Annotated in this window: 45 protein-coding genes and 1 riboswitch (1 of these 46 only partly in view); of the genes, 27 read left to right on the top strand and 18 right to left on the bottom strand. The window is 56.7% G+C overall.

Annotated features, from left to right (window positions below):
- The 5 genes from carA to GVJ63_RS07575 form a co-directional block, all read left to right on the top strand.
- Nucleotides 1-1,087, top strand: partial view of a glutamine-hydrolyzing carbamoyl-phosphate synthase small subunit gene (gene carA, locus GVJ63_RS07595; RefSeq protein ID WP_033756525.1) — the 3' portion only. The gene continues 62 nt to the left of window position 1, outside the view; only the last 1,087 of its 1,149 coding nucleotides appear in the window; the start codon falls outside the window, past its left edge; the stop codon is at nt 1,085-1,087.
- 14 nt (nt 1,088-1,101) lie between these two features.
- Nucleotides 1,102-4,329 carry a carbamoyl-phosphate synthase large subunit gene (gene carB, locus GVJ63_RS07590; protein ID WP_010253739.1) on the top strand — a complete coding sequence of 1,076 codons (3,228 nt, stop codon included), beginning with the start codon at nt 1,102-1,104 and terminating at the stop codon, nt 4,327-4,329.
- 254 nt (nt 4,330-4,583) lie between these two features.
- On the top strand, nt 4,584-5,723 hold the full coding sequence (locus tag GVJ63_RS07585) for a porin (protein ID WP_010253747.1): 1,140 nt from the start codon (nt 4,584-4,586) through the stop codon (nt 5,721-5,723).
- 234 nt (nt 5,724-5,957) lie between these two features.
- On the top strand, nt 5,958-6,440 hold the full coding sequence (gene folA / locus GVJ63_RS07580) for a type 3 dihydrofolate reductase (protein WP_010253752.1): 483 nt from the start codon (nt 5,958-5,960) through the stop codon (nt 6,438-6,440).
- Nucleotides 6,441-6,530: 90 nt separating this feature from the next.
- A complete protein-coding gene (locus tag GVJ63_RS07575; RefSeq protein WP_159226648.1) occupies nt 6,531-8,414 on the top strand; it encodes a PhoX family phosphatase in 1,884 nt (627 codons plus the stop codon).
- A 33-nt stretch (nt 8,415-8,447) separates the two neighbouring features.
- Here GVJ63_RS07575 and apaH read toward each other — a convergent pair whose 3' ends face one another.
- From apaH to lptD, 6 genes are read right to left on the bottom strand one after another with little or no spacing between them, the layout of a single operon-like run.
- Nucleotides 8,448-9,305: a bis(5'-nucleosyl)-tetraphosphatase (symmetrical) ApaH gene (gene apaH, locus GVJ63_RS07570; RefSeq protein ID WP_010253765.1), complete on the bottom strand. Its 858-nt coding sequence runs from the start codon at nt 9,303-9,305 to the stop codon at nt 8,448-8,450.
- A gap of 53 nt (nt 9,306-9,358) precedes the next feature.
- Nucleotides 9,359-9,736 carry a Co2+/Mg2+ efflux protein ApaG gene (apaG, locus tag GVJ63_RS07565; protein WP_003854807.1) on the bottom strand — a complete coding sequence of 126 codons (378 nt, stop codon included), beginning with the start codon at nt 9,734-9,736 and terminating at the stop codon, nt 9,359-9,361.
- 3 nt (nt 9,737-9,739) lie between these two features.
- Entirely contained in the window at nt 9,740-10,561 is an 822-nt protein-coding gene (gene rsmA / locus GVJ63_RS07560; protein ID WP_003854805.1) for a 16S rRNA (adenine(1518)-N(6)/adenine(1519)-N(6))-dimethyltransferase RsmA, read from the bottom strand.
- Complete coding sequence (gene pdxA / locus GVJ63_RS07555) at nt 10,554-11,546, bottom strand: 4-hydroxythreonine-4-phosphate dehydrogenase PdxA (protein WP_033767982.1); 993 nt, start codon at nt 11,544-11,546, stop codon at nt 10,554-10,556. The genes rsmA and pdxA overlap by 8 nt, the downstream gene beginning before the upstream one ends.
- A complete protein-coding gene (surA, locus tag GVJ63_RS07550) occupies nt 11,536-12,831 on the bottom strand; it encodes a peptidylprolyl isomerase SurA (RefSeq protein WP_010253800.1) in 1,296 nt (431 codons plus the stop codon). The genes pdxA and surA overlap by 11 nt, the downstream gene beginning before the upstream one ends.
- A gap of 54 nt (nt 12,832-12,885) precedes the next feature.
- Nucleotides 12,886-15,261 carry an LPS assembly protein LptD gene (lptD, locus tag GVJ63_RS07545; RefSeq protein ID WP_010671814.1) on the bottom strand — a complete coding sequence of 792 codons (2,376 nt, stop codon included), beginning with the start codon at nt 15,259-15,261 and terminating at the stop codon, nt 12,886-12,888.
- Nucleotides 15,262-15,443: 182 nt separating this feature from the next.
- Here lptD and djlA point away from each other — a divergent pair, with 182 nt between their 5' ends.
- Nucleotides 15,444-16,253, top strand: coding sequence for a co-chaperone DjlA (djlA, locus tag GVJ63_RS07540; protein WP_010253811.1), 810 nt, complete (start codon nt 15,444-15,446; stop codon nt 16,251-16,253).
- A 67-nt stretch (nt 16,254-16,320) separates the two neighbouring features.
- On the opposite strand, the gene rluA is transcribed toward djlA, so the two are convergent.
- From rluA to polB, 3 genes are all read right to left on the bottom strand, one after another.
- Nucleotides 16,321-16,974: a bifunctional tRNA pseudouridine(32) synthase/23S rRNA pseudouridine(746) synthase RluA gene (gene rluA, locus GVJ63_RS07535; protein WP_010253813.1), complete on the bottom strand. Its 654-nt coding sequence runs from the start codon at nt 16,972-16,974 to the stop codon at nt 16,321-16,323.
- Between the two features lie 39 nt (nt 16,975-17,013).
- Complete coding sequence (rapA, locus tag GVJ63_RS07530; protein WP_062759481.1) at nt 17,014-19,920, bottom strand: RNA polymerase-associated protein RapA; 2,907 nt, start codon at nt 19,918-19,920, stop codon at nt 17,014-17,016.
- Between the two features lie 152 nt (nt 19,921-20,072).
- The gene (polB, locus tag GVJ63_RS07525; protein WP_122959292.1) at nt 20,073-22,433 is read right to left on the bottom strand and encodes a DNA polymerase II; all 2,361 of its coding nucleotides are present in this window, start codon (nt 22,431-22,433) and stop codon (nt 20,073-20,075) included.
- Nucleotides 22,434-22,601: 168 nt separating this feature from the next.
- Here polB and GVJ63_RS07520 point away from each other — a divergent pair, with 168 nt between their 5' ends.
- Nucleotides 22,602-23,366, top strand: coding sequence for a DedA family protein (locus GVJ63_RS07520; protein WP_010253821.1), 765 nt, complete (start codon nt 22,602-22,604; stop codon nt 23,364-23,366).
- 5 nt (nt 23,367-23,371) lie between these two features.
- On the opposite strand, the gene thiQ is transcribed toward GVJ63_RS07520, so the two are convergent.
- From thiQ to sgrR, 4 genes are all read right to left on the bottom strand, one after another.
- A complete protein-coding gene (gene thiQ, locus GVJ63_RS07515; protein ID WP_159226647.1) occupies nt 23,372-24,073 on the bottom strand; it encodes a thiamine ABC transporter ATP-binding protein ThiQ in 702 nt (233 codons plus the stop codon).
- A complete protein-coding gene (gene thiP / locus GVJ63_RS07510) occupies nt 24,057-25,667 on the bottom strand; it encodes a thiamine/thiamine pyrophosphate ABC transporter permease ThiP (RefSeq protein ID WP_159226646.1) in 1,611 nt (536 codons plus the stop codon). Before thiP ends, thiQ begins: the two co-directional genes overlap by 17 nt.
- Nucleotides 25,643-26,629, bottom strand: coding sequence for a thiamine ABC transporter substrate binding subunit (gene thiB / locus GVJ63_RS07505; protein WP_159226645.1), 987 nt, complete (start codon nt 26,627-26,629; stop codon nt 25,643-25,645). Before thiB ends, thiP begins: the two co-directional genes overlap by 25 nt.
- A 46-nt stretch (nt 26,630-26,675) precedes the next feature.
- Nucleotides 26,676-26,778: riboswitch (TPP riboswitch) on the bottom strand.
- Nucleotides 26,779-26,813: 35 nt separating this feature from the next.
- Nucleotides 26,814-28,475, bottom strand: coding sequence for an HTH-type transcriptional regulator SgrR (gene sgrR / locus GVJ63_RS07500; protein ID WP_159226644.1), 1,662 nt, complete (start codon nt 28,473-28,475; stop codon nt 26,814-26,816).
- Nucleotides 28,476-28,728: 253 nt separating this feature from the next.
- Here sgrR and GVJ63_RS07495 point away from each other — a divergent pair, with 253 nt between their 5' ends.
- On the top strand, nt 28,729-29,907 hold the full coding sequence (locus GVJ63_RS07495) for an MFS transporter (RefSeq protein ID WP_022625401.1): 1,179 nt from the start codon (nt 28,729-28,731) through the stop codon (nt 29,905-29,907).
- A 470-nt stretch (nt 29,908-30,377) separates the two neighbouring features.
- Here the strand turns inward: GVJ63_RS07495 and leuD are convergent, their stop codons facing one another.
- From leuD to leuL, 5 genes are all read right to left on the bottom strand, one after another.
- The gene (gene leuD, locus GVJ63_RS07490) at nt 30,378-30,983 is read right to left on the bottom strand and encodes a 3-isopropylmalate dehydratase small subunit (protein WP_010253835.1); all 606 of its coding nucleotides are present in this window, start codon (nt 30,981-30,983) and stop codon (nt 30,378-30,380) included.
- Between the two features lie 3 nt (nt 30,984-30,986).
- Nucleotides 30,987-32,393, bottom strand: coding sequence for a 3-isopropylmalate dehydratase large subunit (gene leuC, locus GVJ63_RS07485; RefSeq protein ID WP_022625402.1), 1,407 nt, complete (start codon nt 32,391-32,393; stop codon nt 30,987-30,989).
- A 4-nt stretch (nt 32,394-32,397) separates the two neighbouring features.
- Complete coding sequence (leuB, locus tag GVJ63_RS07480; RefSeq protein ID WP_010253841.1) at nt 32,398-33,489, bottom strand: 3-isopropylmalate dehydrogenase; 1,092 nt, start codon at nt 33,487-33,489, stop codon at nt 32,398-32,400.
- Between the two features lie 2 nt (nt 33,490-33,491).
- Nucleotides 33,492-35,054, bottom strand: a complete 1,563-nt coding sequence (gene leuA / locus GVJ63_RS07475; protein ID WP_010253843.1) for a 2-isopropylmalate synthase — start codon at nt 35,052-35,054, stop codon at nt 33,492-33,494.
- An 89-nt stretch (nt 35,055-35,143) separates the two neighbouring features.
- Nucleotides 35,144-35,227, bottom strand: coding sequence for a leu operon leader peptide (gene leuL, locus GVJ63_RS22530; RefSeq protein WP_099257765.1), 84 nt, complete (start codon nt 35,225-35,227; stop codon nt 35,144-35,146).
- A 731-nt stretch (nt 35,228-35,958) separates the two neighbouring features.
- Here leuL and ilvI point away from each other — a divergent pair.
- From ilvI to lpxC, 19 genes are all read left to right on the top strand, one after another.
- Complete coding sequence (gene ilvI, locus GVJ63_RS07465; protein WP_124889690.1) at nt 35,959-37,680, top strand: acetolactate synthase 3 large subunit; 1,722 nt, start codon at nt 35,959-35,961, stop codon at nt 37,678-37,680.
- 2 nt (nt 37,681-37,682) lie between these two features.
- Nucleotides 37,683-38,174, top strand: a complete 492-nt coding sequence (ilvN, locus tag GVJ63_RS07460) for an acetolactate synthase small subunit (protein ID WP_003854770.1) — start codon at nt 37,683-37,685, stop codon at nt 38,172-38,174.
- A 196-nt stretch (nt 38,175-38,370) separates the two neighbouring features.
- Nucleotides 38,371-39,381, top strand: coding sequence for a catabolite repressor/activator (cra, locus tag GVJ63_RS07455; RefSeq protein ID WP_159226643.1), 1,011 nt, complete (start codon nt 38,371-38,373; stop codon nt 39,379-39,381).
- Between the two features lie 494 nt (nt 39,382-39,875).
- Nucleotides 39,876-40,334, top strand: coding sequence for a division/cell wall cluster transcriptional repressor MraZ (gene mraZ / locus GVJ63_RS07450; RefSeq protein ID WP_009092149.1), 459 nt, complete (start codon nt 39,876-39,878; stop codon nt 40,332-40,334).
- Nucleotides 40,335-40,336: 2 nt separating this feature from the next.
- Nucleotides 40,337-41,278: a 16S rRNA (cytosine(1402)-N(4))-methyltransferase RsmH gene (rsmH, locus tag GVJ63_RS07445; protein ID WP_010253859.1), complete on the top strand. Its 942-nt coding sequence runs from the start codon at nt 40,337-40,339 to the stop codon at nt 41,276-41,278.
- Nucleotides 41,275-41,595 (top strand): cell division protein FtsL, encoded by a 321-nt coding sequence (ftsL, locus tag GVJ63_RS07440; protein WP_003854764.1) that lies wholly within the window; start codon nt 41,275-41,277, stop codon nt 41,593-41,595. The genes rsmH and ftsL overlap by 4 nt, the downstream gene beginning before the upstream one ends.
- A gap of 16 nt (nt 41,596-41,611) precedes the next feature.
- Nucleotides 41,612-43,378, top strand: coding sequence for a peptidoglycan glycosyltransferase FtsI (locus tag GVJ63_RS07435; protein WP_010671821.1), 1,767 nt, complete (start codon nt 41,612-41,614; stop codon nt 43,376-43,378).
- Nucleotides 43,365-44,852 (top strand): UDP-N-acetylmuramoyl-L-alanyl-D-glutamate--2,6-diaminopimelate ligase, encoded by a 1,488-nt coding sequence (gene murE, locus GVJ63_RS07430; RefSeq protein ID WP_159226642.1) that lies wholly within the window; start codon nt 43,365-43,367, stop codon nt 44,850-44,852. The genes GVJ63_RS07435 and murE overlap by 14 nt, the downstream gene beginning before the upstream one ends.
- The gene (murF, locus tag GVJ63_RS07425; protein ID WP_159226641.1) at nt 44,849-46,207 is read left to right on the top strand and encodes a UDP-N-acetylmuramoyl-tripeptide--D-alanyl-D-alanine ligase; all 1,359 of its coding nucleotides are present in this window, start codon (nt 44,849-44,851) and stop codon (nt 46,205-46,207) included. Before murE ends, murF begins: the two co-directional genes overlap by 4 nt.
- The gene (gene mraY / locus GVJ63_RS07420) at nt 46,201-47,283 is read left to right on the top strand and encodes a phospho-N-acetylmuramoyl-pentapeptide-transferase (RefSeq protein WP_003854755.1); all 1,083 of its coding nucleotides are present in this window, start codon (nt 46,201-46,203) and stop codon (nt 47,281-47,283) included. Before murF ends, mraY begins: the two co-directional genes overlap by 7 nt.
- Before the next feature lie 2 nt (nt 47,284-47,285).
- Nucleotides 47,286-48,602: a UDP-N-acetylmuramoyl-L-alanine--D-glutamate ligase gene (gene murD / locus GVJ63_RS07415; RefSeq protein ID WP_010253876.1), complete on the top strand. Its 1,317-nt coding sequence runs from the start codon at nt 47,286-47,288 to the stop codon at nt 48,600-48,602.
- Nucleotides 48,602-49,816, top strand: a complete 1,215-nt coding sequence (gene ftsW / locus GVJ63_RS07410) for a cell division protein FtsW (RefSeq protein ID WP_010253879.1) — start codon at nt 48,602-48,604, stop codon at nt 49,814-49,816. Before murD ends, ftsW begins: the two co-directional genes overlap by 1 nt.
- Nucleotides 49,813-50,871: an undecaprenyldiphospho-muramoylpentapeptide beta-N-acetylglucosaminyltransferase gene (murG, locus tag GVJ63_RS07405; protein ID WP_010671824.1), complete on the top strand. Its 1,059-nt coding sequence runs from the start codon at nt 49,813-49,815 to the stop codon at nt 50,869-50,871. Before ftsW ends, murG begins: the two co-directional genes overlap by 4 nt.
- A 70-nt stretch (nt 50,872-50,941) precedes the next feature.
- Complete coding sequence (gene murC, locus GVJ63_RS07400) at nt 50,942-52,420, top strand: UDP-N-acetylmuramate--L-alanine ligase (RefSeq protein WP_010253883.1); 1,479 nt, start codon at nt 50,942-50,944, stop codon at nt 52,418-52,420.
- The gene (locus GVJ63_RS07395; protein WP_061901760.1) at nt 52,410-53,330 is read left to right on the top strand and encodes a D-alanine--D-alanine ligase; all 921 of its coding nucleotides are present in this window, start codon (nt 52,410-52,412) and stop codon (nt 53,328-53,330) included. The genes murC and GVJ63_RS07395 overlap by 11 nt, the downstream gene beginning before the upstream one ends.
- A 1-nt stretch (nt 53,331) precedes the next feature.
- Nucleotides 53,332-54,171: a cell division protein FtsQ gene (gene ftsQ / locus GVJ63_RS07390; protein WP_159226640.1), complete on the top strand. Its 840-nt coding sequence runs from the start codon at nt 53,332-53,334 to the stop codon at nt 54,169-54,171.
- Nucleotides 54,168-55,424 carry a cell division protein FtsA gene (gene ftsA, locus GVJ63_RS07385; RefSeq protein ID WP_010253890.1) on the top strand — a complete coding sequence of 419 codons (1,257 nt, stop codon included), beginning with the start codon at nt 54,168-54,170 and terminating at the stop codon, nt 55,422-55,424. The genes ftsQ and ftsA overlap by 4 nt, the downstream gene beginning before the upstream one ends.
- A 71-nt stretch (nt 55,425-55,495) precedes the next feature.
- Nucleotides 55,496-56,650: a cell division protein FtsZ gene (gene ftsZ, locus GVJ63_RS07380; protein ID WP_010253892.1), complete on the top strand. Its 1,155-nt coding sequence runs from the start codon at nt 55,496-55,498 to the stop codon at nt 56,648-56,650.
- Nucleotides 56,651-56,751: 101 nt separating this feature from the next.
- Nucleotides 56,752-57,669 (top strand): UDP-3-O-acyl-N-acetylglucosamine deacetylase, encoded by a 918-nt coding sequence (gene lpxC / locus GVJ63_RS07375; protein WP_010253894.1) that lies wholly within the window; start codon nt 56,752-56,754, stop codon nt 57,667-57,669.
- Nucleotides 57,670-57,671 lie beyond the last annotated feature (2 nt).

Genomic DNA, 57,671 nt, shown 5'->3' with positions numbered 1-57,671 from the left:
GGCAACAGGGTCGGCAGTGGGAGAAGTCGTTTTCAATACCTCAATGACCGGTTATCAAGAAATCCTCACTGATCCTTCCTATTCCCGCCAAATCGTTACTCTCACTTATCCCCATATCGGTAATGTCGGAACCAATACCGCCGACGAAGAATCCAGCCAGATTCATGCGCAGGGCCTGGTTATCCGTGACCTGCCGCTGATTGCCAGCAACTTCCGTAGTGAAGAGGGCTTATCCGCCTACCTGCAGCGCAACAACATCGTGGCGATTGCCGATATCGATACCCGCAAGCTGACGCGCTTGCTGCGTGAGAAAGGTGCACAAAACGGCTGCATCATTGCGGGCGATAATCCGGATGCCGCGCTGGCGCTGCAAAAAGCTCAGGCGTTCCCGGGACTGAAAGGGATGGATTTGGCGAAAGAGGTCTGCACCACTGAGACCTACAGCTGGCAGCAGGGCAGCTGGACGCTGGAGGGAGGGCTGCCAGAGCAGGCCGACGCTGAATCACTGCCTTACCATGTGGTGGCTTACGATTACGGTGCCAAGCGCAACATTCTGCGGATGCTGGTCGATCGCGGCTGTCGTCTGACCGTCGTTCCGGCACAGACGCCTGCCGAAGAAGTACTGAAGCTTAATCCGGATGGCATCTTCCTCTCTAACGGTCCTGGCGACCCGGAGCCATGCGACTACGCCATCAGCGCGATTCAGGCCTTCCTGAAAACAGAGATCCCGGTGTTCGGAATCTGTCTGGGTCATCAGCTGCTGGCGCTGGCCAGCGGGGCTAAGACCGTGAAGATGAAGCTGGGCCACCACGGCGGCAACCATCCGGTGAAAGATCTCGATAACAATCGCGTGATGATCACCGCGCAGAACCACGGTTTTGCGGTCGATGAGAACAATCTTCCCGCTAACCTGCGTGTTACACACATTTCGTTGTTCGATAAAACCGTGCAGGGCATTCACCGCACCGACAAGCCCGCATTCAGCTTCCAGGGACACCCGGAAGCCAGCCCGGGCCCAGGCGATGCTGCGCCGCTGTTTGACCACTTTATTGAATTGATTGACGCATTCCGTCTGCAAGCGAAGTAATCAGGAGCTAATTCATGCCAAAACGTACAGACCTAAAATCCATCCTGATTCTTGGTGCCGGTCCGATTGTGATCGGCCAGGCCTGCGAATTTGACTATTCCGGTGCGCAGGCGTGTAAAGCGCTGCGTGAAGAGGGTTACCGCGTCATTCTGGTGAACTCCAACCCGGCGACGATCATGACCGACCCGGAAATGGCTGATGCGACTTACATTGAGCCGATTCACTGGGAAGTGGTGCGCAAAATCATCGAAAAAGAGCGCCCGGACGCGGTACTGCCGACCATGGGCGGTCAGACAGCGCTGAACTGTGCGCTGGAGCTGGAACGTCATGGCGTGCTGGAAGAGTTTGGCGTCACCATGATCGGCGCAACGGCTGATGCGATCGACAAAGCAGAAGATCGTCGTCGTTTCGACGTGGCGATGAAAAGCATCGGTCTGGATACCGCGCGCTCCGGCATTGCGCACACCATGGAAGAAGCGCTGGCCGTGGCTGAAGATGTCGGTTTCCCCTGCATTATCCGTCCCTCATTTACTATGGGCGGAACCGGTGGCGGCATCGCCTACAACCGCGAAGAGTTTGAAGAGATTTGCGAACGCGGTCTCGACCTTTCACCGACCAATGAGCTGCTGATTGATGAGTCGCTGATTGGCTGGAAAGAGTATGAGATGGAAGTGGTGCGCGATAAAAACGACAACTGCATCATCGTCTGCTCAATTGAAAACTTCGATGCGATGGGGATCCACACCGGTGACTCCATCACGGTGGCACCTGCCCAGACGCTGACCGACAAAGAGTATCAGATCATGCGTAACGCCTCGCTGGCGGTATTGCGTGAGATCGGTGTGGAAACCGGTGGCTCCAACGTGCAGTTCTCGGTTAACCCGAAAGATGGCCGCCTGATTGTCATTGAGATGAACCCGCGCGTGTCTCGCTCCTCGGCGCTGGCCTCCAAAGCGACCGGTTTCCCGATTGCTAAAGTGGCGGCCAAACTGGCGGTCGGCTATACCCTCGACGAGCTGATGAATGATATCACCGGCGGTTTAACGCCTGCCTCGTTCGAGCCTTCCATCGACTACGTTGTCACCAAGATCCCGCGTTTCAACTTCGAAAAATTTGCCGGTGCCAACGATCGCCTGACCACGCAGATGAAGTCGGTCGGGGAAGTGATGGCAATTGGTCGTACTTTCCAGGAATCCATGCAGAAAGCGCTGCGCGGCCTGGAAGTAGGCGCTAACGGCTTCGACCCGAAAGTCCACCTCGACGACCCGGAAGCATTAACCCGCATCCGCCGTGAGCTGAAAGATGCCGGTTCAGACCGCATCTGGTACATCGCGGACGCCTTCCGTGCCGGCATGTCAGTGGATGGCGTGTTCAACCTGACCAATATTGACCGCTGGTTCCTGGTGCAGATTGAAGAGCTGGTGCGGCTGGAAGAGCAGGTTGCCCGTGAAGGGGTTAATAGCCTGGATGAGACGTTCCTGCGCGCCCTGAAGCGTAAAGGCTTTGCTGATGCACGGCTGGCGACACTGGCGGGCGTGGCAGAGAGCGAAATCCGCAAGCTGCGTCAGCAGTTTAACCTGCACCCGGTTTACAAGCGCGTGGATACCTGCGCCGCAGAGTTCGCGACAGACACCGCCTACATGTACTCCACCTATGAGGAGGAGTGCGAAGCTAATCCAAGTCCGGATCGCGAAAAAATCATGATTCTGGGCGGTGGGCCAAACCGTATCGGCCAGGGTATCGAATTCGACTATTGCTGCGTTCACGCCGCCCTGGCGCTGCGTGAAGATGGTTATCAGACCATTATGGTCAACTGTAACCCGGAAACAGTCTCGACCGATTACGACACCTCTGATCGCCTCTACTTCGAGCCGGTCACGCTGGAAGATGTGCTGGAGATTGTGCGCATTGAGCAGCCAAAAGGTGTGATTGTGCAGTATGGCGGTCAGACTCCGCTGAAACTGGCGCGTGCGCTGGAAGCCGCAGGCGTACCGGTTATCGGCACCAGCCCGGATTCTATCGACCGTGCTGAAGACCGTGAACGTTTCCAGCAGGCGGTTGATCGCCTGAACCTGAAGCAACCCGCCAACGCCACGGTGGCCACACTGGAGCAGGCGGTTGAGAAAGCCGCGGGTCTGGGTTATCCGCTGGTGGTGCGTCCTTCTTATGTGCTGGGTGGCCGTGCCATGGAGATCGTCTACGACGAGATCGACCTCAAGCGCTACTTCCAGACGGCGGTCTCGGTTTCCAACGATGCACCGGTGCTGCTGGATCGCTTCCTGGATGATGCGGTCGAAGTGGATGTTGATGCGATTTGCGACGGTGAGCGGGTGCTGATTGGCGGCATCATGGAACACATCGAGCAGGCTGGCGTTCACTCCGGTGACTCCGCCTGTTCACTGCCGGCCTACACCCTGAGTCAGGAGATTCAGAATGTGATGCGCCAGCAGGTTGAGAAGCTGGCGTTTGAGCTGAACGTTCGTGGCCTGATGAACGTCCAGTTCGCGGTGAAAGACAACGAAGTCTACCTGATCGAAGTTAACCCTCGCGCGGCGCGTACCGTGCCGTTCGTCTCTAAAGCGACCGGTGTCCCGCTGGCGAAAGTTGCCGCGCGCGTGATGGCAGGCAAAACGCTGGCAGAGCAGGGCGTCACTGAAGAGGTGATTCCGCCTTACTACTCTGTCAAAGAAGTGGTGCTGCCGTTTAACAAGTTCCAGGGCGTTGACCCGATTCTGGGGCCAGAAATGCGCTCTACCGGTGAAGTCATGGGCGTGGGCCGCACCTTCGCTGAGGCGTTTTCTAAAGCGATGCTGGGCGCACAGAGCAACATGAAGAAGTCGGGCCGTGCGCTGCTGTCGGTGCGTGAAGGCGACAAGAAACGTATTGTCGACCTGGCCGCTAAGCTGCAGAAGTTTGGTTTCGAACTGGATGCGACTCACGGCACGGCGGTTGTGCTGGGCGAAGCGGGCATCAATCCGCGCCTGGTGAACAAGGTGCACGAAGGGCGTCCGCACATTCAGGACCGTCTGAAGAACGGCGAGTATAGCTACATCGTCAATACCACGGCGGGTCGTCAGGCGATTGAAGATTCGAAACTGATTCGCCGCAGTGCTCTGCAGTATAAAGTGCACTACGACACCACGCTGAACGGCGGCTTCGCCACCGCGATGGCGCTGAATGCTGACCCGACGGAACAGGTTATCTCCGTTCAGGAGATGCATGCCCAGATCAAGGCGATGTAAGGCGATGTAATGTGAAAAACGGCTCCTGCGGGAGCCGTTTTTTTTTGACCATCTTATTGGCGATAATCCGAAAACAGGGTCCAGGGAAAGCAAAGAGTTTGCGTTAAAGTGACTGATTTGGCTTAATTTTTTAGCTATAGGTGCGAATAAGGCCGGTTCGCACAAATTTATAATATAAACACTTCCTGTGCGGATTTTTCGTCAGTACTATGCCTGCCGCTCATCACTGGAGCGTATCAGGACATAAATAAAAAATGAAAATGCGTACTTTTTCTCTGAGTGCAGTGGCTGCACTGATGGCAATTCTTCCTTTCGCCAGCCAGGCGGAAATTACCCTGTTAAAACAGGATCCGCAGGCAGGCGATCCGCTTAGCCGTCTTAACTTTACTTTTGGCGGCAGCATTCGTGCTCAGTTCAATCATCAGACCGGCGTGGATGATAAATCCTACAAGCGCGACGGTTTTGATGGCGGCACCCGTTTCCGTTTCGGCGCTGACTACTACCTGTTTGATGACGTCAGCTGGATCAGCTACTACGAGCTGGGCGTTAACGTCCCGGCGGTCTTCAGCTGGGATCGTCACTATGCGGACGGTGCCAATAACACCACGCGTCGTCAGCTCTACACCGGTCTGAAAAGCAAAACCTGGGGTCAGCTTACCTTTGGTCAGCAGAACAGCGTCTATTACGATACCGTGGGCGCCAAGACCGATATCTGGGATTACGACATGGTCGGCCAGGCTCCGGGTAACGGGATCAACGGCGACTACGACGGATCTTACCGCTCACGCAAACAGCTGAAGTATAAAAACAGCTTCGGCGATGCGGATCTTTACGCCTCTTATCTGTTCGAAGATAACGAGTATCTGCCAGGCAACGGCCTGCGCTATAAGCGCAAAGGCGGCGGCTCGCTGGGTGTGGACTACCACATCACGGACGATCTGAGCTGGGGCACGGCGTGGAACTACACCCGCGCGGCGATGCGTAACCCGAACAACGGCGACAGCCGCGATTACGATCAGAACATTTACGGCACCGCGCTGAGCTGGACTCCAGGCAACTGGACGTTGTCAGCCGGCGGTGGCTGGTATGAGAACTTCATGACCACCAAACGCAAAGATGTGCATGACTACTTTGCCGGCGACGCGTGGGGCATTGAATATTTCGCCGGTTACAAGATTCCGGTGGGGCAGTATGGTCTGAAAGCGGTACAGCCGTATGTCATGGGCGATCGCATTGAGTATGCGACAGGCCGTGATTATCAGCGCATCGACAACGGTCTGGGTGTGGTGCTGTTCCTCGACTACGGTTTCCGTGTCGATTACGAACATGTGTTTACCTCCAGCACCGATAACCTGGGTGATATGAATCTGGTGCGTCTGCGCTACGACTTCTGATAGCCCTGACGGCTCCTCCGGGAGCCGTTTTCTTTTGCGCACGACTTTTGTGCCAGCCTAAGGCCGATCGCTGGCGAGCTGCGGCAAACTGACGCGATTAGGCGGTGAAAAACGCTGCACAGGCCGTGAAAAACGACGTCATGAAAAGCTTTACGCAATTAGACCTTTCCCCCTATCGACGAAAGTTTCACCTTTACGTATCATGGCGCCAATTTTTTTCAGTGAGTGGTTAACATGATTAGTCTTATCGCGGCATTAGCAGCAGATCGCATTATTGGAATGGAGAACGCCATGCCGTGGGACCTGCCTGCAGATCTGGCGTGGTTCAAGCGCCATACGCTGAAGAAACCGGTGATTATGGGCCGACTGACCTTTGAATCTATTGGCCGTCCGTTACCTGGCCGACTGAATATCGTGGTCAGCAGCCAGCCGGGCACCACCGAAGGTGTTACCTGGGTCACTTCGCTGGATGAGGCGTTACAGGCAGCCGGTGACGCTGAAGAGATCATGGTGATTGGCGGTGGCCGCGTCTATGAGCAGATGCTGAAGCGTGCCGATCGTCTCTATCTGACGCACATTGATGCGGAAGTCGAAGGTGATACGCAGTTCCCGGATTACGAGCCGGATGAGTGGCAGTCAACGTTCAGCGAATTCCACGACGCTGACGAGCAAAATTCCCACAGCTACTGCTTTGAGATCCTTGACCGTCGTCGCTAATCCCACCCCTGCCGGGCTGTAACCTGGATGTCATCTTTATTCATTAGCATTGCTTCTTTTCTGGGATCGACACAAAGGAAGCAATCACTAATGAAAATCGAACTCTCCGCATTAAGCACTGACCGCCTGCCTGATCCACTGCGTCGTAAATTCCTTGCCGGTTCCGGTGCTATCGGCCTGACCGGCTTTCTCAGCGGCGGCCTGACGCTCTCGGGCAGTGCACTGGCGCAGGAGAAGCCTGCGGGCAGCCCACTGCTGGGCTTTCAGGCGATTGCCGCGTCCACGGCCGATGAGATTGTGGTAGCCCCTGGCTATCGCGCCGACGTGTTGATCTCCTGGGGTGATCCGCTGGTGAATGGCGCAGCCGCGTTTGATCCGCAGGGCAACAACAGCGCCGAAGACCAGGAAAAGCAGTTCGGTGACAACAACGACGGTATGAGTTTCTTCGCGATTAATGACCATCGCGGCGTGATGGCGATTAACAATGAATATGTGAATGAGCCGACGCTGTTCGCCCACGGCGGCAGTAAAGCGACCAGCCTGGAAGATGTCAAAAAGTCGCAGGCGGCGCACGGTATCTCCATCGTTGAAGTCAAACGAGGTGAGGACAATCGCTGGCAGGTGGTACGTCCTTCTGACTATAACCGCCGCATTACCGCCAATACCCCGATGCGCTTCTCCGGTCCGGCTGCGGGGGATAAAGCGCTGCAGACTGCCGCCGATCCGCAGGGAATGCATGTCCTGGGCACCTTTGGTAACTGCGCCAACGGCAAAACGCCGTGGGGCACCTATCTCACCTGTGAAGAGAACTACGACACCTACTTTGGCACCCATCAGGCGGACTTTACGCCGACCCCACAGCAGAAGCGCTATACCCTGAATGCCGCTGAGCCGGAGCGCAACTGGGCCGACTTTGATCCCCGCTTCGATATCGCTAAGAATCCCAACGAATTCAACCGTCACGGCTGGATTGTCGAAATCGATCCTTTCGATCCTCACTCCGTGCCGGTAAAGCGGACCGCGCTGGGCCGCTTCAAGCACGAGAATGCCGCAGTGACGGTCGCGAAAACCGGCCAGCTGGTGGTTTATATGGGCGACGACGAGCGCGGCGAGTATATCTATAAATTTGTCTCAGATGACAAGGTCACTCCGGATGATGCTAAAGCCAATCACGGACTGCTTGATAAGGGCACGCTCTATGTGGCGCAGTTCAACGACGATGCGCAGGGCACGCCGCTTAAAGGCACCGGGCGCTGGCTGGCGCTGAAGTGGGGCGAAAATGGACTCACCGCTGAAAAGGGATTCAATAGCCAGGCAGATGTTTTGATCAATGCGCGTGCCGCGGCAGATGTGGTCAACGCAACGCGAATGGACCGGCCGGAGTGGATTGCGGTTAACCCGCATGACGGCCGTGCCTACTGCACCCTGACCAACAACAACAAGCGCGGAAATGAAGGCATGCCGGTCAATGCAGCGAATCCGCGGCCAAAAAATATCTACGGTCAGATTATCCGCTGGGATGAGAAAGGCGATGCTACCGCGCAGACGTTTGAGTGGGATATCTATGCGCTGTGTGGCAACCCGATAGCGCATCCTGAGGGGATCTATCGTGGCACACCGAACATCACCGCTGAGAATACCTTTAACAGTCCGGATGGGCTGGGGTTTGATGCGCAGGGGCGGTTATGGATCCTGACCGATGGCAAATACAGCAACAAAGAGGATTATCAGGGGCAGGGGAATAATCAGATGCTGGTGGGTGATCCTGATAGTGGCGAGATCCGCCGGTTTATGGTCGGTCCAAAATCGTGCGAGCTGACCGGTATTACCTTCACGCCCGATTACAAAACGCTGTTCGTGAATGTGCAGCATCCCGGCGAAGAGGGTGACTCGCATTTCCCGGACAACAGTCCGCGTCCGCGGTCGTCGGTGATTATGATCACCCGTGAAGATGGCGGAATTATCGGCGCATAAAACAGGATGCTGGCCTGATGGCCAGCATCGCCGTTATAGCGTGGGCGGTGCCAGACTGTCGCTGGAGGCCAGGGCTTTTTCGCGATTAGAGGGTTGCACCACATAGCGTTGTGTCTCCCAGTGCAGCAGGGTCAGCGTTCCGCCCCAGCAGCAGCCGGTATCCAGCCCGATAATGCCCTCTGGCGTGCCTTTGCCTTCCAGCGAGGCCCAGTGACCAAAGACGATGGTGTAGTCACGTGCGACCGGCCCCTCAATGTTAAACCAGGGTTTCAGCGGCGGAAGCGCCGATTCCGGGGCATCTTTGCAGATCATGTCCAGCTGGCCGTTGGGGAAGCAGTAGCGCATGCGGGTGAGGGCGTTGGTGCTGAAGCGCAGACGCGCCAGGCCGGTCAGATCCTCACTCCAGTTGTTCGGCATGTCGCCATACATGGCATCCAGGAACAGCGGATAACTGTCGCTGGCGAGAACCGCTTCGACTTCACGCGCGCACTTTTTCGCGGTCTCAATATCCCATTGCGGCGTGATACCGGCGTGTCCCATCACCAGCTTTTTCTCTTCATCAACCTGTAACAGCGGCTGACGACGCAGCCAGTTGATCAGCTCATCCGCATCATCCGCTTCCAGCAACGGGGTCAGGCGATCTTTAGGCTTGTTACGGCTGATGCCGGCGTAGACCGCCAGCAGATGCAAATCGTGATTGCCCAGCACCAGACGCACCGCGTCGCCCAGCGATTTTACGTAGCGTAATACTTCCAGTGAGCCAGGACCGCGCGCCACTAAGTCGCCGGTCAGCCAAAGGGTATCCTGCTCAGGATTGAAGTCGACCTGTTGCAGCAATGCACGTAATTCATCGTAGCAACCGTGAACGTCGCCAATCAGGTATGTGCTCATAACGTTTTATCCATCAGGAAGGTGCCCGACTTAACGGGCAAAAAGCGTGTGAATCAATGAATGTGGGTCTGAATGGCGAGGCGGAACACCGGGATCTCTACGTGAAAGGTGTCGCCCTGTTCGTCGACCATCACATAGTGCCCCTGCATGGTGCCCATCGGTGTTTCGATCACGGCACCGCTGGTGTACTGAAATTCATTGCCTGGCGCGATAAGCGGCTGTTCACCGACCACGCCTTCACCCTGAACTTCCGTTTCGCGGCCGTTACCGTTGGTAATCAACCAGTAGCGTCCCAGCAGTTGCACTGAGGAACGGCCCAGATTGCGTATCGTAATGGTATAGGCGAAGACGTAGCGATCATCATCCGGTGAGGATTGTGAGGCGACGTACTGGCTTTGCACATGGACGGAGACGCGGGCCGTTTCACTCATGACTTACTCCTGCGATTTTCCCTGATGATTCGCCAGCCAGTTCGCCAGCTGACAATATTGCGCCACCGAGACGTTCTCGGCACGCAGGGTTGGATCTATGGATAACTCTTCCAGCGCACCGGCGGCCACCATGTGGCTCAGGCTGTTGCGCAGCGTTTTACGACGCTGGCCGAACGCTTCAGTGGTAATACGGCTCAGGATACGCACATCGCTGACCGGATACGGCGGCTCGGCATACGGCACCAGACGCACCACGGCAGAGTCCACTTTCGGTGGTGGCGTGAAAGAGTGCGGAGGCACTTCCAGCACCGGAATGATCTGGCAGTAGTACTGCGCCATCACCGTCAGACGACCGTAGGTCTTGTTACCCGGACCGGCAACCAGACGATTAACCACTTCTTTCTGCAGCATGAAGTGCATATCTTTGATCGAACCAGTATAGCTGAAAAGGTGGAACATCAGCGGGGTCGAAATATTGTACGGCAGGTTACCGAATACCCGCAGCGGCTGGCCTCTCTCCTGCGCCAGCGCGGCGAAGTCGAAGGTCATGGCATCCTGCTGGAAGATAGTCAGTTTCGGGCCAAGGAACGGATGCGTTTCCAGACGCGCAGCGAGATCGCGGTCCAGCTCTATCACCGTTAATTTATCGAGGCGTTCGCCTACCGGCTCGGTTAAGGCACCCAGGCCTGGGCCGATCTCCACCAGCGCTTCGTCGCGCTGAGGATGGATGGCGGAGACAATGCTGTCGATAATGTACTGATCGTTCAGGAAGTTCTGCCCGAAACGTTTACGGGCGTAGTGCCCCTGATGGACGCGATTATTCATTACTGCTCTTGATCATAGTGATGGCGAGGTTAAGCGCCGTGATGAAGCTGCCCGGTTCAGCCTGACCCAGGCCAGCGAGTTCAAGCGCGGTGCCGTGGTCAACTGAAGTCCGGATAAAGGGCAGGCCCAGGGTGATATTTACCGCCCGGCCAAACCCCTGAAATTTGAGTACCGGCAGGCCCTGGTCGTGATACATCGCCAGCACCGCATCGGCGTATTGCAGATATTTGGGCTGGAAAAGGGTATCCGCAGGCAGCGGGCCGGTCAGATTAATGCCCTGCTTACGCAGTTCATTGAGTGCCGGCGTGATGGTCTCGATCTCTTCCCGACCCATGTGACCACTTTCGCCGGCATGAGGGTTAAGACCACAGACATAAATATGCGGCTCGGCAATCGCAAACTTCTGCTGCAGATCACGATGCAGAATCGTAATCACTTCATGCAGACATTCACGGGTTACCGCAGCGGGCACATCTTTCAGCGGCAGATGGGTGGTGGCCAGTGCGACTCGTAGCTCTTCTGTCGCCAGCATCATGACTACCCGATGGCCGCCTGCGCGATCGGCGAAGAATTCGGTATGGCCGGTAAAGGCGATGCCGGCATCGTTAATCACGCCTTTATGCACCGGGCCGGTAATCAGGGCAGCGAATTCACCGTCGAGACAACCGTCGCAGGCGCGCGTCAGCGTGGCCAGCACATAGTCGCTGTTGGCGACGCAAAGCTCGCCGGGTGTGACCGGCGCTGCCGTTTCAATTGGCAGGATAGTCAGTGTACCCGCCTGCTGTGGCTCGGCTGCCACACCAGGCTGGTAGGGCAGCAGCGTCAGCGGCAGACCGAGTTGCGCCGCACGCTGCTGCAACAGGGCAGGCGAGGCGCAGACCACCAGTTCAACCGGCCACGACTGCTGGGCCAGCTGAACGGTAAGATCGGGACCAATCCCGGCAGGTTCGCCGGGCGTGATCACCACACGGGCATTACTGCGCATTGCCATCCAGAATCTTCACGTAGGCACTGGCACGTTGTTCCTGCATCCAGGTCTGCGCTTCTTCCGCGAACTTACGGTTAAACAGCATACGGTAAGCACGCTCTTTCTGGGCCGCATCGGTTTTATCCACCTGACGGGTATCCAGCAACTGAATCAGATGCCAGCCGAAAGAGGAGTGAACCGGCTGGCTGGTCTGGCCTTTCTGCAGGCGCAGCAGCGCGTCACGGAACGCCGGATCAAAGACTTCCGGAGAGGTCCAGCCGAGGTCGCCGCCCTGGTTCGCCGAACCCGGATCGTCAGAGTACTGTTTAGCCGCCGCCGCAAAGGTGGTTTTGCCACTGCGGATATCGTTAGCAATCTGCTCCAGCTGCGCGCGTGCCTGATCGTCTGTCAGGATCGGCGATGGCTTCAGCAGAATGTGACGCGAATGGACTTCGGTGACCGAGACATTTTTGCTCTCGCCACGCAGGTCGTTCACTTTCAGGATGTGGAAGCCCACACCAGAGCGCACCGGCCCGACGATATCGCCTTTTTTGGCGCTTGAGAGTGCCTGAGCAAACAGGGTCGGTAACTCTTCGATTTTACCCCAGCCCATGTTGCCGCCTTTCAGCGCCTGGGAGTCGGCAGAGTAGGTCACGGCCATCTTGCCGAAGTCAGCACCATTTTTCAGTTCGCCAACCAGCTGTTTCGCCAGCGTTTCCTGCTCATCAACCTGCTGTTGCGTCGGGTTTTCCGGCAGCGGCAGCAGAATATGACTGACGTTCAGTTCAGTACCCTGGCTGTTCTGAGAGCCGATCTGGGTAGCAAGCGTATCCACTTCCTGCGGCAGAATCGTGACACGACGACGCACTTCGTTGTTGCGCACTTCGGCGATAGTCATCTCTTTGCGGATCTGAGAACGATACACGCTGTAGTTCATGCCGTCATAAGCCAGACGGCTACGCAGCTGATCAAGGCTCATCTTGTTCTGCGCAGCGATGTTCTGAATAGCCTGGTCCAGCTGCTCGTCGCTGATCTGAATTCCCGCTTTATCACCCATCTGCAGAATGATGTTGTCCATGATCTGACGTTCCAGAATCTGATGGCGCAACGTTTTATCATCCGGCAACTGCTGACCAGCCTGCTGGGCCTGAGATTTAACGGTGCTCATCATGCCATCCACGTCACTCTCAAGAACCACGCCGTTATTGACCACGGCTGCAACTTTATCAACGACTTGTGGTGCTGCGAACGCGGTGTTGGCACTGATTGCCACACCAAGAATCAGCATTCTCCAGTTCTTCATACTTTATCCATTGTTGGTTCCGCACTGCGGGATTGCCTGTCAAACATCACAACATCAGAAAGCAGGCTGGTAAGGGATAATGCCCTGACGCAGCATATCGTTGGTGCCTAAGCCATAGTTCGGACTCAGACCACGCAGCTCAATGTTGAATGAGATTTGGTTGTCATACTTACTGTCGTTGTTTTCCCAACCGTTAATTTTGCGTTCATAACCGACCCGGATAGCGTAACAGCATGAGCTGTATTGCAGGCCAACCAGTTGTGAAGCCGGACGCGTGTTGCGGGTATCGTAGTAGTAAGCGCCTACCACAGACCATGCGTCGGCAATCGGCCAGCTGGCCGTAGTACCTACCTGTGAAATCCCATTTTTGTAGATAGGATTTGTGACCAGGCTGCTATCGTTCAGCGCGGTCGCAACATACTCCGGGCTGCTGTAACGGTAGCTCAGCTGCACCATGCGGTCGGCATCCCGACGGTATTCCAGTACGGTATTGCCCTGGGAGACGTTGTCGAGTTTGGTGTCATATTGCAGCCCACCACGGACGCCCCAGCGATCGCTGATTTTCCAGTATGTATCGCCAGCCCAGATCAGGCTGCCGGTATCATCTTCTTTACTGGTTTGATTCACACCAGTACGAGAAGGGGTAAACGAGTAGATTTGACCTACAGAAACGTTAAAACGTTCAACAAGATCGTTATCATAAATACGCGAGGTGACGCCGGTAGCCACTTCATTGGCGGAAGCGATGCGATCCAGGCCGCTATAAGTACGATCGCGGAACAGACCGGTGTAGTCGGTTTGCAGCAACGTTGAGTCGTACGGATAGATATTGCTCTGATTACGATACGGGATATAAAGGTACTGCACGCGCGGTTCCAGCGTCTGGGTATAACCCACCGCCGAGTTCATATCGCGGTCAAACACCAGACGACCATCAACTTTAAATTGCGGCAGGGTGCGGTTGACTGACTCATCCAGTTCGCCGCTCTTATCACCCCTGAGACCATTGGCTGCGTTGTTATAGAAATCAACGTCAGTCTGCTGATAGTGGGTCGCCAGGAACTTCGCTTCGGTATCCAGGCTGGCCCAGCCGTTTGACAGCGGCAGGTTCAGCGTTGGCTCAACATGTAAACGGGTCGCTTCGGGATAGCGGCTGCTGACGTTGGTGAACTTCACCGCCTGGGCATAAACCCGGCCATCAAACGGGCCGATATCGTTCTGATAGAGATTGACGTCCAGCTGCGGCATGGCGCGGTAGACGTTATTGCTGGTGGTATCGCCGAACACCTGGAAATCTTTGGTGGAGAGCGTGGCATCCCAGTTGGTGTCCGCATAGCCGATGCTGAATTTCTGCGTGGCGTAGTTGTCGGTCGAGCTGTAGTACTTCGAGTCGAGATCGTTGAAGTAGTACTTATCGCTGACCTTGGTGTAGTCCGCGTTGAAACGCCAGTTCTGGTCATAGACACCGGCATGACGCCAGTAGAACAGCCAGCGATCGGAGCTGTCATTTTCGGCGATGCCACGCACCGCTTTGTCGTTATCGTACTGTTTGTCCGAGCCGAGGTAGTCGAATTCAACCAGACCTGCACCCAGCGTGGTCAGATAACGGAATTCGTTTTCAAACTGCATGCCGCGCTTACTCATGTAGTGCGGCGTAATGGTCGCATCGGCCTGCGGCGCGATGTTCCAGTAATAGGGCAGCGTGAACTCAAAGCCATTGTTGCTGCCATATTTTGCATTCGGGATCAGGAAACCGGAGCGGCGACGATCGCCAATCGGTAACTGCAGATAGGGGCTGTAGAACACCGGAACGGAACCGATCTTAAAGCGGGCGTTCCAGATCTCCGCTACTTCCTCTTCGCGATCCTGGATTACCTCTGAACCCACCACGCTCCAGCTGTTGGAGCCGGGCAGACAGGAGGTAAAGGTGCCGTTTTCCAGAATGGTGTAGCGGTTATCGCCGCGCAGCTTCATCTGATCTGCGACGCCGCGTCCCTGACGATCTACCATCTGGTACTGACCATTCCAGACGTTGGTATCTTTGCTGTTGAGGTTTGACCAGGCTTTCGGACCTTTCAGGATGACCTGATTGTCATCGTAGTGCACATTACCCAGCGCATCGACGGTACGTACGGGCGCGGTCTGGCCTTCCTGCTGACGCTGATGAAGCTGGACTTCATCCGCCTGCATACGGCTGTTGCCCTGCTCAATATTCACATTACCGGTGAATACCGCATCATTGGGATAGTTCCCTTTGGCGGCGTCGGAGTGAATGGTGACGGGCATCTGATTCGTATCGCCATTCACCAGCGGGCGGTTATAACTCGGCACGCCTAACATACACTGCGACATCAAATCGTCGGCAAAGGCTTGCTGGCTAATGGCTGCGCCGATCAGTGTGGCCAGCAGGGTAGGTATATGTTTTTTCATACGCGGTATCGAGAATTCCATGAAAACTGGCATCATGCCGACAATCGGGTCAGAGACTAACTTACTGCCCGGCGTTGCGCCAGTGTTAATCCTGGTCAGTCAGCGTTGCCGTTAGGCGCTGAGATAAATGACAGGTATGATAATGCAATTTTCAGCCGCAAGCATGGCGAATTGAGGAGTTTATGCGCTACTGGGGAAAAGTTGTGGGTCTGGCGGTGGGATTACTTTCCGGCGCAGGCTTTTGGGGTATTGTGATCGGTTTGATCATTGGCCATATGATTGACAAAGTACGCGGCGCGCAAGGCAAGGCTTACTTCTCAAATAATCAGACCCGACAGACGCTGTTTTTCAGCACCACCTTTCAGGTGATGGGCCATCTGACCAAGTCAAAAGGGCGCGTCACGGAAGCGGATATTCAGATTGCTTCGCTGTTAATGGAGCGGATGCAGTTGCACGGTGACTCTCGCACGGCTGCCCAGCGCGCGTTCCGCGAAGGCAAGCAGGCGGATTATCCGTTACGCAGCAAACTGCGTGAACTGCGCAGCGCCTGTTTTGGCCGGTTTGATCTGATTCGGATGTTCCTGGAGATCCAGATTCAGGCCGCCTTTGCCGACGGTTCACTGCATCCTAATGAGCGACAGGTGCTCTATGTGATTGCCGAAGAGCTGGGCATTTCACGCGGTCAGTTTGATCAGTTCCTGCGCATGATGGAAGGTGGCCAGCAGTTTGGCGGTGGTCAGCGCAGTTCAGGCGGTTTTCAGCAGGCGCAGCGCGGGCCAACGCTGGAAGATGCCTGTAGCGTGCTGGGTGTGAAGAGCAGCGATGACGCCACCACTATCAAACGCGCCTACCGCAAACTCATGAGCGAACATCATCCTGACAAGCTGGTAGCGAAAGGGTTGCCGCCAGAGATGATGGAGATGGCGAAGCAGAAAGCCCAGGAAATCCAGGCGGCGTACGATCTGATTCGCAAAGAGAAAGGCTTTAAGTAAACACCATGTTCCGTGGCCGCTTCTGCAACAGAGGAGGCCACGGTGACTGACTGGCGAGCAGTAAACCTTAAAAATCGGCGGGCTGACGAAACGTCATGGCATTACCAAATGCCGGATGGGTAATGGTCAGTGACTCCGCATGCAGCAGTAAACGGGGCGCCATCGCTTTGGCCTCCGGATGCGCATAGAAGTTATCCCCCAGAATCGGATGGCCCAGCGCCAGCATATGCACCCGCAGCTGGTGTGAGCGGCCGGTAATCGGTTTCAGCGAAACACGCGCACTGTTATCCGCACGATATTCCAGCACCTGATATTCCGTCTGCGCGGCTTTGCCGGTCTCGAAGCAGACCATCTGCTTCGGACGATTTGGCCAGTCGCAAATTAGCGGCAGATCAACCAATCCCTCTTCCTTCGCCGGATGACCCCAGATGCAGGCCACGTAAGTCTTGGAAGGCTCCCGCTCACGGAATTGTCGTTTCAGCTCGCGCTCAGCAGCCTTAGTCAGCGCCACGACCATTACGCCGCTGGTCGCCATATCCAGTCGGTGGACAGATTCAGCCTGCGGGAAATCACGCTGAACCCGCGTCATCACGCTATCTTTATGTTCGTCCAGCCGACCGGGTACCGAGAGCAGACCGCTGGGTTTGTTCACCACCATGATGTGCGCATCCTGATAAAGGATGTGCAGCCAGGGTTCACGCGGTGGATTGTAAGGTTCCATGGGGCTTTCCAAAAATAAGGGGCCATGCGGCCCCTGAGCTTACTGGTGTGTCACCACAATCAGGCGCAGCGCGTCGAGACGCCAGTTGGCCTGATCGAGACTTTCCAGCACCTGTTCACGGTTGCTTTCCAGCGCCTCGACTTCATCGTCACGGATGTTCGGGTTCACCGCTTTCAGCGCGTTGAGACGGGAGAGTTCTGCGCCCAGCTTCTCGTTCGCTTCGGCACGCGCTGCATCAATCACCGCACGCGCTTCGCTGACCACGCTCTCTTCGCCCTGGGTCAGAATCGCATGCACATCCTGCTGCACCGCATTCACCAGTTTACTGGCGGTATGACGGTTAACCGCATTCAGCTGACGGTTAAAGCTTTCGAACTCCACTTTGTCCGCCAGGTTAGTGCCTTTGGTATCCATCAGCAGACGGATTGGCGTTGGCGGCAGGAACCGGGTCAGCTGCAGATGCTTCGGTGCCTGTGCTTCAACCACATAGATCAGCTCGACCAGCAGCGTCCCCACCGGCAGCGCCTTGTTCTTCAGCAGTGACAGTGCGCTGCTGCCGGTATCGCCCGACAGAATCAGATCCAGACCGTTGCGGATCAGCGGATGTTCCCAGGTAATGAACTGGGTATCTTCGCGCGACAGCGCCTGATCGCGGTTGAAGGTGATGGTGCAGCCATCTTCCGGCAGGCCAGGGAAATCGGGCACCAGCATGTGGTCGGAAGGGGTCAGCACGATCAGGTTATCGCTGCGATCTTCCTGATTGATACCAACGATATCAAACAGGTTGAGCGCGAAGTTCACCAGGCCTGTGTCGTTATCCTGCTCGCTGATGGCATTGGCCAGTAGCTGAGCCGATTCGCCGCCGTTGGAGTTCAGCTCCAGCAGGCGATCGCGACCCTGTTCCAGCTGCAGTTTCAGCGCGTCATGCTGTTTACGGCAGTCGGTGATAAACGCATCAAAACCTTCGCTGTTTTCCGGCGCGGCCAGATAGCCGATCAGTTGCGAATGGACGCTGTCATAGATTGTCCGGCCGGTCGGGCAGGTGTGTTCAAACGCGTCCAGCCCTTCGTGATACCAGCGCAGCAGCACCGCCTGTGCGGTCTGCTCCAGCCACGGTACCAGAATCTGAATGTCGTGTGCCTGACCGATACGATCCAGACGACCGATACGCTGCTCCAGCAGGTCCGGGTTAAACGGCAGGTCGAACATCACCAGACGGCTGGCAAACTGGAAGTTACGGCCTTCAGAACCGATCTCGGAGCACAACAGCACCTGCGCGCCATTCTCTTCTGAGGCGAACCAGGCGGCAGCACGGTCACGTTCAATGATCGACAGACCTTCGTGGAACACCGCTGCACGGATACCTTCGCGTTCACGCAGTACCTGCTCCAGTTGCAGCGCGGTGGCCGCTTTGGCGCAGATCACCAGCACTTTCTCTTTGCGGTTGGTGGTGAGATAGCCCATCAGCCATTCCACGCGCGGATCGAAGTTCCACCAGGTGCCGCTGTCGCCTTCAAATTCCTGATAAATCTGCTCCGGATAGAGCAGGTCACGCGCCCGCTCTTCTGCACTTTTGCGCGCGCCCATAATGCCGGAGACTTTAATCGCCGTCTGATACTGCGCAGGCAGCGGCAGGCGGATCTGGTGCAGTTCGCGTTTCGGGAAGCCTTTAACCCCGTTACGGGTGTTACGGAACAGCACGCGGCTGGTGCCGTGGCGGTCCATCAGCATGGAGATCAGCTCCTGACGCGCCTCCAGCTTGCCGTCACGGTCGCTGTTGGCGACCTGCAGCAGTGGCTCAATATCCTGCTCGCCGACCAGATCGTTGATCCGGTTCATCTCCTCCTGGGAGATCGCTTTATCGGCCAGCAGCGCCGTGACGGCATCGGCAATCGGACGGAAATGCTGCTGCTCTTCAACAAAGGCGGCAAAGTCATGGAAACGATTAGGGTCGAGCAGGCGCAGACGGGCGAAGTGACTCTCCATGCCCAACTGCTCCGGCGTTGCGGTCAGCAGCAGAACCCCGGCGGTTTTCTCAGCCAGCTGTTCGATAACCTGATATTCACGGCTGGGCTCGCCTTCTGACCAGGCCAGATGGTGCGCTTCATCGACCACCAGCAGATCCCATTCGGCATCGGCCAGCATCTCAAGACGCTGCTTGTTACGGCGCACGAAGTCCAGTGAGCAGATAATCAGCTGCTCCGTCTCAAACGGGTTATCGCTGTCGTGCTGCGCTTCGGTATAGCGATCGTCATCAAACAGCGCAAAGCGCAGGTTGAAGCGGCGCAGCATTTCGACCAGCCACTGATGCTGTAAAGTTTCAGGTACCACAATCAGGATGCGGTCGGCACGGCCAGCCAGCAGCTGCTGCTGGATGATCATCCCGGCTTCAATAGTTTTACCCAGGCCAACTTCATCGGCCAGCAGGACGCGCGGCGCATGGCGACGGCCGACATCGTGGGCGATATGCAGCTGGTGAGGGATCAGGTTGGTGCGCATGCCGCGTAAACCGCTGATTGGCAGACGATATTGCTCACTCTGGTATTTACGGGCGCGGAAGCGCAGGGCAAAACGATCCATCCGGTCGAGCTGGCCGGCAAACAGGCGATCCTGCGGCTTACTGAACACCAGCTTGCTGTCGAGCATGACTTCGCGCAGCATCACTTCGCTCTCTTCGGTATCCAGACGGGTACCGATATAGGTCATCAGGTCATTTTCGTTGCGTACTTCATCGACGCGCATCTGCCAGCCTTCGTGGCTGGTGATGGTATCACCCGGATTAAAGATGACGCGGGTAACTGGCGAATCGTTGCGGGCGTAGAGGCGGTTTTCCCCCGTGGCCGGAAACAGCAGGGTGATCATGCGGGTATCGATCGCCACCACGGTGCCCAGTCCCAGTTCACTTTCCGTATCACTAATCCAGCGCTGACCTAATGTAAAAACCATATATTTTTTGCTCGAATTTTAACGTTTTTAGAGGTGTTCCCAAAGCTCAGGCAATAGCGTTACCGCCAGACAACAAGGCCTGGAGCGTACTTAAGAGCGGTGAGTTTCAGGAAGGGCGCTATGGTACTGGATGGCAGGACGTTCGTCACCTGTCAAAAAAGCCCCAGCTGTCCGGTAATAAGTGTAGCAAAGTCCCCTTCGACAAAAGGCAGAATCCCCTCTGCGACCGGCTGAAGTTGCCTCGTCACGTAGTGGTCATAGTCCAGCGGCGTGCTGCGCGCCTCCAGTGGCTCGGGGCCTGCGGTGGCGATGACATAACGGATCCGGCCACCATTCTGGTACTGCAAGGGCCGGTTTAATTTACGATTGTGCTCATCGGCCAGCCTGGCGGCGCGCACGTGCGGGGGCACGTTTCGTTCATATTCTTTCAGCGGACGCCGCAGCCGCTTTTTGTAGATCAGCTGATCGTCGAGTTCACCCGCCAGCAGCTGCGCCACGGTTGTACGGATATAATCCTGCCACGGCTGACGGTGGAAGATACGGTGATAGAGCTGCTGCTGGAACGCTTTTGCCAGCGGCGTCCAGTCTGTTCGCACCGACTCCAGCCCCTTAAAGACCATGCGCTCACCGGCGGCGTCACGAATCAGTCCGGCGTAACGTTTCTTGCTGCCCTGTTCCGCGCCGCGAATGGTGGGCATCAGAAAACGGCAGAAGTGATTTTCATACTCCAGTTCCAGTGTGCTGGTCAGCCCCTGCGTCTGCTGCAGATGGTCGCGCCACCAGGCGTTCACTTTCTGCACCAGCTGCTGACCAATCGCGGCGGCATCTTCTTCACTGTGCGCCGACTTCAGCCAGACAAAGGTGGAGTCGGTGTCGCCATAGATGACGTCGTAGCCTTCCGCCTCAATCAGCGTTCGGGTCTGCTGCATGATGGCGTGACCGCGCAGCGTAATAGAAGAGGCGAGTCGCGGATCAAAGAAGCGGCAGGCGCTGGTGCCCAGCACGCCGTAAAAGGCGTTCATGATGATTTTCAGCGCCTGGGACAGCGGCTGATTATTCTGCTTTTTCGCCGCTTCGCGACCCAGCCAGATCTGTTCAACTATCGCAGGCAGGCAGTGGGTATGCCGCGAAAAACGCGCTTCACGGAAACCTTCAATCGAATCGGCATCATCAGGATGGGCCAGCCCTTCCACCAGACCCACCGGGTCAATCAGGAAGGTGCGGATAATCGACGGGTAGAGGCTTTTGTAATCCAGCACCAGCACTGAGTCATACAGGCCGGGGCGCGAATCCATCACATAACCGCCAGGACTGGCTTCCGGGGCTACATCACCCATGTTCGGGGCGACAAACCCGGCGCGATGCATCCGCGGAATATAGAGATGACCAAAGGCCGCTACCGAACCGCCGTGGCGATCCACCGCCAGTCCATTGACCGCCGCGCGTTCCAGCAGAAACGGCATAATCGCCGTTTTGTGAAAAATGCGCGTCACCAGCTCGCAGTCTTTCAGGTTGTAGCGCGCCAGCGCCGGTTTATCGTTGGCAAAGCGCCAGTTGATCTCCTCCATGCGCTGCCAGGGATTATCAATCGCTTTCCCTTCTCCCAGCAGTTGCTGCGACACCGACTCCAGGCTGAATGAGGGAAAATCCCAGAACGCCGATTTCAGCGCGTCAATACCATCGATAATCAACCGGCCACTGGCCTGAGCGAAAAATACGCCGGGTTTGAAGCCATGTTCACGCCACTCCAGCGCGGCCTGCTGGCGTCCCAGGCGCAGCGGAATGCCGTAACGATCGGCATGCTTTTGCAGCACCCGCAGGTCAAACTGCACGACGTTCCAGCCAATTAAGACATCCGGATCATGCTCTGCAAACCACTGGTTCAGCGCTTCAAGTAACTGCGGCCGGCTGTCGAGATAGATCAGCTCGAAATCCAGCGTGCTGGCATCACCGTTGGCCGGGCCGAGCATAAAGACCTGGCGCTGACCGCATCCCTCCAGCCCGATGCAGTAAAGCTCGCCATGCTGTGTGGTTTCAATGTCCAGCGAGACCCATTTCAGCGGCGGGCGATAGTCGGGATGGGGTTTGAGCCGCGCATTGACCACGCTGTCACCGCGCTGCTCGCCGTCAAACCAGACCGGCGCGGTAATAAAACGCTCCATCAGGTAGCGCTCCGGCGGACGGATATCGGCTTCATAGACCGGAATACCTTCTTCGCGCAGCCGTTTTTCAATGCGCTGTAGCTGGCGGTTCTGCTGGCAGTAGAGGCCGAAAACCGGGCGACGCCGAAAATCTTTCAGCGCCAGCGACTGAATCCGAAACTGACGTTCATCTTTCAGTAATTCGCTGACCTGCGCCTGAAATTCCTCAGGAATAAACGCGACGGACTCCTGCACCGGCAGCACCACGCGCTGCGCGCCCGCATCGGTCGCGAGCCAGAGGATAATTTCGGTGCCATGCGGGCTGTCGCGCCAGTGGCGGGTGAGCAGAAAACCTGCACGGGGCATATTCAGATGTTCTCCGGACTCAGCATTTCAGGATGAGAAAACCGCTTCAGTATAACATGGATATTTATACAGTTCCCGCCACCCGCTTTTGTCAACATTGTCCTACAATTCTTGCCTTGACGCTGTGTGGCTGGCTCAGGACAATCCAGCCTTCTGCTTTTACTTAGGATGATTATGGAAGCCTGGATTCAACAACTGATTACGCAGTCCCTGGAGTGGGCGCTGTTTGCCGTTGCGCTGGTGACGTTTCTGGAGTCGCTGGCGCTGGTCGGGCTGTTGCTGCCAGGTACGGTGATGATGGCCAGTCTGGGCGCGCTGGTCGGCAGTGGCGAACTTGGCCTTTATCCGGCCTGGGCGGCGGGCTTTGCGGGCTGCCTGATTGGTGACTGGGTTTCCTACGGCATCGGCTGGAAATTTCAGGGGCCGCTGCACCGCTGGAAGTATCTGCAAAAGTATAAAGGCCTGCTGGATAAAACCGAGCACGCCCTGCATCAGCACAGCATGTTTACGATTCTGGTCGGACGCTTTGTTGGCCCCACGCGTCCGCTGATCCCGCTGGCGGCCGGTATGCTGGAGCTGCCGGTGCGTAAATTCCTGCCGCCAAATATTATCGGCTGCATTCTCTGGCCGCCGCTCTATCTGCTGCCCGGTATTCTGGCGGGTGTGGCGATCGATGTGCCCAAAGCCGCGCAGGGCGGCAGCTTTAAATGGCTGTTACTCGGCGCAGCACTGCTGATCTGGCTGGGTGTCTGGTTATGCTGGCGCTGGTGGCGCAGCGGCAAGAGTCGCGACTGGGCATCGGCCTGGCTGCCGCCTGAGCGCCTGCGCTGGGCAGGGCCGCTGGGGCTGGTGATTGCCGTCGCGGCTTTCGTCGGCATTCAGTTCCATCCGATGATGCCCATTTTTCGTCATCTGCTGTGGCAGGTTTTCTTCGCCTGAATCGCTTAACGACGCGGGATGCCGAGTACGTCGGCCTCCCGCGTGTCGCCCGACAGTAACTGCCGGGTCTCGCCATCCCAGTAAACCCGGCCATCCACAATCACCACGCTGCGCGGCGCAATCTGCTGGGCATCTTCCAGACTGTGCGACACCATCAGCAGCGTGATGCTGCGCGCTTCACACACCGAACGCACCAGTTGCAGCATCTCTCCACGCAGCGCGGGATCCAGCGCAGAAAAAGGCTCATCCAGCAGCAGCACCGGACGGTCACGCAGCAGACAGCGTGCCAGCGCCACGCGCTGTCGCTGTCCGCCTGACAGCTCGCCCGGCAGCCGCGTCAGCAGATCGCCTAATCCCACCTGCTCGGCCAGCGCAGCAAGCTGCTGGCGCTGCCCGGCGCTCAGCTTCAGTCCGGGGTGCAATCCCAGCGCCATGTTCTGCTGCACGCTGAGGTGCGGAAACAGGTTGTTCTCCTGAAACAGCATCGACACGGGCCGTCTGGCCGGCACGCTGTGGGTGTGCTCCTGGCCGTCAATCATCAGGGTGCCCTGTTTTACCGGCAGGAAACCGGCAATCAGGCTCAGCAGGGTGCTTTTACCGGCCCCGCTGGGGCCGAGGATCGCGATGCGCTCGCCGCGGGTGGCGTTGAGACTAAAGCGCATCGGCAGATGCTGATAAAGGTACGTGAGGTTATTCAGTGTCAGCATGGCGGCCTGGTAATTTTTCCATCAGGGTGAACAGCAGCAAACAGAGCAGTAGCAGCAGCAGCGCGGTCACTGCACCGTCAGCACCGCGATAGGCACCGATCTGTTGATAAAGGTAGAACGGCAGGGTGCGGAAATCGGCAGTACCAAACAGCGCCACCACGCCAAAATCACCGATCGACAGCACGCAGGCAAAGGCCAGCGCCTGGGCCAGCGGACGTTTCAGCGCCCGCAGTTCAATCAGCCGCAGCCGGTTCCAGCCGTGGATATCCAGCGAATCACAGAGTCTGCCGTAACGCTCCGCGACGTCACGCATAGGGTTCTCCAGCACTTTCAGCGCATAGGGAATGGCGATCAGCGCATTGGTGAAGATCACCAGCCCGTCCGCCGACGCCGGCAGGCCAATGGTGGCGTTAAACAACAGGAAAAAGCCGGTGGCGAGCACGATGCCTGGCATCGCCAGAATCAGCATGCCGCTGGTGTCAATAAGGGTTGCCGCCGCCGGGCGCTGACGCAGGCGCAGCTCGCGGCTGCTCCACAGCAGCATCATGGTCAGCACCACACAGAGCAGACCGGCGCCGGTGGCGATGCGCAGTGAGGTAAACGTCGCCTGCCAGAGAGCAGGCTGCGCCAGCGCGCCGCGCACTCCGCCGTGCAGACCATCGATGATGACCGCCGCCAGCGGGGGCAGCAGCAGGATCAGCGCCAGCAGGATCAGCAGCGCATCAACCAGCTGCGCCCCGCGCGAATCCTGCGGATCGCGCCAGCCGTTCAGCTGGCTGGTTCCGGCGGGAATGGCCTTGCTGAAGCGCTGGCTGAGCAGCACCAGCGTCACGCAGCAGCCAAGCTGGATCAGCGCCAGCAGTGCTGCGCGCCCCGGATCGTAGTCATAACTCAGCGCCTGGAAAATCGCCAGCTCGATGGTCGTCGCCTGCGGGCCGCCGCCCAGTGAGAGCACGGTAGCAAAGCTGGCGAAACAGAGCATGAAGATCAGCGCGCCGGTCGGCAGCAGCTGACGCCGCAGCCATGGCCACTCCAGCAGACGAAAATGGTGCCAGCCGCGCAGGTCGAGCTGTGCCGCCAGCTGACGCTGTTCCGCCGGAATGCTCTCCAGCGCCTGCAGCATCAGGCGGGTCGCCAGCGGCAGGTTAAAGAAGACGTGCGCCAGCAAAATGCCCGACAGACCGTAGGGAGAGAAGTGGTAATCAATCCCTGCCAGCTGGCACAGCTGCGCCAGCCAGCCGACACGACCATAGACGGTGAGCAGACCAAATACCGCCACCAGCACCGGCAGCACCAGGGTCATGGCGCACAGACGCAGCAGCAGCTGACGGCCAGGGAAACGGCGTCGATAGAGCGCGCGCGCCAGCGGCACCGCCGGCAGCAGCGACAACAGTGCGGAGAGCAGCGCCTGACCAAAAGAGAAGGCGATAACGTGATGCAGGTAATCATCCTGCAGCACGCTGCGCCAGTCATTCTCTGGCGCGGCGCTCCAGAGTGCACCGAAGGCCAGCAGCGCCACGCTGATTAACAGCAGCGTGGCGAGCGAACCGGGGATAAGCCAGCGCGGCATCAGCGGCTGACGGCGCGTTGCCACTGGCTGATCCAGCCTGAACGCTGGCTGGCAACCTCTTCCGGCGAGAACTGCAGGGCGGTGGCGGGCACAATGAGCGCGCTAAAACCGGCAGGCAGTGGCGTGTCGATTACCGGGTACATCCAGTTACCGGTGGGAATCGTGCGCTGGAAGTCGGGTGACACCATAAACTTCATAAACTGCTGTGCCAGCGCCGGCTGCTTGCTGCTGGCTAACTGCGCGGCAACTTCAACCTGCAGATAGTGGCCCTCTGCAAACGGCGCGGCGGCATAGTTCTCTTTTTTCTCTTCGATGATGTGGTAAGCCGGTGAGGTGGTGTAGCTCAGCACCAGATCGCCTTCGCCCTTGAGGAACAGGCCATAGGCTTCACTCCAGCCTTTGGTCACCGTCACGGTTTTCTGCGCCAGCTTCTGCCACGCCTGCGGTGTCTGATCGCCATAGACTTTCTGCATCCACAACAGCAGGCCTAAGCCGGGGGTGCTGGTACGGGGATCTTCGTAGATCACCCGCCACTTCTCCGGGCTGTCGACCAGCTCTTTCAGGCTTTTTGGCGGATTCTTCAGCCGGGTTTTGTCATAGACAAACGCGAAGTAGCCATAATCAAACGGCACGAAAGTGGTGTTGTGCCAGCCGCCGGGCAGTTTTAATGTCGAGGAATCGACCTGACTTTCGGCAAACAGACCGGTTTTCTGCGCCGCCTGTACCAGATTGTTATCCAGCCCCAGTACCAGATCGGCTTTGCTGTTTTTCCCTTCCATGCGCACGCGGTTCAGCAGCGACACGCCATCTTCCAGCGTGACGAATTTCAGCTCGCAGTTGCACTGCGCCTCGAAGGCTTTTTTAACCGCCGGGCCAGGGCCCCAGTCAGCGGAGAAGGAGTCGTAGGTGTAGACCGTGAGAACCGGCTTAGCCGCCAGAACGGGGGCGGAGAGTAACAGCAGCACCGGCAGAACTTTGTTTAACACTTTGCGCTCCTTCAGGAGAATAGGGGATGAGTCGCAAAGGATCTGAGCACAGAGGCCTCCCAAATCCCTACGTCGGTATTAACCGAATCAGGTTCGACGGGTATCTCTCAGCTGCTTGCTGGTGGCTGGCGGCACCCCGTTGAGAACGTCACATTCTAGTCATTTCAGCGCCGGGGCGAAAGCCTCACAGCGCGGGTGGCGCGAACCAGGCGGATTTAAAATCAAACCAGCCCAGCGTATTCATCCGAACGCCGCGCATGCTGCGCTGACCTTCAAGCAGCAGCCAGTGGTGAAACAGCGGATGCAGACCCGCTTCTTCGACTAACTGTTTACTCCATTCGGCCAGCGGCAGCGTTTTCTCGCGCCAGCGGGCCGCATCGCTGTGCCAGTCGATCGGCAGACAGTGATGCAGCAACGGGATCTCATAAAGCTGCGCAAACAGAGAATAATTCAGCGGCAGGGTAAAGTTCACGCTGCCAAGCCAGATATCACTTTCCGCTTCGCCCTGATACCAGCTTTCGTAGCTGATCTCGCGGGTCTCCAGCGTGACGCCATGTTCTGCCAATAGCGGACGCAGCGCGTTAGCGATGCCTTCATGCTCCACGTGCTGGCTGTACCAGGTCAGCGTCAGGTGAGTTAAGCCGGGCGGTTTTTCCACTGGCGTCAGGTCGCGCCGGTGATGCCAGCGCGGCAGCAGGCCATACGCCGGAAACCAGTAGCGCTGGTAGCCGACACCGGCGTGATTGAGCAGGGCGATAGGATTAAACAGGTAGCTGACCCAGCGCCGGACCGCCTCGTTGCGTCCCTGATCTGAACGCTGGTCGAACAGCAGATAGTAGCAGCCCTCTTCAAGGCGGCTCTCCTCCTGAACCTCATCGGCTCCATCGCCCTGCAGACGGACACCGGCATAGACCAGCTCATCGCTGATGTCGGGCAGTACCCAGATAGAGACATCATCAATCAGGGCGCGAAAACCAAAATAGTCATCAAACGCTTCGATCTTCAGCTGACTCTCCTGATTGCGGATCACCCGGTAAGGACCGGTGCCAACCGGCTGGCGGGCAAAATCGTGCAGTGTCGGCCATTCGCGCGGCAGGATCATCGCACTGACGCTGCCCAGCAGCCAGGGTAATCCCTCGTCGGGCTGGCTTAAGCGGATATCCAGCGTCCAGGGCGCGGGCGAGTCGATCTGCTCGATATGGGAAAAGAGCGGATGAGGGCGCTGACGCTCAAGCGTGGCCAGCACATCCTCCATCTCCAGTTCTCTGCCGTGATGAAAGCGAATCGCCGGACGCAGAAAGAAGCGCCAGTGAAGCGGGGAAGTCTGCTGCCAGTGGTGCGCAATATCGGGCTCGACTTCCCCGTTTTCCTCATTTATCCGCGTCAGGCCGTTGAAAATCTGTCGCGCAATGTGGGTTTCGGAGCGCCGCAGCGGCGAACCGGGCAGCAGATTGAGCAGCGGACGATAGTAGAGCACCCGCATGATATGCTTGCCCTGACGGAAACTGCGGCCCAGATGCGCGGCGATCATCTGCCGTACCTGATTTTTATCGCCCACCAGCTGGACCAGCTGATCGATGCGATCCTGCTCCAGCAAATCCTCGGCACGTTGCTGCTGCAAAGCCAGTCCGGTATAGCAGAAGGTAAGCTGTGAACGCTTGCCGCGTCCGGATTCCGCCTGCCAGATTAGCCAGCCCGCGGCCTGCATCCGGTTGAGCAGATTGCGCATATGGCGGCGCGAGCAGTGCAGCAGGTCAGCCAGTTCGCTAAGGGTAATCTCCTGCGTTTGCCCCTGACAGCTCTGCCACAGGCGAATGAACTGCTGCTTCAGACGTGATGAGGACATAAAAGAGGAACTCCCGGTGAAAAGCGCTCTGTTTTTCTTGCCCTATTTTAAGAGCAAACTTTACGTTATGGGAAGAGCGGGAGGCATTCAGCACTGAATGGCGTTCGACCCTGACTTCGCTGTTCAGCGGAGTGCTTTTCTGAGTAGGGTGCATTTACACCGCCAGCAGATGATCTCTGCTGGCTTTTTTCATGTTGCGCGGTATCGTCTACCCTTCTTTTTCCCCTCTGTTTGTTCTGTAAGGGATTTCGGTATGAAATCGCTGTTAACGCGGCAGCGCCGCATCAATCCGGTTTACCTCGCTTTTATGGTCGCCTCGTTCATGCTGGGCATCGCGGGCGCACTGCAGGCGCCGACGCTCAGCCTGTTTCTGACGCGCGAGGTGCAGGCGCGGCCCTTCTGGGTCGGACTGTTTTTCACCATCAATGCGGTGGCCGGTATCGTGGTGAGCATGCTGGTGGCAAAGCGTTCTGACAGCGTCGGCGATCGTCGTCATATCATTCTCTTTTGCTGCCTGATGGCGCTGGTCAATGCGCTGCTGTTTGCTTTTACCCGCCACTATCTGACCTTGCTGACGCTGGGCGTGCTGCTGTCGGCGCTGGCCAGCGTCTCGATGCCTCAGCTGTTTGCGCTGGCGCGGGAATATGCCGATCAGTCGGCGCGTGAAGCGGTGATGTTCAGTTCGGTGATGCGTGCGCAGCTGTCGCTGGCGTGGGTGATTGGGCCGCCGCTCTCCTTCGCGCTGGCGCTGAACTACGGCTTTGTGACGCTATTTATGGTGGCCGCCGCGCTGTTTCTGATCTGTATCCTGCTGATCTGGTTCACCGTGCCGTCGGTGCCACGTTCGCAGCCTCTTATGCAAAGCGGCGGGCTGCCGCTAAGTGGCTGGCGCGATCGGGATGTGCGTTTACTGTTCCTGGCCTCAGTCGCGATGTGGACCTGCAACACTATGTATATCATCGATATGCCGCTCTATATCAGCACCACGCTGGGCCTGCCCGAGAAGCTGGCCGGTCTGCTGATGGGGACGGCGGCAGGGCTGGAGATCCCGGTGATGCTGCTGGCCGGACATTACGCGCGGCGTATCGGCAAGCGCCGGTTAATGCTGATCGCGGTGGCGGCTGGCGTACTGTTTTATCTGGGGCTGGTGCTATTCAATTCCCGCACGTCGCTGATGGTGTTGCAGCTGTTTAACGCGGTGTTTGTCGGGATTATTGCTGGCATAGGGATGCTGTGGTTTCAGGATCTGATGCCAGGACGGCCTGGTGCAGCGACCACCATGTTCACCAACTCGATATCGACCGGCATGATTCTGGCTGGGGTGATTCAGGGAACGCTCAGTGAGCGACTGGGACATGAGGCGGTTTACTGGCTGGCATTCGGGCTGGCTATTGTGGCGCTGGTGATGTCGGCACGGGTGCGCGACGTATAAAGAAGAAGGGCGTAATGCCAGTCAGTTAAGCGACAGGTGATAACGCAGTCTGGTGCCGGGCAGGGGCTGGCGGTCCTCGCGCCGCTGCGCGGTTCCTTCACTTCATTCCTCTGCCTGACGGACCGCCGGGGATGGCACATCCTGTGCCGCCCCGCCTTTCGCCCGCGTCCTGCGGGCTCTCCTGGCAGACTCATTCTGTTCAGCGCTGCGGATTGCCTGCCCCTGCCCGGCCCCGGCCTGCTCTGAAACTTCAGTGTGTATTGTTAAGAAGGGCACGAGAGTGGAGGCTCAAAGCCGAAGGTACCGCGTGAGCGGCGCGAGGACGGCCCGGCAGCAGCAAGAGGTGCGCTGGCCCGCACTGCGGCTCGCTCGCCCGGAAAAAAAGCTGCCACGTTTGACCGTGACAGCCTTTACAAATCTAATCTTAACTGATCAGCATTACGACCCAATGTCGCCCTGATTTTACTCAATTAGCGCAGGAAGGCGGGCTGATTCTGCTCATACTGCGAAATGGAGGCTTCGTGCTGCAGCGTCAGACCGATGCTGTCCAGGCCGTTAATCATGCAGTGGCGGCGGAAGCTGTCGAGCTCGAACGAATAGACTTTATCGCCAGCGGTGACCGTCTGCGCCTCCAGGTCTACCGTAAAGCTGATGCCGGGCTGGTCCGCAACCAGTCTGAACAGCTCATCCACTTCCTCTTCGCTTAACTTCACCGGCAGCAGCTGGTTGTTGAAGCTGTTGCCATAAAAGATATCCGCGAAGCTCGGCGCAATCACCACGTGAAAACCAAAATCAGTCAGCGCCCAGGGCGCATGCTCACGTGAAGAGCCGCAGCCAAAGTTTTCACGCGCCAGCAGGATGCTGGTGCCTTTGAACTCAGGCTTGTTCAGCACAAAGCCGGGCGTTGGCACGGTGCCCGCGTCATCTTCAAAGCGCCAGTCGTGGAACAGATGCTGTCCAAAACCGGTGCGGGTGACCTTCTGCAAAAACTGCTTGGGAATGATTGCGTCCGTATCGACGTTCGCGGCATCCAGCGGCGCAACAATGCCGGTGTGCTGAGTAAATTTATTCGCCATGATTTAAGCTCCTGTCGTCAGTTCACGGATGTCGGCAAAGTGGCCGGTTACGGCAGCCGCCGCGGCCATCGCCGGGCTGACCAGATGAGTACGTCCACCACGGCCCTGACGGCCTTCAAAATTACGGTTGCTGGTTGACGCGCAACGCTCGCCCGGATTCAGGCGGTCATTGTTCATCGCCAGACACATAGAGCAGCCTGGCAGACGCCATTCAAAGCCCGCTTCCAGGAAGATTTTGTCCAGACCTTCCGCTTCGGCCTGCGCTTTCACCGGGCCGGAACCCGGCACCACCATGGCGACCACGCCAGGCGCCACTTTGCGGCCTTTGGCGATGGCGGCGGCGGCACGCAGATCTTCAATACGTGAGTTGGTGCAGGAGCCGATAAATACTTTATCAATCGCCACATCGGTCAGTCTGATGCCTGGCTGCAGGTTCATGTAGGCCAGGGCTTTTTCGGCTGAGGCGCGCTCAACCGGATCGGCGAACGAGGCCGGATTCGGGATCACCTGATCAACGGCAATGACCTGACCCGGATTGGTGCCCCAGGTGACCTGCGGTGCAATCTCTTCAGCATGCAGCGTTACCACCGCATCATATTTCGCGCCTTCGTCAGACTTCAGAGTGCGCCAGTAATCAACGGCCTGCTCCCATTTCTCACCCTGCGGCGAGAACTGACGACCTTTCAGATAGTTGAAGGTGGTCTCATCCGGTGCCACCAGGCCCGCTTTCGCACCCATCTCAATCGCCATGTTGCACAGGGTCATACGACCTTCCATGCTCAGCGCCTGAATCGCCGGACCGCAGAATTCGACCACATAGCCGGTTCCGCCTGCGCTGCCGGTTTTGCCGATGATCGCCAGCACGATATCTTTAGCCGTAATGCCGGTTGACGCCTGGCCCAGCACTTCAATCTTCATGGTTTTTGCCCGACCCTGTTTCAGGGTCTGGGTAGCAAACACATGTTCAACTTCAGAGGTGCCGATACCAAAGGCCAGCGAGCCAAACGCACCGTGCGTGGCGGTGTGCGAGTCACCGCACACAATCGTCATGCCCGGCAGCGTCATGCCCTGCTCAGGACCGATAACGTGGACGATGCCCTGGAACGGATGATTCAGGTCATACAGCTGTACGCCAAACTCAGCGCAGTTCTTCATCAGTTCCTGCATCTGAATACGCGCCATCTCGCCCGACGCATTGATATCTTTGGTCTGCGTAGAAACGTTGTGATCCATCGTGGCAAAGGTTTTGCCCGGCTGACGGACTTTACGTCCGTGGGCGCGCAGACCATCAAAGGCCTGGGGCGAGGTCACCTCATGGATCAGATGGCGATCAATGTAGAGTAACGGCGTTTCTTCTGGCGTTTCGTGGACGACATGTGCATCAAATAACTTCTGGTATAAGGTTTTCATTTTTTTATTTTTCCTCGGCGATAAAGCGGGCAATGATGCTGCCCATCTCATCTGTGCTGACCGCTGGGCCATCACCGGCTAAATCTTTGGTGCGATAGCCCTGTTCCAGCGCACGGCTGATGGCGCGTTCGATACTGTCGGCAGCCTCATCGGCATTCAGGCTGTAACGCAGCAGCAGCGACAGCGACAGGATCTGGGCGACCGGGTTGGCAATATTCTGACCGGCGATATCCGGCGCCGAGCCACCCGCGGGTTCGAACAGGCCAAAGCCCGCTTCATTCAGGCTGGCGGAAGGCAGCATCCCCATCGAGCCGGTAATCATGGCGCACTCATCAGAGAGAATATCGCCGAACAGGTTGGAGCAGAGCAGCACGTCAAACTGCGACGGGTCTTTGATCAACTGCATGGTGGCGTTGTCGATATAGATGTGGCTCAGCTGCACGTCCGGGTACTCTTTGGCCACTTCGTTGACGATTTCACGCCACATCACGGAGGTCTGCAGCACGTTGGCTTTATCAACCGAGGTGACTTTATTGCGACGTTTGCGCGCCGATTCAAACGCGATGCGGGCGATGCGCTCAATTTCGAAACGGTGATAAACTTCGGTATCAAATGCACGCTCTTCCGGGCCGCTGCCTTCACGTCCTTTCGGCTGACCAAAGTAGATGCCGCCGGTCAGTTCACGCACGCACAGAATGTCGAAGCCTTTGGCAGCAATGTCGGCGCGCAGCGGGCAAAACGCCTCCAGTCCGCTGTAGAGTGCAGCCGGACGCAGGTTACTGAACAGCTTAAAATGTTTGCGCAGCGGCAGCAGCGCACCGCGCTCCGGCTGTGATGCCGGCGGTAAGTGCTCCCACTTCGGGCCGCCAACGGAACCAAACAGAATCGCGTCGGCCTGCTCGCAGCCTGCAACCGTTGCGGGTGGCAGGGGTTCACCATGCTGATCGATAGCAATGCCGCCGACCGCATACTCCTGGGTGGTGATCTGGATATCAAAGCGCTGACGAATGGCATCCAGCACTTTCATAGCCTGCGCCATCACTTCCGGGCCGATACCATCACCGGGTAAAACTGCGATATGAGATGAGCTGGACATGGTTATACGGTTTCCTTCTGATCTTTAAATTTGCGCTGCAATTCTTGTTCAACCTGACGGGCACGCCAGATATTGTTCAGAGCGTTGACCATCGCTTTGGCGGAGGACTCCACAATATCGGTCGCCAGACCAATGCCGTGGAACTTGCGGCCGTTGTAGCTCACGACGATATCGACCTGACCCAGCGCATTCTCGCCGTGGCCTTTCGCGGTCAGCTTGTAGTTAACCAGCTCAGCGTCGAACTGGGTGATACGGTTAATCGCCTGGTAGACCGCGTCAACCGGGCCATTACCGGTGGCTGCATCCGATTTAGCGACATCGCCGCAGCCCAGATTGACAGAGGCGGTGGCGGTGATGCTGGAACCGGTCTGGACGTTAAATTCGTGCAGCTGGAAATGTTCCGGCTCTTCATTCTGCTTGTTGATGAAGGCCAGCGCTTCCAGGTCGTAATCGAAAACCTGACCTTTTTTATCGGCCAGTTTCAGGAAGGCGTCATACAGCGTATCCAGATTGTAATCCTGCTCGGCATAGCCCATCTCTTCCATACGATGTTTTACCGCCGCGCGGCCAGAACGTGAGGTCAGGTTCAGCTGGATTTTGTGTAAGCCGATCGATTCCGGCGTCAGGATTTCATAGTTCTCGCGGTTCTTCAGCACGCCATCCTGATGAATACCCGAGGAGTGAGCGAAGGCGTTAGAGCCGACCACTGCCTTGTTCGCCGGGATCGGCATGTTGCAGATCTGGCTGACCATCTGGCTGGTACGGTAGATTTCCTGATGATTGATATTGGTATGCACGTTCATGATCTGCTGGCGGGTTTTAATCGCCATGATCACCTCTTCCAGCGCACAGTTACCGGCACGTTCACCCAGGCCATTCATCGTTCCTTCAACCTGACGCGCGCCCGCCTGTACGGCAGCCAGGGCGTTGCCGGTTGCCATACCCAGGTCATCGTGGGTGTGAACAGAGATAATTGCTTTGTCGATGTTAGGAACGCGATTCATCAGTTCGCCGATGATGTGGGCATACTCGCCTGGCAAGGTGTAGCCAACGGTGTCCGGGATGTTGATGGTGGTGGCACCGGCGTTAATCGTGGCTTCTACCATCCGGCACAGGTCATCAATCGGGGTACGGCCGCCATCTTCGCAGGAGAACTCAACGTCGCTGGTATAATTACGCGCACGTTTCACCATATGCACCGCACGCTCAATCACTTCCGGCAGCGTGCTGCGCAGTTTGGTGGCGATGTGCATCGGCGAGGTGGCGATAAAGGTATGAATACGGAAGGCTTCGGCAACACGCAGTGATTCGTACGCCGCATCAATATCTTTTTCCACACAGCGTGCCAGACCGCAAACCCGACTGTTTTTAATGGTGCGCGCAATGGTCTGCACAGACTCAAAGTCGCCCGGTGAGGAGACCGGGAAACCGACTTCCATCACATCCACGCCCATGCGCTCCAGCGCTAAAGCAATCTGCAATTTTTCTTTCACACTCAGGCTGGCCTGTAATGCCTGCTCACCGTCGCGCAGAGTGGTATCGAAAATAATGACTTGCTGGCTCATCGTAATCATCCTTATGCTTTTTCTGGCCTGGCAACGAGCATAAAAAAACCCGCGACAGGCGCGGGTTTTTAACTTTCAGCAGGTTTGAATCAGTGTTTGATTCCGCCCACAAGTCTACCGCGCAAGCTGAGTGCGTTTAGTAGTAGACCGAGAAGGCGAACAGAACGAAACATGGATTCAAACCTTATAAAATGTTGTGCTGTACATATTGGTACTGGAATCACTCAGGGATGTCAACCTTCAATGCAGGGGTATTCTTAGTGGTGTCAGAGGAAGATATTCTGTTATTTAACGGTCAGGCAGCGTAATGAACAGCGCCGTAGTGGCTGCGGAGGCAATCGACCCGGGAATGAGCACTGATTCTGCGGGTCTTTGATTTTATTATGTTGAAAATTAAAGACTTTATCGGGAGGGTGTCTCACGGGGATACAGGATATATCACCTGCTCTTTAGCATAATCGAATGTGCTTCAACGATTTAATGGTTAATTACGCCAGAAAAGAAAAGTGTCAGGCGATTGTGGGCCAGGGCAGCCGGGTAATAAGTTTTCGTTATTTCTTAGATCACGCTGAAAATAATTTCTTAATCAGCATTTTCCTCTGCGGTTCTGCCGCGTAATTAGTTTAATCCGCGCAGCCAATTCTTATCGGGCAGAGCCTTTACGCCCCTGCCTTTTAATTTACGTGGGTTTGCGGTTTGCCTGCCCGGTTAACTGCGGTTATGGTAATCGACCTACTCTCAGAAAAATAAACTCAACAGATTTCTCTGTAACCGGACAGCGGCAGTTGTTTCCGCTGTCATGCATAAACATAAGATTTTGATTGGCAAAGCAGGCACCAGGGCTTTGTGGTACGCGCTAACGGGCGTATTAACAGAGCCGGGTCCGCAAGCCTGGAGGCAGAAGATGGAGATGTTGTCAGGAGCCGAAATGGTCGTCCGTTCGTTAATCGATCAGGGCGTTAAGCAGGTATTCGGTTATCCGGGTGGCGCAGTGTTGGATATCTATGATGCGCTGCAAACCGTCGGGGGTATCGATCACATTCTGGTGCGTCATGAGCAGGGTGCGGTGCACATGGCTGACGGCCTGGCGCGCGCCACCGGTGAAGTCGGCGTGGTGCTCGTCACCTCCGGACCCGGCGCAACCAATGCGATTACCGGTATCGCCACCGCCTATATGGACTCGATTCCGCTGGTGATCCTCTCGGGTCAGGTTCCCTCGTCGCTGATTGGCTATGACGCCTTTCAGGAGTGCGACATGGTCGGCATCTCTCGTCCGGTAGTGAAGCACAGCTTCCTGGTGAAAAGTACCGAAGAGATCCCAACCGTGTTGAAAAAGGCGTTCTGGCTGGCTTCCACCGGACGTCCGGGGCCGGTGGTGATCGATCTGCCGAAAGATATTCTGAATCCGGCCAACAAGTTGCCTTATCACTGGCCGGATACGGTGAGCATGCGCTCCTACAATCCGACTATTCAGGGCCATAAAGGTCAGATTAAGCGTGCGCTGACCACGTTGCTGGCCGCGAAGAAGCCGGTGATCTACGCCGGTGGTGGTGCCATTACCGCAGGCTGCGAAGCCGAACTGTTAAAGCTGGCCGAAAGCCTGAATATTCCGGTGACGACCTCGCTGATGGGCCTGGGCGCGTTCCCTGGCACTCATCGTCAGTGCGTTGGCATGCTCGGTATGCACGGCACGTACGAAGCCAACATGACGATGCACAATACCGACCTGATTTTTGGTATTGGTGTTCGCTTTGATGACCGCACCACCAACAACCTGGCGAAGTATTGTCCCAACGCCACGGTGATGCATATCGATATCGACCCGACCTCTATCTCTAAGACGGTGGCGGCGGATATCCCGATTGTCGGTGATGCGAAGCAGGTGCTGCAGCAGATGCTGGAGTTACTGGCGCAAAACGAAAGCCAGCGCGCTGAGAGCCTGCACGACTGGTGGCAGGAGATTGAGGGCTGGCGCAGTCGTCACTGCCTGGAATTTGATCGCACCAGCGACAAAATCAAGCCGCAGGCGGTGATTGAAACCATCAGCCGTCTGACCAAAGGCGATGCGTATGTGACCTCGGATGTGGGCCAGCACCAGATGTTTGCTGCGCTCTATTATCCTTTCGATAAACCGCGTCGCTGGATCAACTCCGGTGGTCTGGGCACCATGGGCTTTGGCCTGCCCGCTGCGCTGGGCGTGAAGATGGCGCTGCCGGACGAAACAGTCATCTGCGTAACGGGCGATGGCAGTATCCAGATGAACATTCAGGAGCTTTCCACCGCGCTGCAGTACGATCTGCCGGTGCTGGTGCTGAACCTGAACAACCGGGTGCTGGGCATGGTGAAGCAGTGGCAGGATATGATCTACTCCGGTCGTCACTCCCAGTCTTATATGGAGTCACTGCCTGACTTCGTGCGTCTGGCGGAAGCCTACGGCCACGTCGGGATCGCGATTGAGCACCCGGCTGAGCTGGAAGAGAAACTGGCGCTGGCGCTGGAAACCCTGGCGAAGGGACGTCTGGTATTTGTGGATGTCACCGTTGACGGTAGCGAGCATGTTTACCCGATGCAGATTCGCGGTGGCAGCATGGATGAGATGTGGTTGAGCAAAACGGAGAGGACATAATTATGCGTCGTATTTTATCAGTTCTGCTGGAGAACGAATCCGGCGCATTATCCCGTGTCGTCGGCCTGTTCTCACAGCGCGGCTATAACATTGAGAGCCTGACCGTGGCACCAACGGATGATCCTACGCTGTCGCGGATGACCATTCAGACGGTGGGCGATCAAAAGGTGCTGGAGCAGATTGAAAAGCAGCTGCACAAGCTGGTAGATGTGCTGCGCGTTACCGAGCTGGGGCAGGGCGCCTATGTTGAGCGCGAAATCATGCTGGTGAAGATTCAGGCGAGCGGTTATGGCCGCGAAGAGGTGAAGCGTAACGCCGAGATCTTCCGCGGTCAGATCATCGACGTGACGCCGACGCTGTACACGGTTCAGCTGGCAGGCACCAGTGACAAACTGGACGCCTTCCTGAGTACCGTCCGCGATGTTGCCGAAATTGTTGAAGTGGCACGCTCCGGTATCGTCGGCGTTTCACGCGGCGATCGTATCATGCGTTAATCACGCAGCGTCATCATCAATCCTCACCTAACCCGGCGAAATGCCGGGTTTTTTTATTTTTTATGCGCCAGGCGAGTTACATTCAGAAAAGCGGTTGCTCCGCGCACTTTTCTGCTGTTAGATGATAGCCATGAGTTATCCATAGCTTAACTGCGGCTATTTCTGCCGTAAAAGCGGATTTGATGGTGGGGTTATCGTGAAACTGGATGAAATTGCGCGTTTGGCAGGCGTGTCGCGCACCACGGCCAGTTATGTGATCAATGGCAAAGCGCGGCAGTATCGTGTCAGCGACAAAACCGTTGAGAAAGTCATGGCGGTGGTACGTGAGCATAATTATCACCCCAATGCGGTGGCTGCCGGGCTGCGCGCCGGGCGTACGCGCTCAATTGGGTTAGTGATCCCCGATCTGGAAAATACCAGTTATACCCGTATTGCGAACTATCTTGAGCGGCAGGCCCGTCAGCGCGGCTATCAGCTGCTGATCGCCTGTTCTGAAGATCAGCCCGATAACGAGATGCGCTGCATTGAGCATCTGTTACAGCGCCAGGTCGATGCGATCATCGTCTCTACCTCGTTACCGCCAGAGCATCCCTTTTATCAGCGCTGGATCAACGATCCCCTGCCGATTATTGCGTTAGATCGCGCGCTGGATCGTGAACATTTCACCAGCGTAGTGGGTGCCGATCAGGACGATGCCTATATGCTGGCGGCTGAACTGCGTCAGCTTGAGGTCAAAAATGTGCTGTTCCTCGGTGCATTACCCGAGCTGTCGGTAAGTTTCCTGCGCGAGCTGGGGTTCCGCGATGCATGGAAAGACGATCCCCGGCCGATTGACTATATCTACTGCAATAGCTTCGAACGCACAGCCGCCGCAGCACTGTTTGAACAATACCTTGAAGATCACCCGATGCCGGAGGCGCTTTTTACCACCTCATTTGGTCTGCTGCAGGGTGTGATGGATGTGACGCTGAAACGAGACGGACGGCTTCCGACCGAGCTGGCCATCGCCACCTTTGGCGACCACGAATTACTGGACTTTCTTGAGTGTCCGGTGCTGGCGGTGGGTCAGCGTCATCGCGACGTGGCAGAGCGCGTGCTGGAATTAGTTTTAGCCTCGCTGGATGAACCCAGAAAACCAAAACCCGGGTTAACCCGCATTCGCCGTAATTTATACCGTCGCGGACAATTAAGCCGAAAAGTTAAATGAGTCACGGGCAGTATTACGCTGCCCGCCTCTTTTATTTAACGATTTAACTGATTAAATAAACAGGTCGACGTAAAAAAGCGTAAATTCTGCTCATCAAATCTAACAAAGCAGAAAGGGTTATTTTTATTATCTGCTTACAACTTCAACAAACTTACTTTCCCGTCTGGCCTGAAGCCGCTGGGCTTCCTTTCGGAAATCCCCTAAAATGCCGCCGCTGTCTCAGAAACCACGATTAATATTTAGCCCTTTACATTGTTTCATTTTTAGTCGTTTTTTCCCGGGTCGTTTTTTTTATTCAGGTATTCATCGGCTTAATTTTTACTTTCCCCTTTTATTCGTTTATATCGTCGCCAGAGATTAATTCTTCACTCTGTAAATAGTGATATTCACCTGCCGCTCCGGCTTGACAAGGATTTCATGGGATCCTTAAACTCGTTTCGTGGTAAAAAGTGGGATAAAGTGGCGTAAATGGGTGATGAGGAGAAGAGACTGGCATGTTCCGCGGAGCAACGTTAGTCAATCTCGACAGCAAAGGGCGGCTCGCCGTACCTACGCGATATCGCGATTTGCTGATTGGGGAGTCTCAGGGGCAGATGGTCTGTACCATCGACCTCCACCAGCCATGCCTGTTGCTTTATACCCTGCCCGAATGGGAAATCATTGAAAAAAAGCTGGCACGCCTTTCCAGTATGAATCCACTTGAGCGCCGCGTGCAGCGTTTGCTGCTGGGGCATGCCAGTGAATGTCAGATGGATAATGCAGGCCGCCTGCTGCTGGCGAATACGCTTCGGCAGCACGCAAAATTAACCAAAGAAGTGATGCTGGTTGGACAGTTCAATAAGTTTGAGCTGTGGGATGAACAGACCTGGTATCAACAAGTCAGGGACGATATTGACGCAGAACAGTCGGCTCAGGAGCCTTTATCTGAGCGGTTGCAGGACTTGTCGCTATAGCTATGCAGGAAAATTTCAAACATACCACCGTGCTGTTGGATGAGGCGGTTAACGGCCTCAATATCAGGGAAGACGGTATTTACATCGACGGCACTTTTGGTCGTGGTGGCCATTCACGCCTGATTCTTTCGCAGCTGGGAGAGAAGGGAAAGCTGATCGCCATCGATCGTGATCCGCAAGCTATCGCCGCTGCCGCAGAGATCACCGACCCGCGTTTTTCAATTATTCATGGCCCTTTTTCCGCGCTGGCAGAGTATGTCTCTGAACGGGATCTGGTCGGAAAGATTGACGGCATTTTGCTGGACCTGGGGGTTTCATCACCGCAACTGGATGACGCCGAACGTGGCTTCTCCTTTATGCGTGACGGACCGCTGGATATGCGAATGGACCCGTCGCGCGGGCACTCCGCCGCAGAATGGTTGCTGCACGCAGAAGAGGCGGATATCGCGTTTGTCCTGAAGACCTACGGTGAAGAGCGATTCGCCAAACGCATCGCCCGGGCCATTGTCGAGCGTAATCGCGAACAGCCGATGACCCGGACCCGTGAACTGGCTGAGGTGATCTCAATCGCCATGCCGGTAAAAGATAAGTTTAAGCATCCGGCCACGCGCAGCTTCCAGGCGATTCGTATCTGGATTAACAGCGAACTGGAAGAGATCGATATTGCCCTGAAAGGCGCTGTTGAAGTGCTGGCTCCGCAGGGTCGTCTCTCTGTTATCAGCTTCCATTCACTGGAAGATCGGCTGGTGAAGCGCTTTATGCGCGATCAGAGTCGCGGACCGCAGGTGCCGCCTGGGATTCCCATGACTGAACATCAGCTGCGTGCCCTGGGTGGGCGTGAACTGAAGTTGCTCGGCAAAATGTCGCCGGGTGACGCTGAAGTCTCTGAGAACCCACGCGCGCGCAGCTCGGTATTACGTATCGCGGAGAAAACCGACGCATGATCGGTAATGAGCGTCACAGTCTGCCTGCCGTTATCGGCGGGGATCTGCTGCGAAAAGGCAAGATTCCGGTGCTGTTGCTGATCGCTGTGGTGGTTTCTGCCGTGCTGGTGGTGACCACCACCCATAAAACACGACTGTTAACCGCGCAGCGCGAACAGCTGGTGCTGGAGCGTGACGCACTCGATATCGAGTGGCGCAACCTGATCCTGGAAGAGAATGCACTGGGCGATCACAGCCGTGTTGAACGCATCGCCACCGAGAAGCTGCAACTGCAGCACGTTGATCCTTCACAAGAAAATATCGTGGTGCAGAAATAAGGACCTCAGATAGCGAATGAGCGGCACAGGCAGAACGCTGAAATTGAAGAAACCGGAAGATAAAGCCAGCTTTGTAAGCTGGCGTTTTGCGTTGCTGTGCGGCTGTATTTTACTGGCGCTGGGTGGATTGCTGTCACGTGTGGCCTGGCTGCAGGTGATCAATCCTGGCAAGCTGGTAAAAGAGGGCGATCTGCGCTCGCTGCGTGTTCAGGCGGTGCCCACCTCACGCGGCATGATCAGCGATCGCGCCGGACGCCCGCTGGCAGTCAGCGTGCCGGTCAACGCTATCTGGGCCGATCCCAAAGAGCTGCACGCCGGTGGCGGCGTGACGCTGGACAGCCGCTGGAAGGCGCTTTCCGATGCGCTCTCTATTCCCCTTGATCAGCTGGCCGCCCGCGTGAATGCCAATCCCAAAGGCCGCTTTGTCTATCTGGCGCGCCAGGTCAATCCGGCTATCGGCGACTACGTTAAAAAACTCAAACTTCCCGGTATTCATCTGCGCGAAGAGTCGCGCCGTTACTATCCTGCCGGGCAGGTCACCTCCCATCTCATTGGCTTTACCAACATCGACGGGCAGGGCATTGAAGGCATCGAGAAGAGCTTTGATAAGTGGCTGACCGGTGCACCCGGCGAGCGGACGGTGCGCAAAGATCGGTACGGTCGGGTCATCGAGGATATCTCTTCGGTGGACAGCCGGGCCGCTCATAACCTGACGCTGAGCATCGATGAGCGATTACAGGCGCTGGTTTACCGTGAACTGAATAACGCCGTTGCCTTTAACAAAGCGGAATCGGGTACGGCGGTGCTGGTGGATGTCAATACCGGTGAAGTGCTGGCGATGGCCAACAGCCCGGCTTACAACCCGAACAATCTCGGCAACACGCCAAAAGATCTGATGCGTAACCGCGCCATCACCGACATTTTCGAACCCGGCTCTACCGTGAAGCCGATGGTGGTGATGACGGCGCTGCAGCGTGGTGTGGTGAGAGAGAACAGTGTCCTGAATACCGTGCCGTACCGCGTCAATGGTCATGAGATCAAAGATGTGGCGCGCTACAACGAATTGACCCTGACAGGGGTTTTACAGAAGTCGAGTAACGTCGGTGTTTCACGTCTGGCGTTAGCGATGCCTTCCTCAGCGCTGGTAGAAACTTACGCGCGCTTTGGACTGGGCAAACCGACCAATTTGGGGCTGGTCGGGGAAAGCAGTGGCTTATACCCTAAAAAACAACGGTGGTCTGACATAGAGAGGGCCACCTTCTCTTTCGGCTACGGGCTAATGGTAACGCCGTTACAGTTAGCGCGAGTCTACGCAACGATTGGCAGCTATGGCATTAATCGCCCGCTGTCGATCACCAAAGTGGATCCGCCCGTCGCGGGACAACGCGTTTTCGATGAGTCACTGGTGAAAACCGTGATGCACATGATGGAAAGCGTGGCGCTGCCCGGTGGTGGTGGCGTCAAAGCGGCAATCAAGGGTTATCGCATTGCGATAAAAACCGGTACGGCGAAAAAGGTCGGGCCGGACGGACGCTACGTCAATAAATACATTGCCTACACCGCAGGCGTCGCGCCTGCCAGTCATCCCCGATTCGCGCTGGTGGTGGTGATCAACGATCCCCAGGCCGGCAAGTATTACGGCGGTGCGGTCTCCGCTCCGGTATTTGGAGCCATCATGGGTGGCGTACTGCGTACCATGAACATCGAGCCGGACGCGTTACCGACCAATGACAAGAATGAGCTGGTGACTAACAGAAGTGAGGAATCAAGTGACAGATCGTAACCTGCGCGATTTACTCGGCCCCTGGGTGCCAGGCGCGCCGGCGCGCCCACTGCGTGACATGACCCTGGATAGCCGCATTGCGGCTTCTGGCGATCTGTTTGTCGCTGTTGCAGGCCATCAGGTTGATGGACGCCGTTTCATTCCGCAGGCAATTGCGCAGGGCGTTGCCGCTGTGGTGGCGGAGGCTGAGGGTGAAGCGGTCGACGGCGAAATCCGTGAAATGCACGGCGTACCGGTTATCTATCTGGCGCAGTTGCATCAGCGCCTTTCGGCCCTGGCAGGCCGTTTTTATCAGCAGCCGGGCGAAAAACAGAAGCTGATTGGCGTCACCGGCACCAACGGTAAAACCACCACCACCCAGCTGCTGGCGCAGTGGGCGACGCTACTGGGTGAGACCAGCGCGGTGATGGGCACCGTCGGTAATGGGCTGGTAGGTCATTTAGCGGCGGCAGAAAATACCACGGGTTCAGCGGTTGATGTTCAGCATCTGCTGCACGATCTGGCTGAAAAAGGGGCGACCCTGACCGCAATGGAAATCTCGTCACACGGACTGGTTCAGCATCGCGTCGCTGCGCTGCCGTTTGCCGCGGCGGTCTTCACCAATCTCAGTCGCGATCACCTCGATTACCACGGTGATATGCAGAGCTATGAGTCAGCTAAATGGCTGCTCTTTTCTGAGCATCAGGTCGGGCAGGCGATCCTTAACGCGGATGACGAAGTCGGTCGTCGCTGGCTGGCGCGCTTACCTGATGCCGTTGCGGTCACCATGGAGGATAACCTCCAGCCGGGCTGCCACGGGCGCTGGCTTAAAGCCGATGCGGTGGATTACCACGATAACGGTGCACATATTCGTTTCAGCTCCAGCTGGGGCAACGGCGAAATCGACAGTCCGCTGATGGGTGCCTTCAACGTCAGCAATCTGATGCTGGCGCTGGCGACGCTGCTGTCACTGGATTATCCGCTGGCGACGCTAATCAGCGTTGCACCGCAGTTGCAGCCGGTCAACGGGCGTATGGAAGTGTTCAGCGCCGCAGGAAAACCGACGGTTGTCGTGGATTATGCCCACACCCCGGATGCGCTGGAAAAAGCGCTGGAAGCGGCACGCCTGCACTGCAAAGGAAAACTCTGGTGCCTGTTTGGCTGCGGCGGCGACCGTGACAAAGGCAAACGCCCGCTAATGGGCGCGATTGCTGAGCAATATGCGGATGTGGTGGTGATTACGGATGACAATCCGCGCAGCGAAGAGCCGCAGGCGATTGTAAAAGATATTCTGACCGGTTTGCTGGACCCAGGCCGCGCCCGCGTGGTCTCTGGTCGTGCGCAGGCGGTCACTAACACTATTATGCAGGCGCAGCCCGACGATATCGTGCTGGTGGCTGGCAAAGGCCATGAAGATTATCAGATCATCGGCAATCGCCGTCTCGACTACTCCGATCGTGCCACCGTTGCGGCACTGCTGGGAGGCGTTGCATGATTCCGGTTTCATTAAAAACCCTGGCGGAGATCACCGGCGGCACGCTGCATGGCAGCGATTTAACGCTGAGTGACGTGACCACCGATACCCGCAAAGTCACGGCGGGCAGCCTGTTTGTTGCGCTGGTGGGCGAACGCTTTGATGCGCACGACTTCGCCGGCGATGCCATTGCGAATGGCGCACAGGCGCTGCTGGTAAGTAAGCATTTACCTGTCGCTGTGCCACAGGTGGTGGTTGAAGATACCCGTCTCGCCTTTGGCAGGCTGGGCGCATGGGTTTGTCAGCAGTCGAACGCCCGTGTAGTGGCGCTGACCGGCTCCTCCGGCAAAACCTCGGTTAAAGAAATGACGGCGGCGATTCTGCGTGAGTGTGGCGAAACGCTCTACACCGCAGGCAATCTTAACAACGATTATGGCGTACCGATGACGCTGTTGCGACTGACCACAGAACATCAGTATGCGGTCATCGAACTCGGTGCGAATCATCAGGGCGAAATCGCTTACACCACCGATTTGGTTCAACCGGAAAGCGCGCTGGTGAATAACCTGGCCGCGGCGCATCTGGAAGGTTTTGGTTCGCTGGCCGGTGTCGCTAAAGCCAAGGGCGAGATCTTCCAGGGCTTACCGGCTCACGGCATTGCGATTCTGAACGCAGAGAGCAATGACTGGCCCAACTGGCAGAGCACGCTGCAGGATAAAACCGTGTGGCGTTTCTCACCGCAGACGGCAGAGTGTGAATTCTCCGCCCGTGATATCCGCATTGCTCAGGATGGTACTCATTTTGTGATGATAACGCCGCGTGGCGAAGCTGAGATCGTGCTGCCATTGCCGGGTCGGCATAACATCGCCAACGCCCTGGCGGCGGCGGCACTGGCTCTGTCAGTGGATGCACCGCTTAGCGCCGTTCAGCAGGGGCTGAAAAACCTGCAGTCGGTGCCAGGTCGCTTGTTCCCGGTTCGCCTCTCTGCGCATCAGCTGCTGCTGGATGACAGCTACAACGCTAACGTCGGTTCGATGACAGCAGCTGTTCAGGTCCTGTCAGAGATGCCGGGTTACCGGGTGCTGGTCACAGGTGATATGGCGGAACTGGGTGAAGAGACCGAAAGTTGTCATCGCGAAGTGGGGCAAGCGGCACGTGATGCAGGCATTGATCGCGTGCTGAGCACCGGAAAATTCAGCCATTTCATCAGTGAAAGCAGTGAAGTTGGCGAACATTTCAGCGATAAGACTGCGCTGACTGAACGTTTGCGTCAATTGTTGTCCGAACACTCAGAAATTACCGTCCTGATAAAAGGTTCACGTAGTGCCGCCATGGAGCAGGTAGTACAGAGCTTAAAGGAGAAAGGAACATGTTAGTTTGGCTGGCCGAGCATCTGGTCGCTTTTTATTCGGGATTTAACGTCTTTTCCTATCTGACGTTTCGCGCCATTGTCAGCCTGCTGACCGCGTTATTCATCTCTCTCTGGATGGGGCCGCGCCTGATCGCCTGGCTGCAGAAATTACAGATTGGCCAGGTCGTCCGTAACGATGGCCCGGAATCGCATTTCAGTAAGCGCGGCACGCCGACCATGGGCGGCATCATGATTCTGACCTCCATCACCATTTCGGTGCTGATGTGGGCATATCCGTCGAATCCCTATGTCTGGTGCGTGCTGTTCGTGTTAATCGGCTTTGGCATCATCGGCTTTGTCGATGACTACCGCAAAGTGGTACGCAAAGACACCAAAGGCCTGATCGCCCGCTGGAAATATTTCTGGATGTCGGTGATTTCGCTGGGCGTCGCGTTCGGGCTCTATGCGGCGGGTAAAGATACCCCCGCGACCCAACTGGTCGTGCCCTTTTTCAAAGACATCATGCCGCAGCTAGGTCTGTTTTATGTGCTGCTGGCTTACTTTGTGATTGTCGGAACGGGTAATGCGGTCAATCTGACCGATGGCCTGGATGGGCTGGCGATTATGCCAACCGTCTTTGTCGCCGCGGGCTTTGCGCTGGTTGCCTGGGCCACCGGTAACGTGAAGTTTGCTGAATATCTGCACATTCCCTATCTGCGTCACGCCGGTGAGCTGGTGATTGTCTGTACCGCCATTGTCGGGGCAGGGCTGGGCTTCCTGTGGTTCAACACCTATCCGGCTCAGGTCTTTATGGGCGACGTGGGTTCGCTGGCACTGGGCGGCGCGCTGGGCACCATTGCGGTGTTGCTGCGTCAGGAATTTTTACTGGTGATCATGGGTGGCGTGTTTGTGGTTGAAACGCTGTCGGTGATCCTGCAGGTGGGATCGTTTAAGTTGCGCGGCCAGCGTATTTTCCGCATGGCGCCGATCCATCACCACTATGAACTTAAGGGCTGGCCGGAACCGCGCGTCATTGTGCGCTTCTGGATTATTTCGCTAATGCTGGTGCTGATTGGCCTGGCCACGCTGAAGGTGCGTTAATCATGGCTGACTATCGGGGTAGAAAAGTCGTCATCATCGGGCTGGGCCTCACCGGGCTCTCCTGTGTTGATTTCTTTTTAGCGCAGGGCGTAACGCCTCGCGTGATGGACACCCGTGTCTCGCCGCCGGGGCTGGATAAATTGCCCGGGCAGGTTGAACGCCATCTGGGCGGCATCAACGGCGACTGGCTGCTGGCGGCCGATCTGATTGTTGCCAGCCCTGGTGTCGCGCTGGCGCATCCGATTCTCAGCGAAGCCGTCGAAGCCGGCATTGAAATTGTCGGTGACATTGAGCTCTTTTGCCGCGAGGCGCAGGCGCCGATCGTGGCGATCACCGGCTCCAACGGTAAAAGCACGGTGACTACGCTGGTGGGTGAAATGGCGAAAGCCGCAGGCTGGCAGGTGGGCGTCGGCGGCAATATTGGTCTGCCCGCGCTGAGTCTGCTGCAGTCACCGGCGCAACTCTATGTACTGGAACTCTCCAGTTTTCAGCTGGAGACCACGCACAGTCTGAAAGCCGCGGCGGCAACCATACTTAACGTCAGCGAAGATCATATGGATCGCTATCCGCTGGGTATGCAGCAGTATCGCGCCGCTAAGCTGCGGGTCTATGAAAATGCACAGGTCTGCATCGTTAATGCCGATGATGCCCTGACGATGCCGGTACGCGGCGCGGACACCCGCTGCGTCAGCTTTGGTGTCGATTTCGGGGACTACCACCTTAACAAGCAGCAGGGCAGTATCTGGTTGCGGGTGAAAGGCGAGAAGGTCCTGAACACGGCCGAAATGAAGATGGTGGGACAGCACAACTACACCAATGCGCTGGCTGCGCTGGCGCTGGCCGATGCGGTGGGTCTGCCACGCGCCTCCAGTCTGGCCGCCTTAACGCACTTTAACGGTCTGGCGCATCGCTTCCAGCTGGTTCATGAGCATCAGGGCGTGCGCTGGATCAATGACTCCAAAGCCACCAACGTCGGCAGCACCGAAGCAGCGCTGAATGGCCTGCAGGTGAAGGGAACGCTGTGGCTGCTGATGGGCGGTGATGGCAAGTCGGCCGATTTTACGCCGCTGATCCCCTGGCTGCAGGGCGACAATGTGCGCCTTTACTGCTTTGGTCGCGATGGCGATGCGCTGGCAGCGCTGCGTCCGGAGATCGCCGTGCGCACTGAGACCATGCGCCAGGCGATGGAGCAGATTGCGCCGCAGGTTAAAGCAGGCGATATGGTTCTGCTGTCGCCAGCCTGCGCCAGCCTTGACCAGTTCCGTAACTTTGAGCAGCGCGGTGAGCAGTTCGCGCAACTGGCGAAGGAGCTGAGCTGATGCGTATTCCTGGCGCCGGACTGGCGGGATATTTCTCAGGACGCCTGAAAGACTGGGTCATGGGCGCACGCGAAAGTGATGACTCTTCGCTGGTGCTCTATGACCGCACACTGCTATGGCTGACGCTGGGCCTGGCGGTGATTGGTTTCGTGATGGTGACGTCGGCTTCAATGCCGGTGGGTCAGCGTCTGAATGACGATCTCTTTTATTTTGCCAAGCGCGATGCCTTCTACATCGTGCTGGCTGTATGTATGGCGCTGGTCACGCTGCGGGTGCCGATGGATTTCTGGCAGCGCTACAGCAACGTGATGCTGATGGTCACGGTCGCGATGCTGCTGATTGTTCTGGTAGTCGGTAGCTCGGTTAACGGTGCATCGCGCTGGATCGCGCTGGGTCCGCTGCGTATTCAGCCTGCAGAGCTGTCGAAGCTCTCTCTGTTCTGCTATCTCGCCAGTTATCTGGTGCGCAAAGTGGAAGAGGTGCGTAACAACTTCTGGGGCTTCTGTAAGCCGATGGGCGTGATGGTGGTGCTGGCCGTGTTACTGCTGGCGCAGCCGGATCTCGGTACGGTGGTTGTGCTGTTTGTGACGACCCTGGCGATGCTGTTCCTGGCGGGGGCCAAACTGTGGCAGTTCCTGGCAATCATCGGTTCCGGCATCTTTGCGGTGATCCTGCTGATCATTGCAGAACCCTACCGTATGCGCCGTGTGACCTCGTTCTGGAACCCGTGGGAAGATCCCTTTGGTAGCGGCTACCAGCTGACCCAGTCACTGATGGCATTTGGTCGCGGGGAATTCTGGGGCCAGGGGCTCGGTAACTCCGTGCAAAAGCTGGAATATCTGCCCGAAGCGCATACCGACTTTATTTTCGCCATCATCGGGGAAGAACTCGGCTACGTCGGTGTGGTAATGGCACTTTTAATGGTATTCTTCGTCGCTTTTCGTGCGATGTCGATTGGCCGTCGTGCTCTGGAACTGGATCAGCGTTTTTCCGGCTTTTTAGCCTGTTCAATCGGAGTCTGGTTTAGCTTCCAGGCGCTGGTTAACGTCGGTGCAGCAGCCGGTATGTTACCGACCAAAGGTCTGACCTTACCGCTGATCAGTTACGGTGGGTCAAGTCTGATCATTATGTCGACTGCCATCGTCTTTTTATTACGCATAGATTATGAAACGCGCCTTGCGAAAGCGCAGGCGTTTACCCGAGGTGGTCGATGAGCGGTAAGCGATTGATGGTGATGGCAGGCGGAACCGGCGGACATGTCTTTCCCGGTCTGGCTGTCGCCCATCATCTGATGGAACAGGGCTGGCAGGTCCGCTGGTTAGGCACTGCCGACCGTATGGAAGCCGATCTGGTGCCAAAGCACGGCATCGACATCGACTTCATCCGCATCAGCGGATTACGTGGTAAAGGCATGAAGGCGTTGCTGCTGGCACCGCTGCGCATCTTTAATGCATGGCGTCAGGCCCGTCGCATCATGAAGGCCTGGCAGCCGGATGTGGTGCTGGGCATGGGTGGCTACGTTTCCGGTCCTGGCGGCTTAGCGGCCTGGAGTTGCGGTATTCCGGTGGTGCTGCATGAGCAGAACGGTATTGCCGGGCTGACCAATAAATGGCTGGCGAAAATCGCTAAGAAAGTATTGCAGGCGTTTCCGGGCGCGTTTCCCGCCGCCGATGTGGTGGGAAATCCGGTTCGCACTGATGTACTGGCACTGCCTTTACCCGCGCAACGTCTCGCGAATCGTCATGGCCCGATACGGGTGCTGGTGATCGGTGGCAGTCAGGGTGCGCGGATACTGAACCAGACGCTGCCGCAGGTTGCCGCGCTGGTGGGTGATGAGATCACCCTGTGGCATCAGACCGGTAAAGGGTCGTTGCCCGAAACAGAGAAAGCTTATCAGCAGGTCGGGCAGACGCAGCACAAGGTGACCGAGTTTATTGATGACATGGCTGCCGCCTACGCCTGGGCTGATGTGGTGGTGTGCCGCTCCGGCGCGTTAACCGTGAGCGAAGTCGCTGCCGCGGGTTTACCAGCGATTTTCGTGCCATTTCAGCACAAAGATCGCCAGCAGTACTGGAACGCGCTGCCGCTGGAGAAAGCGGGCGCCGCCAGAATTTTTGAGCAGCCGCAATTTACTGCGGAGGCTGTAGCGGATCAGCTACGCCACTGGGATCGCGCAACACTGCTGACGATGGCTGAGCAGGCCCGTCAGGTGGCGATCCCCGATGCGACTGAACGGGTCGCTCAGGAAGTGGCTCGCGCCGCAAAGTAATCATTCCGGTCAGCGTGTCTGACCTGTACCCGGACTGGGTACAAACTGAAATAGCAGGTAACTGAGAGCGATGAATACACAACAATTGGCAAAACTGCGTTCTATCGTGCCCGAGATGCGTCGCGTCCGGCACATCCACTTTGTCGGCATCGGCGGTGCTGGCATGGGCGGTATTGCCGAAGTGTTAGCAAATGAAGGCTACCATATCAGCGGTTCAGATCTGGCCCCTAACCCGGTGACGCAGAACCTGATTGCGCTGGGTGCCACCATTTATTTTAACCATCGCCCCGAAAACGTGACCGATGCCAGCGTCGTGGTGGTTTCCAGCGCCGTTTCGCAGGATAACCCCGAACTGGTGGCGGCACGTGAACAGCGTATCCCGGTGATCCGTCGTGCGGAGATGCTGGCTGAGCTGATGCGTTTTCGTCACGGCATCGCCGTTGCGGGTACCCATGGCAAAACGACCACCACGGCGATGGTGTCGAGTATTTATGCGGAAGCGGGTCTCGATCCGACTTTTGTTAACGGTGGACTGGTCAAAGCAGCAGGCACCCATGCCCGTCTGGGTCACAGCCGGTATCTGATTGCTGAAGCGGATGAGAGTGATGCGTCGTTCCTGCATCTGCAGCCGATGGTGGCGATTGTGACCAACATCGAAGCTGATCATATGGACACTTATCAGGGCGATTTTGAGAACCTGAAGCAGACGTTTATTAACTTCCTGCACAACCTGCCGTTTTACGGTCGTGCGGTGATGTGTGTGGATGATGCGGTTATTCGTGACCTGATCCCACGCGTGGGACGCCATATCACCACGTACGGTTTCAGTGATGATGCTGACCTGCGCATTGAAAATTATGAACAGAGTGGCGCGCAGGGGCATTTCACCTTGATCCGTCAGGATAAAGCACCGCTGCAGATTACGCTGAACGCGCCGGGTCGCCACAACGCCCTGAATGCGGCAGCCGCCGTCGCCGTCGCCAGTGAAGAGGGCATTGAAGACAATGCTATCCTGGCTGCGCTGGAGAGTTTCCAGGGCACGGGCCGTCGCTTTGATCTGCTGGGTGAATTCCCGACAGAGCCGGTCAACGGACAGCCGGGCACCGCGATGCTGGTTGATGATTACGGTCATCATCCCACCGAAGTGGACGCGACAATTAAAGCCGCGCGCGCAGGCTGGCCGGATAAAAAACTGGTGATGGTGTTTCAGCCGCACCGTTACAGCCGAACCCGCGATCTGTTTGATGATTTCGCCAACGTACTGTCGCATGTGGATGTGTTGCTGATGCTGGATGTTTACTCTGCCGGTGAAACTGCCATTCCGGGTGCTGACAGCCGGTCGCTGTGCCGTGCGATTCGTAATCGCGGCAAGGTGGATCCGATTCTGGTGCCGGAACATGACGCGCTGCCAGAGATGCTGGCACCGCTGCTGTCAGGCAATGACCTGATTCTGGTGCAGGGAGCCGGTAACGTCGGCAAGGTTGCCCGCAAGCTGGCTGACACTAAGCTCCAGCCGGAACGCAAAGCGGAGGATCGTCATGGCGGATAAAGTTGCAGTATTAATGGGTGGCACCTCGGCAGAGCGCGAGGTTTCGCTGAACTCAGGTCAGGCCGTCCTCGCCGGATTACGGGAAATGGGCATTGATGCGCATGGCATCGATACCCGTGATGTCTCTGTGCTGACGCTGAAAAAGCAGGGCTTTACCAAAGCCTTTATCGCGCTGCATGGCCGGGGCGGAGAAGATGGCACGCTGCAGGCGGTGCTGGAGTTCCTGCAACTGCCGTACACCGGCAGCGGCGTGATGGCATCGGCCGTGACCATGGATAAGCTGCGCACCAAGCTGCTGTGGCAGGGACGTGGTTTACCGTCAGGAAAGTTTGTCTGGCTGACGCGTCAGCAGTTTGATGCCGGTCTGGACGCAGAAAACAACGCGGCAATTGCGGCACTTGGCCTGCCACTATTTGTGAAGCCAGCCTGTGAAGGCTCCAGCGTGGGCATCAGTCGGGTTAACGATCTGAGCGCGCTGCCGGCGGCTCTGGACATGGCGTTTAAGCACGACAATGACGTGCTGGTCGAAGCGTTTCTCAGCGGCGCGGAGTACACCGTCGCGATTGTGGGCGATCGTATTCTGCCCTCGATTGAAATAAAGAGCGCCAGCGAGTTCTATGACTATGAAGCTAAATACATTTCTGACGATACTCAGTACGTCTGTCCGGCCGATATAAGCGCTGAACGTGAAGCGGAATTACAGCAGCTGGTACTGGCGGCCTGGCGTGCGCTGGGATGTCGCGGCTGGGGACGGGTTGATGTAATGACCGACGGGGAAGGGCGCTTTCAGTTACTGGAAGCCAATACCTCACCGGGCATGACCAGCCACAGTCTGGTGCCAATGGCAGCGAAACAGGCGGGCATGAGCTTCCCGCAGCTGGTTGCCCATATTCTGGAGCTGGCCGACTGATATGTCACAGGCGGCGATGAGAGTTCGAAACCGTGAACCGCAGGAGCGTATTCGCACCGGGCGCAGTAACGGTGCCCGACTGTTCGGCATTATTTTTCTGCTGATCGTCATCGGGATTATGGTTGCTGGCGGGCTGGTGGTACTGAAGTGGATGAACGATGCGTCCCGGCTGCCATTGTCAAAACTGGTGGTGACAGGACAGACGCACTACACCACACACGATGATATTCGTCAGGCGATTTTGTCGCTGGGTCCGTCTGGTACGTTTATGTCTCAGGATGTGGACATCCTGCAGCAGCAGATTGAGCGGCTGCCCTGGATTAAGCAGGTCAGCGTACGTAAGCAGTGGCCGGACGAACTGAAGATCCACCTTGTGGAGTACACACCGGTGGCGCGCTGGAACGATTTGCACATGGTGGATGCTGAGGGTGTCTCCTTCAGCGTACCCGCCAGTCATGTCGGCAAAGAGACAATGCCGATGTTGTACGGGCCGGAAGGGAGTGAGAAAGAGGTCCTGGCGGGCTATCACAGCATGGATGATGTGCTGAAAGCCCGGAAGTTTACTCTGAAGGTGGCGTCGATGACGGCGCGGCGTTCATGGCAGCTGGTCACCAGCGACGATGTTCGTATCGAACTGGGCCGCAGCGACACCATGAAACGACTGAATCGCTTTATTGAGCTCTACCCGGTGCTGCAACAGCAAGGTCAGAACGAGAGCAAACGTATCAGCTACGTGGATTTACGATACGACTCTGGCGCTTCTGTTGGCTGGACACCGATCGTGATGGAGCCACAGGACAGTAATCAGCAACAGAACCAGGCACAGGCTAAACAACAATGATCAAGGCAACGGACAGAAAACTGGTAGTTGGACTCGAAATCGGCACTGCGAAGGTTGCCGCCCTGGTTGGGGAAGTTCTGCCCGATGGTATGGTCAACATTATTGGGGTGGGCAGTTGCCCTTCCCGCGGTATGGATAAAGGTGGCGTAAACGACCTTGAGTCGGTGGTGAAATGCGTTCAGCGCGCCATCGATCAGGCTGAGCTGATGGCAGATTGCCAGATCTCCTCCGTCTACCTTGCTTTATCGGGCAAACATATTAGTTGTCAGAACGAAATCGGGATGGTTCCGATTTCCGAAGAGGAAGTGACTCAGGATGATGTAGAGAACGTCGTACATACCGCCAAATCGGTGAGAGTACGTGACGAGCATCGCATCCTGCACGTCATTCCTCAGGAGTACGCCATTGACTATCAGGAAGGGATTAAAAATCCGGTCGGGCTTTCTGGCGTGCGTATGCAGGCGAAAGTGCATCTGATCACCTGCCACAACGACATGGCGAAGAACATCGTTAAAGCCGTTGAACGTTGCGGGCTGAAAGTGGATCAGCTGATTTTTGCCGGTCTCGCCTCCAGTTTTGCCGTTCTGACTGAAGACGAACGTGAGCTGGGCGTGTGTGTTGTCGATATTGGTGGCGGTACAATGGACATAGCCGTATATACCGGCGGCGCTTTACGGCACACTAAGGTTATTCCGTATGCAGGCAACGTCGTTACCAGCGACATCGCCTATGCGTTTGGCACACCACCAACGGATGCTGAGGCGATCAAAGTGCGCCATGGTTGCGCGCTGGGCTCGATTGTCGGCAAAGATGAGAACGTTGAGGTGCCGAGTGTGGGCGGACGTCCACCACGTAGCCTGCAACGTCAGACGCTGGCTGAAGTGATTGAGCCGCGTTACACCGAACTTTTGAATCTGGTCAATGACGAGATTCTGCAGTTACAGGAACAACTGCGTCAGCAGGGCGTGAAGCATCACTTAGCCGCAGGCATTGTCCTGACCGGTGGTGCAGCGCAAATCGAAGGACTGGCGGCCTGTGCGCAACGCGTATTCCATACGCAGGTGCGTATCGGACAGCCGCTGAATATTACCGGCCTGACTGACTATGCGCAGGAATCGTACTACTCCACTGCCGTGGGACTGTTGCATTACGGCAAAGAGTCGCACATGAACGGTGATGCAGAGACCGAAAAACGGGTCTCAGTAGGTAACTGGTTCAAGCGTATTAACAGTTGGTTAAAAAAAGAGTTTTAATTTTTGTGAAAGGGGATCATGCTGTTTTCTTTAGTGATCTCCAGGCGACAGGCACATAACGGAGAGAAATCATGTTTGAACCTATGGAATTAACCAACGACGCGGTGATTAAAGTCATCGGCGTCGGTGGCGGCGGCGGTAACGCCGTAGAGCACATGGTACGCGAGCGTATCGAAGGTGTGGAATTCTTTGCTGTGAATACCGACGCGCAAGCGCTGCGTAAAACAGCTGTCGGCCAGACCATTCAGATCGGTAATAACATTACCAAAGGTCTGGGTGCGGGTGCGAACCCGGAAGTGGGCCGTAACTCTGCAGAAGAAGATCGCGAAGCACTGCGTTCTGCGCTGGAAGGGGCAGACATGGTCTTCATCGCAGCAGGTATGGGCGGCGGTACCGGTACCGGTGCAGCGCCTGTCGTGGCTGAAGTGGCTAAGGAACTGGGTATCCTGACGGTGGCGGTTGTCACCAAGCCGTTCAACTTCGAAGGCAAAAAGCGCATGGCGTTTGCCGAGCAGGGGATCGCCGAACTCTCTAAGCATGTCGATTCACTGATCACCATTCCAAACGACAAGCTGCTGAAAGTGCTGGGCCGTGGTATCTCTCTGCTGGATGCGTTTGGTGCAGCTAATGACGTGCTGAAAGGCGCCGTTCAGGGTATCGCTGAGCTGATTACCCGTCCTGGCCTGATGAACGTCGACTTTGCTGACGTGCGTACCGTCATGTCCGAAATGGGCTATGCGATGATGGGTTCAGGCGTCGCGTGCGGTGAAGATCGTGCGGAAGAAGCGGCTGAAATGGCGATCTCCAGCCCACTGCTGGAAGATATCGACCTTTCTGGTGCGCGTGGCGTGCTGGTCAACATTACGGCGGGCTTCGACCTGCGTCTGGATGAGTTCGAGACCGTGGGTAACACTATCCGCGCCTTCGCCTCTGACAACGCGACCGTCGTGATCGGTACTTCACTGGATCCGGAAATGAATGACGAACTGCGCGTCACCGTGGTGGCAACCGGTATCGGCATGGACAAGCGTCCTGAAATCACCCTGGTAACCAACAAGCCAGCCAGTCAGCCAGTGATGGATCATCGCTATCAGCAGCACGGTATGTCACCGCTGCCGCAGGAGCAGAAACCTGCTGCCAAAGTCGTTAACGACCAGGCTGCGCAGTCGAACAAAGAGCCCGATTATCTTGATATTCCGGCCTTTTTACGTAAGCAGGCCGATTAGGATTAACCCTATAATTGGGATTCTCCGCTCTTTGTGCTAAAGTCTCTGTCCGCTGGTAAAGTATACTGGCGGTCGGACAGGTGATATTGCGAGATAATACGATGATCAAACAAAGGACATTAAAACGTATTGTTCAGGCGACTGGTGTCGGTTTACATACCGGCAAAAAAGTCACCCTGACATTACGCCCTGCGTCGGCTAATACCGGGGTCATCTATCGTCGCACCGACTTGAATCCACCGGTAGATTTTCCGGCTGATGCAAAATACGTGCGCGACACCATGCTGAGTACCTGCCTGGTGAATGATGAAGGCGTGCGTATTTCAACGGTTGAACACCTCAATGCCGCCCTGGCGGGTCTGGGTATCGACAACATTATTGTTGAAGTCGATGCGCCAGAAATCCCGATCATGGATGGCAGCGCAGCACCGTTTATCTATCTGCTGATGGATGCGGGCATCGAGCAGCTCAACAGCGCGAAGAAATTTGTGCGTGTTAAGCAGACCGTGCGTGTGGAAGAGGGTGACAAATGGGCCGAGATCAAACCGTTTAACGGCTTCTCGCTCGATTTCACCATCGACTTCAAACACCCGGCTATCGATTCCAGCTCACAGCGTTATGCGATGAACTTCTCTGCTGACGCCTTTGTTCGTCAAATCAGCCGGGCGCGTACATTTGGCTTTATGCGTGAAATCGAATATCTGCAGTCTAAAGGCCTGTGCCTGGGCGGTAGCTTAGATTGTGCGATAGGTCTGGATGATTTCCGCGTACTGAATGAAGAAGGCCTGCGTTTTGAGGACGAGTTTGTCCGTCACAAAATGCTGGACGCGATTGGCGACTTGTTTATGTGTGGTCACAACATCATTGGCGCATTCACTGCGTTCAAATCGGGCCACGCGCTGAACAACAAGCTGCTGCAAGCGGTTCTGGCTAAGCAGGAAGCCTGGGAATGGGCAACCTTCGAAGACGAAGCTGAACTGCCGCTGGCATTCAAAGCACCGAATCTGGTTCTGGCTTAATT

Origin of the sequence: Pantoea sp. 18059, from assembly GCF_902706165.1 — a bacterium.
Taxonomy (GTDB): Bacteria; Pseudomonadota; Gammaproteobacteria; order Enterobacterales; family Enterobacteriaceae; genus Pantoea; species Pantoea agglomerans.
Note: the sequence above shows the minus strand (reverse complement) of the source record. Positions and strands in the feature narration are given on the sequence as shown.

Excerpts from the sequence above, each read along its gene's own strand:
- carB (WP_010253739.1), top strand. The coding sequence starts at position 1,102 with ATGCCAAAACGTACAGACCTAAAATCCATCCTGATTCTTGGTGCCGGT.
- GVJ63_RS07585 (WP_010253747.1), top strand. The coding sequence starts at position 4,584 with ATGAAAATGCGTACTTTTTCTCTGAGTGCAGTGGCTGCACTGATGGCA.
- folA (WP_010253752.1), top strand. The coding sequence starts at position 5,958 with ATGATTAGTCTTATCGCGGCATTAGCAGCAGATCGCATTATTGGAATG.
- GVJ63_RS07575 (WP_159226648.1), top strand. The coding sequence starts at position 6,531 with ATGAAAATCGAACTCTCCGCATTAAGCACTGACCGCCTGCCTGATCCA.
- apaH (WP_010253765.1), bottom strand. The coding sequence starts at position 9,305 with ATGAGCACATACCTGATTGGCGACGTTCACGGTTGCTACGATGAATTA.
- apaG (WP_003854807.1), bottom strand. The coding sequence starts at position 9,736 with ATGAGTGAAACGGCCCGCGTCTCCGTCCATGTGCAAAGCCAGTACGTC.
- rsmA (WP_003854805.1), bottom strand. The coding sequence starts at position 10,561 with ATGAATAATCGCGTCCATCAGGGGCACTACGCCCGTAAACGTTTCGGG.
- pdxA (WP_033767982.1), bottom strand. The coding sequence starts at position 11,546 with ATGCGCAGTAATGCCCGTGTGGTGATCACGCCCGGCGAACCTGCCGGG.
- surA (WP_010253800.1), bottom strand. The coding sequence starts at position 12,831 with ATGAAGAACTGGAGAATGCTGATTCTTGGTGTGGCAATCAGTGCCAAC.
- lptD (WP_010671814.1), bottom strand. The coding sequence starts at position 15,261 with ATGAAAAAACATATACCTACCCTGCTGGCCACACTGATCGGCGCAGCC.
- djlA (WP_010253811.1), top strand. The coding sequence starts at position 15,444 with ATGCGCTACTGGGGAAAAGTTGTGGGTCTGGCGGTGGGATTACTTTCC.
- rluA (WP_010253813.1), bottom strand. The coding sequence starts at position 16,974 with ATGGAACCTTACAATCCACCGCGTGAACCCTGGCTGCACATCCTTTAT.
- rapA (WP_062759481.1), bottom strand. The coding sequence starts at position 19,920 with ATGGTTTTTACATTAGGTCAGCGCTGGATTAGTGATACGGAAAGTGAA.
- GVJ63_RS07520 (WP_010253821.1), top strand. The coding sequence starts at position 22,602 with ATGGAAGCCTGGATTCAACAACTGATTACGCAGTCCCTGGAGTGGGCG.
- thiQ (WP_159226647.1), bottom strand. The coding sequence starts at position 24,073 with ATGCTGACACTGAATAACCTCACGTACCTTTATCAGCATCTGCCGATG.
- sgrR (WP_159226644.1), bottom strand. The coding sequence starts at position 28,475 with ATGTCCTCATCACGTCTGAAGCAGCAGTTCATTCGCCTGTGGCAGAGC.
- GVJ63_RS07495 (WP_022625401.1), top strand. The coding sequence starts at position 28,729 with ATGAAATCGCTGTTAACGCGGCAGCGCCGCATCAATCCGGTTTACCTC.
- leuD (WP_010253835.1), bottom strand. The coding sequence starts at position 30,983 with ATGGCGAATAAATTTACTCAGCACACCGGCATTGTTGCGCCGCTGGAT.
- leuC (WP_022625402.1), bottom strand. The coding sequence starts at position 32,393 with ATGAAAACCTTATACCAGAAGTTATTTGATGCACATGTCGTCCACGAA.
- leuB (WP_010253841.1), bottom strand. The coding sequence starts at position 33,489 with ATGTCCAGCTCATCTCATATCGCAGTTTTACCCGGTGATGGTATCGGC.
- leuA (WP_010253843.1), bottom strand. The coding sequence starts at position 35,054 with ATGAGCCAGCAAGTCATTATTTTCGATACCACTCTGCGCGACGGTGAG.
- leuL (WP_099257765.1), bottom strand. The coding sequence starts at position 35,227 with ATGTTTCGTTCTGTTCGCCTTCTCGGTCTACTACTAAACGCACTCAGC.
- ilvI (WP_124889690.1), top strand. The coding sequence starts at position 35,959 with ATGGAGATGTTGTCAGGAGCCGAAATGGTCGTCCGTTCGTTAATCGAT.
- ilvN (WP_003854770.1), top strand. The coding sequence starts at position 37,683 with ATGCGTCGTATTTTATCAGTTCTGCTGGAGAACGAATCCGGCGCATTA.
- mraZ (WP_009092149.1), top strand. The coding sequence starts at position 39,876 with ATGTTCCGCGGAGCAACGTTAGTCAATCTCGACAGCAAAGGGCGGCTC.
- rsmH (WP_010253859.1), top strand. The coding sequence starts at position 40,337 with ATGCAGGAAAATTTCAAACATACCACCGTGCTGTTGGATGAGGCGGTT.
- ftsL (WP_003854764.1), top strand. The coding sequence starts at position 41,275 with ATGATCGGTAATGAGCGTCACAGTCTGCCTGCCGTTATCGGCGGGGAT.
- GVJ63_RS07435 (WP_010671821.1), top strand. The coding sequence starts at position 41,612 with ATGAGCGGCACAGGCAGAACGCTGAAATTGAAGAAACCGGAAGATAAA.
- murF (WP_159226641.1), top strand. The coding sequence starts at position 44,849 with ATGATTCCGGTTTCATTAAAAACCCTGGCGGAGATCACCGGCGGCACG.
- mraY (WP_003854755.1), top strand. The coding sequence starts at position 46,201 with ATGTTAGTTTGGCTGGCCGAGCATCTGGTCGCTTTTTATTCGGGATTT.
- murD (WP_010253876.1), top strand. The coding sequence starts at position 47,286 with ATGGCTGACTATCGGGGTAGAAAAGTCGTCATCATCGGGCTGGGCCTC.
- ftsW (WP_010253879.1), top strand. The coding sequence starts at position 48,602 with ATGCGTATTCCTGGCGCCGGACTGGCGGGATATTTCTCAGGACGCCTG.
- murG (WP_010671824.1), top strand. The coding sequence starts at position 49,813 with ATGAGCGGTAAGCGATTGATGGTGATGGCAGGCGGAACCGGCGGACAT.
- murC (WP_010253883.1), top strand. The coding sequence starts at position 50,942 with ATGAATACACAACAATTGGCAAAACTGCGTTCTATCGTGCCCGAGATG.
- GVJ63_RS07395 (WP_061901760.1), top strand. The coding sequence starts at position 52,410 with ATGGCGGATAAAGTTGCAGTATTAATGGGTGGCACCTCGGCAGAGCGC.
- ftsQ (WP_159226640.1), top strand. The coding sequence starts at position 53,332 with ATGTCACAGGCGGCGATGAGAGTTCGAAACCGTGAACCGCAGGAGCGT.
- ftsA (WP_010253890.1), top strand. The coding sequence starts at position 54,168 with ATGATCAAGGCAACGGACAGAAAACTGGTAGTTGGACTCGAAATCGGC.
- ftsZ (WP_010253892.1), top strand. The coding sequence starts at position 55,496 with ATGTTTGAACCTATGGAATTAACCAACGACGCGGTGATTAAAGTCATC.
- lpxC (WP_010253894.1), top strand. The coding sequence starts at position 56,752 with ATGATCAAACAAAGGACATTAAAACGTATTGTTCAGGCGACTGGTGTC.